Genomic DNA, 50,270 nt, shown 5'->3' on the forward strand with positions numbered 1-50,270 from the left:
TAGTAAAAAGTGGTTTACCTTATGATGCAAATTATAAAAGTACTTTGGTTTAAAAAAGTATAAAATTTACTTGTTTTTTACCTCAGTTCTTTGTTACCTGCAGTTTTTATTTCAATTTTATTTTCCTCTATTAACGCAATTATCATTAAAGCAGCAGATTCCGCTTGGTTAACTCCCCATCTTATTAGGTTTCTATATTTTCCATCAGAGGTTTTACTAAAGGCAACCATTTTTCCTCGACATTTACAAATAGACATAAATGGTGTGTCTTTTATGAAAGTCCTTTCAAAAGAAACAGTAGCATAGTCAAAACTACCTTCTTCGGGTTTCCCTAATTTGCTATAGCTGGTTAAGTCAGCAACATATGTATTTTCATCCACTTCTATATGTTCAGGTATATATTGTGTAATTTCTTCGTAAGTGTATGCATTGCAAATGAAATCTTTTTTTGAGTCGTATGCTTTTACAATAATAGAATCATTAATTTTATAATAAGCAAAAATGCTTTGTTGTGTTATACCTAATTTTTGAATTTTTTTTGCAGACTCAAAGGGCACAACTATTTTGTTAAAATTAGATTGAACTTCTAAAGATGGATTGATTTCTTTAGTTAAATTAAAAATCATTTGTCCATCGTTATGACCTACTCCTTCAATATGAGCAAATATTGGTTGTTGCTTTGCGGAATTTCCAGTTCCTTTAGATACAATTGTGGCAAGTTCTGAGACAGAAAAAGTCTTTGTTGTGTTTTGTTCAAGAAACTCATTTAGAATAATAGAAAAAGGACTACCAATTCCTGGTTGTCCATCAGAAACTTTTTCATTTCTTCCTGATGTTATTATCCAACGAGATTTATTTTGATTTAGTTTCAAATAATGTAACTCGACATTTGACCTTGTTTGAGACAAGAAAGACCCAGAAAAGCAAGAATCTAAAATCAATAAAATATGTTTAGCATCAATGCCTGAAATTGCATCAATAACTGTTGAATTAGGTATAAAATCGCTGATTTGATTTTCAGCATCTTGAGGAATCCAATATCCTTTTTTTGTTTTTGGATGCAAAGAACCGTGACCAGCAAAATGTATTATCAAATTATCATTCTCTGTTGTAAGAGAAGATAAATGATTAAGGCTTTCTATAATATTTTTCCGAGTTGCTTTTTTATTAAACAATGAATCGGAAATAGTTTCAAAGCTATAATTTTTTATTAAAGTTTTTTCTAATCTTTTAGCATCATTTACAGCATTATTCAGTTTAGGAAAAGCTGCGTTCTCATAATCATCTATTGCTATGTTAAGAATAAAGTTTTTTATCACAGATGTTATTTTTCAAATTGCAGGTAACTCGTTATATGCCAAACCTTAGTTGTTTTATCCGGAGAATAGTATGGGATATATAAAGTTTAGCAATTTTTATTCTCTCAAATATAAAAAAATAACATGAAAAGAAAGGGAGCTTTTATTTTTCGTTAACCCAGTTCAAAAAATCTTTAAAAACAGTGTTCCAATGTTTTTCATATTTTCCATTCTCTAGTTCTTTTCCAAATCCATGATCTAAACCTGAATAAGCCTTGAATGTTAAATTGTTTTTCTGTTTCCTAATAAACTCTATTGGAATTAGGTAAGCGGATTCAGGAGCTACAGCTTGATCTTTTGTTCCAATAGCTACAAATAGAGGCTTTGAAATTTTTAATAAATTGTTAATTGGTGGCTCAGAAAAAGAACTCCATCTTTTATAACTATTGTTTTTACCAGCCCAATATTTATCGGTAGCATTAGGGTTTGCCATTATTTTTTTAAAATCTTCTAATATTGAACTAATCTCTCTTTGTGCTACTTTTTCACTAATTAAGCCTTTAGCTAATTTCTTTCTAGTAAATGTAATAAAGTCAATAAACTGAGTGTTACCTCCACCAGACAAATACCCAAAATGAGTTATACTAGTATTCACGGTTCCTAATTTGGCAACAACATCGCTCCCTTCAGAGTGTCCGAGAGCAATAACTTTTTTGAATTTATTTGGGTGCTTTTTAGTTATACTGTTAATTACTTGGTCGGCTTGATGAGTTCGATACGCTAATGTTTGGTTTTCATAATATGATTTAGGAACAGGAAACTCCTCATCCATTTTTGTTAAGAAAGGAAAGCCTTTTTTAGATATTACAACAAATAGATAATTATCAGGCAAAAGGTTAAAATCAAGAGGTAATGTTGTTCCAACATACGTTTTTCCATTTTCTTTCATTGTTTGATATAGTGACATTGCTTTTGAACCTTGAACATATAAGAGAAGAACATTTGTAGATTCAATATCTTTTTTAACGTATGTATGATAGTTAATAGTGTCTTTATTTGTTACTACAGAATGGTGTTTAAAAGTCTTTAAGTCTTTTGTTCTTTGGCTAAAGGCTGTTGAACAAATACATAAGGATAATAATAGTGTAAGTAGTTTCATATAAATCTTTTTAATTTTATATTAAAGACTGAAAAGAAAAAGACATGTTGCAAAACTTATATTTAAAACTGTATTTAGTTGGCATTCAGTTGTATAATTCCGTAACTTAGTGTTGTTTTAATATAAAAACTAAATAGTTATGCATTATCACGACGGACATTTTTGGGGAATGCACTTTGTATGGTGGATTGTTTGGATAGTAATAGGAGTATTCTTTTTCTTGTTTTACAGTTCTTTATTCCAAGTAACAAAAAAAGAATCTCCGTTAGAAGTCCTTAAAAGACGTTTTGCAAAAGGTGAAATCACCAAAGAAGAATATGAAGAGGCTAAAAAAGTATTAGATTCTTAAGTGTAATAAAAAAGAAACCCTTTGTAAAAACTACAAAGGGAACTTTATTGGCACCGCCAAAGGGTATAATATCTCGAGGTTATTTACTCTAATACTCAATTTTATCTTCTTTTTCAGACCATTTTTGAAAAGGTTCTAAGGCAATATCACGTCCTATTTGCTCAAACGGAATACTTCTCTTTTCGTATGGCAACGGAATTTCTTTGTAAATAAATTCATCATCAAAACCAATGTTAGCAGCATCTTGTTGGTTACTACCGTAAAAAACTTTATCAGGACGCGCCCAATAAATAGCTCCTAAACACATAGGGCAAGGTTCGCAAGAAGTATATACAATACAACCATCTAACTGAAAAGAACCTATATTTTTACAAGCATCACGAATGGCTGTTACTTCTGCGTGAGCTGTAGGGTCGTTGGTAGAAGTAACTTTGTTGTTTCCTCTTCCAATGATTTTTCCATCTTTAACAACAATACAACCAAAAGGTCCTCCTTCGTTGTTTTGCATTCCTTTTAAAGCTGCTTTTACAGCTTCACTCATATATTCTTCGTGTGTATTCATTGTTTAATTTTTATAAAAAAAGGAATACAAAGCTAAGTCTTTTCTTTCATTTCATTTATGAAGTAACATACAATTTTAATCGTTGATAAGCTTTTTTAATACATAAGTAAAATGACACTCGATCTTAAAATAGGGAGTGTCGTAACTATAATTAGATAACTCATGGTATCTTTTTTAATATTCAAACAGGGTTTATATAACTTGTTGTTTAAAATCAAAAACTAATCAATCATGAAATTAACATCAAAGTTTATTTTAAATGCATTGCTTATAATGAGTATTGTGTTTTTAAATTCTTGTAAGAAGAAAGAAAAAGAAGCTGAAAAAAAAGTTGAAGAAGTAGCTTATAATAAAACAGCAACACAAAGTTTATGTGAAAATGATTGGTTCCCTCACACACAAACCCCAGCCCCTTCAGAAGGAAAAGGAAGCCCGTTTGATGTATCGAGTACGACCAATGCAATTTTTCATCAATGGTCTTGGCAAAAGTTTTTATGGCTAACCAAACCAGAATATAAAATAGAAAAATTAGTAGTAAAACAAGAAGGAAAAGAAGTTCCTTTATATACAGGAGAAACATTACCGTTGTTTTTAAACCCAAAGAAAATGCACCAAGTTACAGCTCATATGCAAGATGTAAAACTAAAAGAAGGAGCTGCTTTGGTTTTAATAGATACTGCTCAAGCAGGATCGGGCGGAACTTTAAAAACAAACCCTGGGTATAACGAAGATGGGGTTTTAGAAACAGTATTTTACTCAATTCACATAAGTCCTACAATGAGAGAAGCATCAAGAAAGTATAGAGATTCTATAGTTAGCGGAACTTTAAGTGGAAATAATCAAGCATCTTTTCCAGTGGGCTCTTTAGAGTTAAAAGTATCATGGACACCAGTAACTGCTATTGCTGAAGAAGAAATAGGTAACTATTATACAACTGTTGCAGCTTTAAGTAGAGATGGAGAAATATATACAAATACTGAAGTAGCTTTATTAGGAATGCACGTTGTAGGTATTGTAGAGAATCACCCAGAGTTTATTTGGGCTACTTTTGAACATGATGATTTAGCACCAAACTATAATTGGAAAGATAATAATGCATCTTCATCTACCAATAAATTATTATTTGCTGAAGGAACTACTACGGGAATTGACGGTATCGTATGGAGTAATGGTAGTGCTAAGCTACCATATAAAGCGTACGATTTATTTAAGTATGGTGTTCCAAGAGATAGTGTAGGAAACTTTATGAACACAAGCCAATCAGAACCTGTAAACTTTAACAACATAAAGAATCTTAATCTTTGTGTAAAAGAAAGTTTAACTGATGTTTGGAAAAATTACTTTTACAATGGCTCTCTTTGGATTGATACAGATGGATTGACGTCTGAAGAGCAAACAGCTACAATAAATAGTTTAGGAGGAAACATAGGAAACGCAACACCTGATAGTACTTCGGTAGCAAGAGGATCAGTAAATTGTGCTAATGTTACCATGGAAACGTATACACAAACTTTTAAAAGTAGTTTAAAAGATATTGAAGCAGATAATTTAGCAAACTGCTTTAGCTGTCATAACGCTGTAAACTTTTCAACAAATAAGAAATCACCGCTATATATAAGTCATGTTTTTAATGCTTACTTATTAAGAGGGGAAGGAAAAACATTTAATGAAGTAGAAGCTATTAAAGCAAAACAAGAAGTAGAAGACTTTATGAGAAATAGCTTAAAGTAGAGTTTTTAGATTGACTTTACAAAAAAGCCTCCTCAGTGTTAAATTACTGGGGAGGCTTCATTTATTAAATAGTTTTAAATAAATTTCTCTAGTAAATAAGAGGTTATTTTAAACTTCCAATCATGTCTTCTGGTTTTACCCATTCATCATATTGTTCTGGAGTTACATATCCTAAACGTACAGCTTCTTCTTTTAAAGTAGTTCCGTTAGCATGTGCTGTATTTGCAATTTCAGCAGCTTTATAGTATCCAATTTTAGTATTTAACGCGGTAACTAACATTAATGAGTTGTTTAATAACTCAGTAATTCTTGTTTGGTTTGGTTCAATACCAGCAGCACAATTTACGTCGAAAGACACACATGCATCTCCAATTAATTGAGCTGATTGTAATACGTTAGCGGCCATCATAGGTTTGAAAACGTTTAGTTCATAGTGACCTTGTGTACCACCAACAGTTACTGCAACATCGTTACCCATAACTTGTGCACAAACCATAGTCATAGCTTCTGCTTGAGTTGGGTTTACTTTTCCTGGCATAATAGAAGACCCTGGTTCGTTAGCAGGAATAATAATTTCTCCAATTCCAGAACGAGGTCCTGATGCCATTAAACGAATATCATTGGCAATTTTATTTAAAGAAACAGCTAATTGTTTTAAAGCTCCGTGAGTTTCTACTAAAGCATCATGAGCAGCTAAAGCTTCAAATTTATTTTCAGCAGTTACAAATGGTAATCCTGTAAATTCAGCAATATATTTAGCCACTAACACATCATAACCAGCAGGAGTGTTTAATCCAGTTCCTACCGCAGTTCCTCCTAAAGCTAATTGAGCTAAGTGTGCTAATGTGTTCTTTAAAGCGTTTAATCCGAAGTTTAATTGTGCTACATACCCAGAAAATTCTTGCCCTAAGGTTAGGGGAGTAGCATCCATTAAGTGTGTACGTCCAATTTTTACAACATCTTTAAAAGCTTCTGCTTTTGCTTGTAAAGTATCTCGTAATTGCTCAACACCAGGAATAGTTACTTCTACAATTTTTTTGTAAGCTGCAATGTGCATTCCAGTAGGGAAGGTGTCGTTAGATGATTGTGATTTGTTTACATCATCGTTAGGTTGAATTGTTTTTTCGCCTTCACCAATCACTTTTCCAGCAATTTCATGAGCACGGTTTGCAATTACTTCGTTAACGTTCATGTTACTTTGCGTACCAGAACCTGTTTGCCAAATTACTAATGGGAATTGATTATCATGCTTTCCTTCTAAAATTTCATCACATACTTGTGCAATTAAATCACGCTTTTCAGTAGCTAAAACACCTAATTCTGCGTTAGTGTATGCAGCAGCTTTTTTTAAGTATGCAAATCCGTATACTACTTCTAAAGGCATAGAGGCAGCAGGACCAATTTTAAAATTGTTACGAGAACGCTCAGTTTGCGCTCCCCAATATTTATCAGCAGGTACTTCTACCTGTCCCATAGTGTCTTTCTCAATTCTATATTTTGTCATTTGGAATGATTTAAAATGCTAAAAATTAATGATGTCCAAAATTACAAATTCTAATAGTTTTTACGAGCGATTTTTATTAGATTTTATTGGAAGAAAAGAAAAATAGTTATAATTTTGTAGCATAACAATTATTAACAAGAAACAAATGTTAGATTTTTCAGAATTCTCAGGATTAGTATTATTCATGTTTATTTTTACAGCTGGATTTTGGCTGTTAATTTTCTTATTAACATTTGTAGTTCCTTATTGGATTGGCGGAACTATCTGGGAAAACATGAAGTTAAAAAGAGAAGCTAAGAGAGCTGCCGAAGAGGGTAAGTAATCTATAGATACCATAAAAAAAATATTTAAACCACGCTAATAGGCGTGGTTTTTTTGTGTTCTTATTTAACTAAAAATAAGTTTAAGTTATAGATTTAGAAGGTCGCTTTCCTAAAATAAAAAAGAGAGCTGATTATTCAACTCTCTTTTTATTGTATTAGGTTAAGTATTAAAATCCTTCACCTCCACCATCGAAATCTCCGTTTCGTTCTGGACGTTCACGTTTTTTCTTTTGGTTAAAACGGTAGGTAAAACTTAACGTTATTTGACGTTCTCTCCACTGGAATTCTTGGTATGATCTTACATCATCAGTATTAGTGTAGCCTTTTCTTTTACGTTCGTTAAACAAATCACTAACATTAAGCACTACAGAAGCTTTTTCTTTAAAGATGTCTTTACTGAAAGCTAAATTAGTTACAAAAATACCTTCTCTACTTCCTTGTGCATCATCTTGAGGCCCACGATACATGATACGTGTTTGCCAATCAATTTTTGCAGGTAAGGTAATTCTTGAATTAAAACGAGCAAACCAACTACTGCTATTTACTTCTGGTAAAGTTTTTGTTTCTGTTACTGTATTACCAGTATCAGAATTTATGTAAGAATATGTATAATCAAAAGCATCAGTATTAAATTTAAAATAGTTAAAGGTTGCTGATAAACGTGCCCATTTAACAGGGTTGTAGTTGGTTGTTAATTCAAAACCATAACGGTTTTCATCGTTTAAGTTTAAAAATTGACGAACAAACACATTACCATTATCTCTAGTTTCAACTCTTGATACAGGTCTGATTAAATCTGTTGAAAATTGATAATATAAAGATGAGTTTAAAGTAATTTTACTAACACGTGTAGTATATCCTAAATCAAAAGAACTAGTGTAAGCTGGATTTAAATCAGGGTTACCTTTAAAAACATTGGTACTCGAACTTCTAGTTTCAAAAGGGTTTAAAAACCAGTGACGTGGTCTTTGCAATCTACGTGCATATCCTAAAGTTAAATTATCAGTTTCGTTAAATTCATAGCCTAAATTTACAGTTGGAAACCATTCCGTATAGTTTTTGTCTGATAATTCTCCTGTATTTAAAACTCTTAAATCAATGTCTGTATGTTCAGCACGTAACCCTAAAAGGTACGAGAATTTATCTATCTTACTACCATATTGAGCGTAGTAGGCATAAATATATTGTTTGAAATCAATGGCGTTTGAAGGATCAAACTCGAAAGGTTGCCCATTTGCATCACGTACTTGAAAATCAGAAGTTAAGTTTTGTAAATCAGCTTTATGACCTAATTCTAATTGACTTTTTTCACCAAGAGGTAACACATAGTCTATTTGAAATAACCTATTTCTAGATTTAGTAATTTGACTATTTCTTTCAGTTAAGACTGAATTGTTAGTAATGTTGGCATATTCATCTTCTTCGTTTTCGCTATACTGTAAGTCAATAATTAATTTTTGACCTTTGTCATCTATATTATTCGTGTAGTTTAATGAGTATTGAGTATCGATGTTATCTTCTGTTTCAAACTCAATTCTTTCAAAACTTCTGATAAGAGATTTATCTGGAGCAAAAGTACGGGTATTGTTAGTCGCGATATCTTCTCCATCATTATTTCTGTAGAAAACTGTACCTGTAATAGAGCTTTTATCATTTAAATAATACTCTAATCCAAATGAACCGTTGAAGTTTTTATTTTTTCTATCAAAAACTCTTTTTTCTGTACTTAAACTATCAATTATACCATCAGATAAATACGTGAAGTCGCTATAAGAGTTTCCTGGACCTTTTCTGTATGAATAGCCTAAGTTAGAAAAGATGTTAAACTTTTTTGTACGGTAATTTAAGTTACTGCTTACTTGGTATAAATCAGGATTACCTACAGAGAAGTTTACAGAACCATTAAACCCAGTAATTTTCCCTTTTCTAAGAATAATGTTTAAGATACCCGCTGTACCTTCTGCATCATATCGAGCAGAAGGAGAAGTAATTACTTCTACTTTCTCTATGGCGTCAGCAGGAAGGTTTCTTAAAGCATCTGTACCACTTAAACCTACTAAGGCAGAAGGTTTACCATCAATTAAAATACGAACGTTTTCGTTACCACGTAAGCTTACAGCCCCTTCAGCATCTACATTTACAGAAGGCACGTTATCTAACACATCAGAAGCATTACCTCCTTTAACAGTCATATCTTTACCTACGTTGTAAATCTTTTTATCTAATCGTATTTCTACAGTCGATTTTTCTGCGATAATTTCAACTTCATCTAAAGTTTCAGTATCTTCAGAAAGAGAAATTACTCCTAGATTTTTATTCTCGGTAAGTGTGTGGTTTCCTAAACTTTTAGATTTAAAACCAATAAATTCAACTTTTACAGCATAAGTACCTGATGTAGCATCTATAGAAAAGTTTCCGTTGGCGTCAGTTACACCTCCAACAACTTGTTGAGTGCTAGTGTTTGTAAGTACCAAAGTTGCATATTCTAGTGGTTGTTTTGAGTTGGTCTCGATTACTTTTCCTGATAGGGTGATTTTTGAGCCAGATCGTTGGGCAAAAGTTGTAAAACTAATTAGTAAAATAATAAGTAAGGTAAATTTCTTCATTACGTTGATTTATAAAGCTTGTTTGACCGCAAATTTCCCGAAAGGTTTAATGGTGTTTAGTTAAAAGAATGTTAAATAAGAAATGAAGTTGAAAAAGAGGGAATTAAGAGCGATAAATGAAAAGGCTAAAAATAAAAAACCAACTTTTTCATCTGATAGAAAAAGTTGGTTTTTTAAAATCGAATTACCTAAAATTAGGTAATTTATTTTTTCTTAGTACGCTGTTGTGCAGCTTGTTGTTCTTGAGCTTGCTTCATGGCAGCATCTAAACGCTCACGGAATTTACTCTTTTTAACAGGCTTCTTTTTGTTTTCTTCGATCTGAGCGTGGATCTTATCTTCATCAATTACGTAGTTTTTAATAATAAACATAATTGCAATAGTTAACAAGTTAGAAATGAAATAGTATAAACTTAATCCACTTGCGTAGTTATTAAAGAAGAATAACATCATGATAGGAGAGAAGTAAATCATCCACTTCATCATTTTGCTCATATCTGGCATACCTTCTTGCGTAGGAGCTTGCATATTAGCTTGTTGGCTCTGGTTCATTTTCATATAGAAGAAAATTGCCACAGATGCTAAAATTGGGAATAAACTTACATGATCTCCATAAAATGGAATCTTAAAAGGAAGTTGAAAAACCGTATCATAAGAAGATAAATCATTTGCCCATAAAAAACCTTTTTGTCTAAATTCGATATTCGTAGGGAAGAATTTGAATAAAGCAAAGAATACAGGCATTTGCATTAATGCGGGTATACAACCCGACATCATATTAACTCCAGCTTTTCGCTGTACTGCCATAATTTCTTGCTGACGCTTCATAGCGTTTTCTTTACCTGGGTACTTTTTGTTGATTTCTTCCATTTCTGGGCGAATCACTTTCATCTTTGCACTAGATAAGTACGACTTGTATAATACGGGAGACATTAGTATACGTACAACGATTGTCATTAAAATAATGATTAATCCGTAGTTACCAATAAATCCTTTTAACATATTGAATACAGGGTAGAAAATTGTACGGTTTAAGAAACCGAAAATTCCCCAGCCTAAATCAGCAATTTCGTTAAGACTAGTTCCTTCGTACGATTTTAATAAATTATAATCAGTTGGCCCGTAAAACCATTGCATGTTATAATTTAATTCTCCATTTGTTAAAGCTAAAGGAGCTTTTAATCCGTAGGTTTTAGTATAAACGCTATCTACATCTTCGCCTGCAAAATCAATAGATTTTAAGGTAGCGTTATTTAAAGGAGTTTCAGAAGTTAAAACCGAAGAGAAGAAGTGTTGTTTAAACGCAACCCAATCAATATCATTAACTACCTCATTATCGTTCATTTGTAAGTAATCTACTTCATCATCAGCTTTGTAATAGTAGTAAGAATACATGTTTTCGGTTTGTAAACTCTTTTCGTGCCTAAAACCTTTTAAGTTCCAATCTAAATTGATTTCTTGAGAACTATTGATAACATTACTCAATCCTTGTGAACGAACAGCGAAACCTACACGGTAATCACCCTCTTTCATTTCGTAACGGTACTCTAAGAATTTATCTTCAGCTACTTTTAACTTCATAGAAAGTACTTGCGTCTCTCCATTTTTAGTTAGGGAAGGAGTAAATAATAAATCTTTGGTGTTTAAAATTCGATTGTCAGTAGTACCGAAGTTGATATTGAACGATGCGTTTTTATCTTTAACTAAGTATAAAGGTAACGAATCGTAGGTTTTATAGTTTTTAACTAAGGCTTCAATAATTTGCCCTCCTTTATTATCTACAGTTAACTTAACAAGATTGTTTTCAATTGTAGTACTACCTTCTTTCGTTGTAGAAGCACCATAAGCAAAGGCTCCAAACTTATTTTGTAAAGCAATTTGCTGTAACGAATCGTTTAAAACGGTGTTTTCAGTTAAGTTGTTTTGAGCGTTCTCGGCAGCATTAGTAGTTTGTTCTGTTTGAGTAGTGGCTTCAGGAGTTTCGTCTGGTTTTTGGGTATTCATCCACCAAAGCATAATTCCTCCTAATAAAAGCATTCCTATAAAGGAATTTAAATCAAATTTTTTTTGTTCCATTGATATATGTTAAAATGTCAACTTGTCACTTAAAGTTTTTCTAGTTGTCTGAAAAACCCGACAAAGGTAGTAAAACCCCAAAGATTATTAGAGGATTTACAATGAATAATTTTGTTAAGAATAGTAGCTCAAACAGTATTCCAAATTTTATTGAAGGAATAAAAAATCCTGTAACTAAAATTACAGGATTTTTGAGTTTATTTTTTTGATTGCTTTAATGCTGCTTTAATGAAGCTTACAAATAAAGGGTGCGGATTTAACACCGTACTCTTATATTCTGGATGATATTGCACACCAACAAACCATGGATGAGTAGGTATTTCAACAATTTCTACCAATCCTGTTTTAGGGTTAATTCCAGCAGTTTTCATTCCTGCCGTTTCTAATTGCTCTTTATATTCGTTATTGTATTCGTATCTGTGACGGTGACGCTCACTAATTAACTCTTGCTTATAGGCTTCAAAGACTTTAGAATCTTGTGTCAACTGGCAATCCCAAGCACCCAAACGCATAGTTCCTCCTTTATCGGTAACGTCTTTTTGCTCTTCCATTAAGTTAATAACAGGATGTGCAACTTTAGGATTCATTTCGGTAGAGTTAGCATCTTTTAAGTTTAATACGTTACGAGCAAATTCAATAACTGCCATTTGCATACCTAAACAAATTCCTAAAAACGGAATGTTATTTTCACGTACATATTGCACTGCTGCGATTTTACCTTCAATACCTCTATCACCAAACCCAGGAGCCACTAAAACACCATCTACACCTTCTAATTGTTGTATAGCACTTTCTGGAGTTAATTCTTCAGAGTGAATCCAACGAACGTTAACTTTGGTTTTATTGGCAGCACCAGCATGAATAAATGCTTCGGTAATTGATTTATATGAATCGTGTAATTCTACATACTTTCCTACTAAACCAATCTCAATAGTAGAGGTTGGGTTTTTATGACGCTCTAAAAAACGGTTCCAAGCAGTTAACTTAGGTTGTTTACGAGTCGATAAACGTAATTTATCTAACACAACGTAGTCTAATCCTTCTTTAAACATTAAGTTAGGAACATCGTAAATAGTCTCAGCATCTAACGATTGAATTACGTTTTGCTTTTTAACATTACAGAATAATGCTAGTTTACGTTTAATATCATCAGAAATTTCATGTTCTGAACGACAAACTAAAATATCAGGACTTACACCACTTTGCATTAACATTTTTACAGAGTGTTGTGTAGGTTTTGTCTTTAATTCACCTGCAGCAGCCAAATAAGGAACTAAGGTCAAGTGAACAACTACAGCATTGTCTTCACCTAAATCCCATTGTAATTGACGAACAGCTTCAATATAAGGTAATGACTCAATATCACCCACAGTTCCTCCAATTTCAGTAATAACGATGTCAAAATCACCAGTATTCCCTAAAATTTGAACTCTGTTTTTAATTTCATCAGTAATATGAGGAATCACTTGTACAGTTTTTCCTAAAAACTCTCCTTTACGTTCTTTATTAATTACAGATTGATATATTCTACCTGTAGTTACGTTGTTTGCCTGTGAAGTAGGAATATTTAAGTAACGCTCGTAGTGTCCTAAATCTAAATCGGTTTCGGCACCATCATCAGTAACATAACATTCTCCATGTTCGTATGGGTTTAATGTTCCTGGATCAATATTAATATATGGATCTAATTTTTGAATAGTTACAGAGTATCCTCTTTCTTGTAATAATTTAGCTAAAGAAGCGGCTATAATTCCTTTTCCTAGTGATGAAGTTACGCCTCCAGTTACAAAAACGTATTTTGTGTTGTTCATGGTGTTGTTAGGTTTGCGCAAAAGTAAGAAGTCTGGCAATTACAGCAAATAAAAAAAGAGAAAAAAGATTGTTTAAGTTTTAGTATTTTTGCCAAACCTACTTTTTTTGAAAAAAAATAAAAATAGGATTTGTCAGACTGAAAAACTGTTGTATATTTGCCCACGCTTTTAGCAGACGGAATTTCACAAAAGCAAAACATTATTTAAAGAAGATATTTAAGATATACTGTAATGAGTAAAAGAACGTACCAACCATCGAAGAGAAAAAGAAGAAACAAACACGGTTTCCGCGAAAGAATGGCTTCTGCTAATGGACGTAAAGTATTAGCTAGAAGAAGAGCAAAGGGAAGAAAAAAGTTGTCTGTTTCATCTGAATCAAGACCAAAGAAATAATGATTAACTATTGTTAATATTTAAAGGCGTTACTAATAAGTATCGCCTTTTTTTATAACCAAACAATTTTTATTTTTACACCACAACACAACACGAACTAAAATGCCTAAAAGACAAGACCTTAAATCGATTTTAATTATTGGATCAGGACCAATTGTTATTGGTCAAGCATGTGAATTTGACTATTCAGGATCGCAAGCATTAAGATCGTTAAGAGAAGACGGAATTGAAACTATCTTAATTAATTCGAACCCTGCAACGATTATGACAGACCCTTCGATGGCTGATCATGTATACTTGTTGCCACTTACTACAAAGTCTATTGTTCAAATTTTAAAAGAACACCCTCAAATTGATGCTGTTTTACCTACAATGGGTGGACAAACAGCTTTAAATCTTTGTATTGAAGCTGATGAAAAAGGAATTTGGAAAGATTTTGATGTAGAGATTATTGGAGTAGATATTGATGCAATTAATATCACAGAAGATAGAGATAAATTCCGTTTATTAATGGAAGAAATTGGTGTGCCAATGGCACCTCAAGCAACAGCTACTTCATTCTTAAAAGGAAAAGAAATAGCACAAGAATTTGGTTTTCCATTATGTATTAGAGCGTCGTTTACTTTAGGAGGAGCAGGAGCTTCTATCGTTTATAATGAAGAAGAGTTTGAAGAATTATTATCAAGAGGATTAGAGATTTCTCCAATTCACGAAGTAATGATTGATAAGGCAATGATGGGATGGAAAGAATACGAATTAGAGTTGTTACGTGATGATAACGATAATGTTGTAATTATCTGTTCTATTGAAAATATGGATCCAATGGGAATTCACACAGGAGATTCTATTACAGTAGCTCCAGCCATGACGTTATCTGACAAAACGTTCCAAAAAATGCGTGATATGGCAATTAAAATGATGCGTTCTATTGGTGAATTTGCTGGAGGATGTAATGTACAGTTTGCGGTTTCTCCAGATGAGAAAGAAGATATTATCGCCATTGAAATCAATCCGCGTGTATCTCGTTCATCAGCATTAGCATCAAAAGCAACGGGATATCCTATCGCAAAAATTGCCGCTAAATTAGCTACAGGTTATACGTTAGATGAGTTAGATAACCAAATTACAAAGTCTACTTCAGCATTATTTGAACCAACTTTAGACTATGTAATCGTAAAAATACCTCGTTGGAATTTTGATAAGTTTGAAGGTTCTGACAGAACGTTAGGATTACAAATGAAAGCAGTTGGAGAAGTAATGGGAATTGGACGTTCGTTCCAAGAAGCGTTACACAAAGCAACACAATCGTTAGAAATTAAGCGTAACGGAATTGGAGCTGACGGTAAAAGTTATAAAGATTATAACCAAATTAAAGATAAGCTAAAGTATGCTTCTTGGGATCGTGTATTCGCTATTTATGATGCTATCCAGATAGGAATGCCGTTAAGTAAGATTCACGAAATCACCAAGATAGATATGTGGTACTTACGTCAATACGAAGAGTTATATGAGTTAGAAAAAGAAATTTCTAAGTACACAATTGATACCCTTGACAGAGAGTTATTATTAGAAGCTAAACAAAAAGGATATGGTGACCGTCAAATAGCACACATGTTAGGTTGTTTAGAAAGTGAAGTATATAAAAAACGTGAGGATTTAAAAATTAAGCGTGTTTATAAATTAGTAGATACGTGTGCTGCTGAATTCAAGGCACAAACTCCATATTACTATTCAACTTTTGAAAGTGAAATTGAAACTGAAGACGGAGAAGTTTTAGTATCAAACGAAAGTGTGGTTTCTGATAAGAAGAAAATTATTGTTTTAGGTTCAGGACCAAACCGAATTGGACAAGGAATTGAGTTTGATTACTGTTGTGTTCATGGTGTATATGCAGCAAAAGAGTGCGGTTACGAAACCATTATGATTAACTGTAATCCTGAAACTGTTTCTACCGATTTTGACACGGCTGATAAGTTATACTTTGAGCCAGTTTTCTGGGAGCACATCTATGATATCATCAAGCATGAGAAGCCAGAAGGAGTTATTGTTCAATTAGGAGGACAAACAGCTTTAAAATTAGCTGAAAAGCTAGATAGATATGGAATCCCAATTATTGGAACAAGCTATAAAGCATTAGATTTAGCTGAAGATAGAGGAAGCTTCTCAACGTTATTAAAAGATAATAACATTCCTTATCCTGAGTTTGGAGTAGCAGAGAATGCTGATGAAGCTTTAGCTTTAGCAGATGAGTTAGATTTCCCAATCTTAGTACGTCCATCATATGTATTAGGAGGACAAGGAATGAAAATTGTGATTAATAAAGAGGAGTTATTAGAGCATGTAGTAGATTTATTACGTAAGATTCCTAATAACAAGTTATTATTAGATCATTATTTAGAAGGAGCTATTGAAGCTGAAGCAGATGCGATTTGTGATGGAGAAAATGTGTACATTATCGGAATTATGGAGCACATTGAACCATGTGGAATTCACTCTGGAGATTCAAATGCAACTTTACCTGCGTTTAACTTAGGAGAGTTAGTGTTAGAACAAATTAGAGAGTATACAAAAACGATTGCTTTAGCATTGGATACAGTTGGATTAATTAACATTCAGTTTGCTATTAAAGATGATAAGGTATATATAATCGAAGCAAACCCGCGTGCATCTCGTACAGTTCCATTTATAGCAAAAGCTTATAAGGAGCCTTACGTAAACTACGCAACTAAAGTGATGTTAGGAGAGAAAAAAGTAACTGATTTTGATTTTAATCCGCAATTAGAAGGATTTGCAATTAAGCAGCCAGTATTCTCTTTCAACAAATTCCCGAATGTAAATAAGAAATTAGGACCAGAAATGAAGTCGACAGGAGAAAGTATCTTATTTATTGAAAGTTTAAGAGACGATCAGTTCTATGATTTATACGCAAGACGTAAAATGTATTTGAGTAAATAATTCTTTTTAGATAAAGAGAATAAAGAAAATAAATTAAAAATCCGAAGTAAATTTTACTTCGGATTTTTTTTATAACTCAATCTTTACATTGTATTTTTCTAAATCTTCAATATAATCTTCAGCAACAAAATTATCGCTGTTAAATTCTTCTTGTCTTTTCTTTTTCATTTCTAAGCGTTTAATTGCTTCTAAAAAACGACGCATTTCTTTTTCATTATTAATAATGATTCCAGGAACAGTAACTTGTTCTTTTTCATCATTTTTAGCAACCATAGTAAAGTAAGAAGAATTACAGTGTTTAACCTTACCTGTTTGTATATTTTGTGATTCAACACGAATACCCACTACCATAGAGGTTCTTCCTACATAATTAATAGAGGCTTTCATGGTAACTAATTCACCTACATCAATCGGATTTAAAAAATCAACTGTATCTACTGACGCTGTAACACAATAGGTACCAGAGTGTTTTGATGCACAAGCAAAAGCTATTTGATCCATAAGTTTTAAAATGTATCCACCATGAATTTTACCACTAAAATTGGCATGTGATGGAAGCATTAACTCAGATATGCTAATGCGAGTGTCTTCTATATTTCTAAAATTATTGTTCATTATCATTATTTAGTCCTCTAAAATGAGGAGATTGTTCTTCTTCAACATGAGTTATAAAATACTTGGTGTCTCCTAACCAAAAGAAAGTACCAAAACGTTCTTTGTAAGTAACTTTCACATAGCGACCTTGGTATTTTTGAAGTTTATCAATAACTTCTTTTTGATTATCTTCTACAGAAAAAGCAAAAATTTGAGCACCAGAAATTCCTTGGCTAATTTCTCCTTCCCAAGTTTTTATAACCACACCTTTATAACTAATTTTTATCAGTTCTCCTGAGCGAACTCCTTCACTATAAGGAACAAAGTAAATAAAAGAGTAGTATAACGCCGCAATAAGGGCAATACCAAGTAAAATTAAGCCTAAAATTTTTTTCATAGTGTTTAGTTGAAGAATGTATAATAACAAAAGTAAGATTTATATTTTGACTTGTAAAATGAATTGAAAGTGGTAAGTTTGTGTTGCTTCAAAAAAATGATAATTATGAATTATATTTTATTCGATGGTGATGTGCGTACTGCTTTATTACCATTTACATATACAAGACCCGTAGCTGATATAAGAGTTGGTATTTTAACGATTAGAGAAAAGTGGGAAAAATACTTAGGTTTAACAACAACCACAGTAACCGAGGAATATTTAGAGGAGAAATATCCAATGGTTGAAATGGAAGAAAATGTATTGTTAAATGCCTCTTTTTTGCCTACTAAACCTCTGATTGAAATGGTGAAGAATTTACAAGAAAATCAAGCAATATTTAAAGGAGAAGATGTAATTGCTTTTTTTACTTCAGATAATCAAGAAGAAGTAGACTTTTCTTCTTACGAGCATATAGAGTTTGAAGATGATATAATTCAAATTAAAAATACATGGGATATTTTTTCTTTAAATGATAAAGCTATTCGTGCTGATTTTGATTTAATTACTGAAGGAAGAAAATCACAACCAATTCCTGAAACAGTTAATTGTATAAATAGAGAAGATATTTTTGTGGAGAAAGGAGCTAAGTTAACTTTTGCTACTTTAAATGCTTCAACAGGTCCTATTTATATTGGTAAAAATGCTGAAATTATGGAAGGGGTAGTTGTGCGAGGAGCTTTGGCTATGTGTGAATATTCAGTATTAAAATTAGGAGCTAAAATATATGGAGCAACTACATTAGGACCTCATAGTAAAGTAGGAGGAGAGGTAAATAATTCTGTTTTATTTGGGTACTCCAATAAAGGGCATGATGGGTTTTTAGGAAATTCAGTTTTAGGAGAATGGTGTAATATAGGGGCAGACAGTAATAATTCGAATTTGAAAAACAATTATGCAGAAGTTCGTTTATGGAATTACGAAACTGGGGGCTTTGCTAAAACAGGATTACAGTTTTGTGGTTTAATGATGGGAGATCATTCAAAATGTGGAATTAATACCATGTTTAATACGGGTACTGTTGTTGGTGTTTCTGCTAATATTTTTGGAAGTGGATTTCCAAGAAATTTTGTACCATCGTTTAGTTGGGGTGGAGCATCAGGATTTACAGAATATAAAACAAATAAAGTTTTTGAAGTAGCTGAAGTGGTGATGGAAAGACGTGGTATTGTGTTTGATGATCAAGAAAAACAAATTTTAGAACACATTTTTGAAGAAACTAAACAATATAGAAATTATTAATATTAAAGGCTTTACTTTTTAGTTAGAGCCTTTTTTTATTAAAAGCTTACACGAAAAACAATATTAGGTGTTATTCCTAAAGAAACCTTATCAACTTGTTCTAGTTGGTATTCAAGATCATTATCTGAATTTATAGTAGGAATAGCATTATAAGTTCTACTTAAGATATTTTTTTGATTGTAAATGTTTAAAACAGATACGCCTAATTTACCCTTCCAATTTTTTGAAAAATTAAAAGTGTAAGTCATTGAAGCATCTAAACGATGATAATTAGGTAGTCTAAGAGCGTTGATATTGTCAGAGTCTAAGTCAATTATAGGGAAGCCATTTTCTGTGTTATAAAATTCTTTTACAGCAGTATAGGGGTTTCCTGTTCTATAAATCCATCCTAAAGAAAACTCATATGAGTTTAACTTGTAGGCATGAGACCAAGAAAAGTAATTGGTAATATCATGATTTGCGGGGAAAAATTTATTTTCTAAATCTAAAAACTTAAACCTGTTTTTAGTATAAGAGTAGTTTACCCACGTTCTGTAATTATTAAACTTTTTATTAATTAATACATCAATTCCATATATTTTACCTTCACCGTTAGAAAAATCGTCTGTTTGATCATTATAGCCACTAGTTTGAGAGGTCATACCAGTTACTTTTTTATAATAGGGTTCTATATCTATTTTCCAATTATCTTTATTAAAAAGTATTCCTGTAGAAATTTGTAAACTTTTTTGTAGAGGAATATCATCATCGTTTACTTGTGCCCATATTTGATTTTCTAAATCAAAACCTAAACTAGAGGTTTGAAATTCTATTATTTGGCTAAGTGTTTGATGTTTTTGTTCAAATGAAGTTTTAAAGCTAAAATTAGTGTTTAACTTTTTTTCAAGGTATAATCTGGGTTCTAAAACCAATTTATCAATTTTAGAAAAATAATTGAATCGTAATCCAGCATTTATATTCCAATTATAAGAATCGTATAAATATTCTCCAAAAATTGAATGTGTATCGTTTGAGCTTTCTTCGTTTTGTTGAGAGTTGTATTGATTCTGTCCTTGCAAGCTATAAGAGTACTTTAAATCATATTCAGAATCTGTAGAAGTATAGTCGTATCCTAAAAGTATATCTGTTTTGTTGTTAAGAGAGTAATTTACATTATAAGAAATACCCACATCATTTAAAATATTGATTTTACTTGAATGTTCTGTAAGGTAATCTTCAAAATAACTATAATCAGCACTGTAGTCTAAGGTAAAAGTAGAAAAATAACTTTTTATGTTATGGGTAGTTTTTTCATTACTTTGTTTTTCCCAATTAATACTCATACCAGTGTTCTTAATATTTATTTGGTCATTGTACTTATCTTCATAATCAGGAACTGTAAAATCATTATACATTTTATTTTTAGTGTGTAAAAAACTAAAGGATAATGATTCTTTTTCAGAGAGATTAGTTATAAATTTTGCTGTGTAGTCAGAAAAATTAAATTCATTATCTCTACTAAATTTTATATTTTTATCAATAATGTTATTTTCTTGGTTATTATTGAATGTTTGAAATACTCTTGTAGATAATTTATTAAAAGTGAAAGTTTTTAAAAAATTAGAATAAGAACTTCGAGCAGAAAATGATAAAGCTGTTTGTTTAGATAAAGGAATATTAACAAAAGCATCTGCATGGGTCATATTTAATCCAAAACTTCCAGTAATTTTTTCAGGGATTTCTTCAGTCGTTTTTATATCAATTACACCAGAAACTCTGTTTCCATATTTAGCACTTGTACCACTTTTAGATAGTACAACTTCTTTTGTAGTGTAAGGATTAAAGGCAGAAATCATTCCGAAAAAATGACCTAAGTAGTAAGTTTTTATACCGTCCCAAAGTACTAAGTTTTGATTTGGTGTACCTCCTCTAATATAAATTCCAGCAGCAGTTTCATCAGGACTTTGAACCCCTGGAATAATTTTTAAACTTTCTAAAACATCTGGTTCGGTTAACCCAGGTAACACACCTAGCTCTTTTGGTAAAATAGAAATAGCTCCACTTTTCTTCTTGTTAATTCCAGATGTGATATAATTAGTAACAAGAATTTCATTTAAAAGAGTGTAATAGTCTTCGCTAAGAGTTGCTTTGTTTGTTATGTAATAGTAGCGATCATTAATTTTTTTAAAAGTAAAGGAGGTTTGGCGCTCTATTTCGCCTAAAAGATATACTAACTCGCAATTCTTTTTTGAAAAAGAAAAAATTTCTTTTTGAATAATTTCGGTATTAAACGAGAATTTTACTCCAAAATTAGATTCGGTTTGTTTTAAAACATCTAACAAAGGAGTGTTTATAAAAGAAATGTCTATCTTTTCCTGAGAAAAAATAGACATCGCTAAGCATATAAAAAGTATACTTAATTTTATTTTCATTTATATGTCAATACAACAGTACTATTTTTTGCTAATTTATAAGAAATTTTCATAGGAGCAAAAACAGTTTGTAAAGCTATATTAACATCTTCATGTGTAAAAGTACCTGTAAATCGTTTTTCAGTATCTATTTTTGAAGAATCAAATTTTAAATTGAATTGGTTTTCTAATGCTTTAATTACTTCATATAAAGGAGTATTCATAAAAGAACTTTCCCCTTTTAACCAAGAAGGACTGTCTGAGTTAAAAGTCCATTCTTCAGTTTTTTCGTTATAATTTCTGTAAGCTTTACCTAAAGTTAAAATTGTTTCACCTTTATTTTTAGAAGTAACTCCCACTTTTCCTTCGTAGCATAGAACTTCAAAATAATTTTCAGAAGTATTAACTGTAAATTTTGTTCCTAAAACAGTAACGTTACCTTCTGTGGTGTTTACAGTAAAAGATTTACCCTTTTCAACTTCAAAAAATGCTTTTCCTCTTAATGATACCTCTCTGTTAGCATCCCATTTGTATTTTTTATAACTAACGGTAGAATTAGGTGAAAGATGTACAGTCGAATTATCTGGTAAAGTTATGGTTGAATACTCACCGTAACTTGTAGAAAAATCAGTTGTACTATAATTAAAGTAAAAAAAGCTAATTAATAATGCTATAGAAGCAACAGCGCCATAAACCCAATTAGGAATTAATTTTACGACTTTTTTATTTGCCTCTTTAGACTGTAATTTGTTTTGAATTTGAATAAGAGCTTCTTTCTGATTATAATCAGGGGTTTTTAATAACTGAGAAGCATCATCAATGGCTTTAAATTGATGATAAACGTCAGATTGTTGAAATTCTTCCAGCTCCTTAAGGGAAAGCTCATTGGCTATCCACCTAGCTAAAAAAGTCTCATCTTTATAATTTATTTTCATTTCCTATAATTCGTGCTATTTGTAATATAAACAATTAAAAAACTAATTACCCTACTGCAAATAGTATTTTTTATTACACTTTACCTATTTGTTCTTTTAAAGTAAGTAATGCCTTACTCATTCTTTTCTCTACAGCTTTGACAGAAATACCTAAAATTTCGGAAATTTCACTATATTTTTTCTTATCTATTCTGCTTAGTAAAAATACTTCTCGTTGTCTTTCAGGAAGATTAGCAATCGCTTTTTTTAATTTTTTATGAAACTCTTCTTCTTCCAATAAATATTGAGGAGTCTCTATAGTTGTATTATTAGTAACATTTTGTTTTTGATATTCTAATACTACTTTCTTATGAGCGACTTCATTTAAAAAATGATTGTTGGCTACTGTGTATAAGAAGGATTTAGCTTTTTCAAAAATTACTTTAGCACAATTGTTCCATAATTTGATATAAGCTTCCTGTACAATATCTTCAGCTTGCTGAGTATCGCCACATTTATAGTAGATGTAATTTCGTAAGGTTTGTGAATGTTTATTGAAAACTTCTTCAAAGTTTTGTTGTTCACAAACGGATTTTAAGGGCTCTTTATTCATTAGATTAATTTCCTAATCGTTAACAAAAATATAAAAATGTTACAAAGAGGTTTACTAATTGTTAATATAACTTAAATATAGGTAGTTTTTTATGAGCTTTTTCATAATGAGGAGTTTTTGTATAAATCCAATATAGTTGTGATTGTGGATTTTTAGCAAAATTCTCATCGGTAATCAGCAATTCTTCAAAATGTTTTTTTATTGAAGGGTTTTCTTGTAAAAAAGTTTCAGCAATGTCTTCAAAAACATAAGCAGAGTAACCTTCTTTTTGTTGTAAAATGGTATCGAAAAAATTCCAGTTGAAAAATGAATCTACAGCCTCAGCTTCCAAGGTTTCTATAATATATCGAATACCTGCTTGATTGGTTGGAATATAAATATCTCCTTTGCTAAATTTAATTTTCTGATTTTCCGTTTTAGTAACTTCAGTATTATAATGTAAATAATGGCCTTCGTATGCTGTGTTTCGAGTTTCAAAATTTTTGATGCGCTGTGTTTCTACCGCTAAAACAGTATCATTCTTAAAACGAGTAAATTCAATTTTATTATTTTGTAACCGCTCAACAACTTTGTACCAACCTTGTTCTAAAATATAAGCTTCAGGTATCGTAATTTCTTTTGTTGGAATATAATTATTGTAATATGAAATTTCTTTAGTGTAAGGCTTTGTTCTATCATAAAACAAACGCTTGCCATTAGTAACCTTACTATCTATAAAAGTTCCTTCGTATCCTTTAAAATGAAGAGTTGTAGGATTATTCTTATCGACTGTAAATACAACTGGATACGTTTTCCTATTTATTATTTCATTAACAGCTTTTTTTCGTAAATCTTTTATTTTTGTGCTGTTTTCTTCGGAAAAATCTAAAGCAGAAAACAACAGTTCATATGTTTGCTCTACACGTGTTTTATAGGGTTTAAGCATGTGTGTTTCTACCATTAAGCCTAAGGTGTTGAATAGGGAAGTGTATCCAGTAGAATATCTTGGAGAGTCAAAAAACTGAGACCAACCACTTTCTGGTGTTGTTCCCCAAACATTAACATATGGAGTTATGATAATATCTTTCTTAGCTAAAGATTGTTCTATCTCTGGGCGCATTTCCTTTTCAATAAACTCACCTAATTTTCCTCCTAATTGATTGTGTTGCGTAAATAAATGGGTAATAGCATATTGATAATCGGCACCATTGCTTACATGATTGTCTATAAAAACATCTGGATTTACCGTATGGAATATTTCTGCAAATGCTGCTGTATTTTTAGTGTCTTGCTTAATAAAATCTCTATTTAAGTCATAATTACGAGCATTTCCTCTAAAACCGTACTCTTTTGGTCCGTTTTGATTAGCTCTCGTATGTGAGTTCCTATTTAAAGCTCCACCAATATTGTATACAGGAATTACACAAATTAAAGAATTTTTATACGTTTTTTTTAACGAGTCATTCTGAACAATATCTCTCAATAGTAACATTGATGCATCTATTCCGTCAGATTCTCCAGGGTGAATTCCGTTATTGATTAAAATCCTATTTTTTGAGGAGTTTTTTATTTTATTGATATCTGTTTTTCCATTCGTATTAAAAACAGCTAGTTGTAAAGGTTTACCAATGTCTGTTGTACCTATTTCAAACAAAGAAATTTCAGGATATGTATCAGCTAAATCTTTGTAATAAGAAATTACCTCATTGTAAGTAGGTGTTTCAGTTCCATTTGAGGTTTCAAACAGTGTCGTAAAATCTTTCTTTTCTTTTGAAGACTCTTGTTTACAGGCAACAATAATAAATAGTAATAGTACAGCTAGCTTTTTCAATAAAGTATAATTTTAAGGGGTTAAATTCTAACAGCATCAGGAACCAAACCTGTGTAATCTCCTTCGTTACGAATTACATCACGTACAATAGATGATGAGATATAACTTTTACCCGAAGAGGTTAAAAGAAAAACAGTTTCAATTTCAGAAAGTTTTCTGTTAGTATGCGCAATAGCTTTTTCAAACTCAAAATCGGCAGGATTACGTAAGCCTCTTAAAATAAACTGAGCGTCTTGCTCTTTACAAAAGTTTACTGTAAGTCCGCTGTAGGTAAGTACTTTTATTTTAGGTTCATGCTTAAAAGTCTCTTCAATAAAACGTTTACGTTCTTCTAAAGAAAACATATATTTTTTATCGGCATTTATACCAATAGCAATAATTAACTCATCAAAAAGTGTAACACCACGTTCAATAATATCCACATGTCCTAAGGTGATTGGATCAAATGATCCTGGAAAAATTGCTCTTTTCATAATTAGTTTTTTAAAGCCATTTCAATAGCGTTACCAAATAATTCGGTTAATGAAATACCAGCATGATTGGCTTGTTGTGGTAAAATACTAGCTTCTGTTAATCCAGGAACGGTATTCATTTCTAAGAAATGAGGAATGTCATTTACCAGAATATATTCAGAACGCGAAAATCCACTCATATTTAAAATTTCGTAGACACGTTTAGCAATGTCGTTTACGCTCTTTTCTTGAGCCTCTGTTAAACGAGCTGGAGTAATTTCTTGTGATTCTCCTTCATATTTAGCTTTATAATCGAAGAAATCATTATCAGAAACAATTTCAGTAATTGGCAAAACTTTAGTTTCTCCTTTGTATTGAATAACACCAACAGAAACTTCTGTTCCGTCTAAAAAACTTTCAATTAAAATTTCAGAATCTTCTTCGTAAGCTTTTTCAATAGCAGGAATTAATTCTTCTTGCGTGTATACTTTAGAGATTCCAAAACTAGAACCAGCACCATTAGGCTTAACAAAACAAGGTAAGCCTACTTTTTCAATAATAGTATTGGTGTTAATTTTATCTCCTTTGTTTAAATACACAGAAGTCGCAGCAGGAATACCGTATTCTTTTACTACACTTAGTGTATCTCGCTTATTAAAAGTTAAAGCCATTTGATAGAATGGGGCAGAGGTATGTTTTAATCCGATAAGGTTAAAATATGCTAAGATAACTCCGTTTTCACCAGGAGTACCGTGAATAGCGTTGAAAACAGCGTCAAAAGAGATGTTGGTTCCGTTTACTTCAGCAGAAAAATCATGCTTATTTATAGGGTGTTCATTTTCATCATCATCAACTAAAACCCATTTATCTTTTAAAATATGAACTCTATATGGGTTGTATTTTTCCTTATTAAGATGTTTGTAAACTACATTACCACTTTTTAAAGATATACCTACTTCTGAGGAATATCCTCCCATAATAATAGCGATGTTTTTTTTCACTTTATTTTTATTTCAATTACTATTTTGTTGTTGTTTCCCTAATATCCGAACGTCGGATTATACAAACTTACCAAAAAAACTCGTTTAAGACTTGTTGAATTTAAAATAGTAATATTTTTACTGTAAATTTGTGCGATCTTACAAAAAAATGATATGAGTAATTTAACAGAAAAGTCTGGAGGTTTATTTCAATTTATTAAAAGTAAATCTTTTTTAACAAACATAATTATAGCAGTTGTAGCAATATTTATATTCGTATTTGGGTTACAATGGTGGCTTGGAGTAACAACGAATCATAACCAAAAAATACAAGTGCCAAATTTGCACAAAATGTCTTTAGATGAAGTAACACAAAAGCTAGATGAATTGAACTTAGATTTTGTAGTGATTGATAGTGCTAGTTATAACCCTGAATACCCTAAAAAATCGATTATTGAACAAGATCCTGAAGCGGGAGATTTTGTAAAAGAAAAACGAAAAATATACTTAACATTAAATCCGTCTAAATACCGAGATGTTGTAATACCTGATTTGAATGGACGCACAAGACGTCAAGCAACTACACATTTACGTTCTATAGGATTTAAAGTAGGAAGCAATGTTACTTGGGTACACGATATAGGAAAAGATGTAGTTCGTGGATTAAAATATAACGGACAAAAAATAGAACCAGGAACAAAATTGCCAAAACAAACAACCATCGATTTAATTTTAGGAGATGGTAATGGAAACTAATTTTAATATTGATTGATGCAGGAAGATACGACTACAGATTTTGAAAATGATGATTTATACGAACACCATAGGTTTGTAGCAACCGATGGTCAAGTACCTTTACGAGTAGATAAATTTTTAATGAATTTTATTGAAAACGCTACTCGAAATAAAATACAACAAGCAGCCAAAGCAGGAAATGTTTTGGTAAATGATGTTGTGGTAAAACCAAATTACAAAGTAAAACCAAAAGATGTGGTTAGAGTGGTGTTAGCTTATCCACCACATGAGAATTTATTGGTTGCTGAAGATATTCCAATTGACATCGTGTATGAAGATGACGAGGTAATTGTAGTAAACAAACCAGCAGGAATGGTGGTACACCCAGGTCATGGAAATTATTCTGGAACGTTAGTGAATGGGTTAATTCACCATATTGAAAACTTACCTAAAAACTCGAATGAACGTCCAGGTTTGGTGCACCGTATCGATAAAGATACAAGCGGTTTATTAGTTGTTGCAAAAACTGAATATGCCATGGCACATTTATCGAAACAGTTTTTCGATAGAACTACAGAACGTTTATATTACGCTTTAGTTTGGGGAAATATAGAGGAAGATCAAGGTACTATTGAAGGTAATATAGGGCGTAGTTTTAAAAATCGTTTACAGATGGATGTTTTTCCAGATGGAGAACACGGGAAACATGCAGTAACACATTATAAAGTTATAGAACGATTAACATATGTAACTTTGGTACAATGTAAGTTAGAAACGGGTAGAACCCATCAAATTAGAGCGCACTTTAAACATATAGGACACACCTTATTTAACGACGAGCGTTATGGAGGTAATACTATTTTAAAAGGAACAACATTTACGAAGTACAAACAATTTGTAGAGAACTGCTTTAAGGTTTTACCAAGACAAGCATTACATGCAAAAACTTTAGGATTTACACACCCAACAACAGGAGAATTCTTACAGTTTAATTCTGAAGTTCCAGAAGATATAGAAGCGTGTTTAGCAAAGTGGCGCACGTATTCTGAAAATTCTAAATTAGAAGAATAAATAGATTATTTAGAGGCTTTAATAGAAAGAGTTTATTTTTTCTATTAAAGCTTCTGGAGATTTTATATAAGCAAAGAAATTTGCAATTTCTTCCCCATTTTTAATGATGATAAAACGAGGAACAGATTTGGTGTTAAATCGTTTTTTAGCGTCATTAAAGTATTGTAGTTCTTTTGTTTTAGTTTCATCTAAATTATTATAGACTTTAACCATAATGAACTTCTTAGCATATTCTTGAAATACCTTTGTACTATAAGCGTATTTTTCTACCGCTCTACAAGGAACACACTTTTTCTCTCCTAAATAAATAAAAACATCTTGATTTTTTTCTTTGCCTAAAGCAATGGCTATGTCTATATCATTATGCCAATTAATTTTATTTTTAGATTCTTGAGAAAATATAGATACAGTACTTAGTATAAATAATAAAAAGGTTAAGTTTTTCATAGCTAGAATATTATGTTAGGATTTAAAATTACTAATTATTTTTTTGAATTAACATTTATATTCTTATCAAATAGGTTTACACCTCCTTTAACACCAAAATCAAGGGTAGTAACAGGGTAGGCAATAGAAATGTTTTCTTGCTCAAAACGTTTTTTAATTCGCATAATAACATCGTTCATTCCTTTACAGAAATCATCATTAGACTCAAATTTAACCCAATATCGAAGCATGAAATCGTAAGTAGAACCACCAATATCAGTAAAATAAAAATCGATACCTTCTTCAGGGAGATATTCTTCTATTTTTTGAACTTCATCTAAAGCAACTGCTCTAACATGTTCTAAATCGTCACCATACGAAACTCCACTCTTTAAAATAATACGACGTTTTCCCCAAGAGGAATAATTTGTAAAAGTTCCATTATAAATAATTTGATTAGGAACAAATACTTCCTGTCCTGGTACAGTTTTAATTTTTGTAGTAAGCCAGCTAATATCTAGCACAACACCATATTTTCCATCAATTTCAACCCAATCGCCAACTTTATAAGGACGTTGTAAATCAACTAAAAGTCCAGAAAACATATTAGAAGCAATGTCTTTTAAAGCAAAACCAGCGATGATGCCCACAACACCAGCACCTGCTAGTAGTTTTTCAAACGGTTTGTCTAAACCTAAAATATGGAGAGCTAATAAAATACCAGTAGCAAAAAATAGTGCGTAAAATAAAGAAGCTATAATTCTTTCAATATTTAGGTAGTTTTCTTTAAAAGCTTTTCGATAAATATTAATACATATTTTTTTTACTCCACTAGCAACAAGAGCAAAAAGAATAACTATAATTAGAGCTAATACAACTTTTGGGATATGCTCTAAAATATTTTGTTGAAATTCTTGCCAAATTCGGGTGATGTTGTCAATCATTTTATCCATAGTTTTTTAGTTTTTGGCTTCACTTTTCTTATAAAACCATTCAATAATAAAACAAAGGAGAATAATTCCAATAGCTACAAATACTCCAGTTAGATTCGATTGAAGTTGTTGTTTTATTAGAATAACAAGAGCAATTACACATAAAAAACACCCTAATAAAGGAATTGTTTTATTAGCACCTGTTTCTTTTGAAAGTTTAAAACCTACATAATTTACAATTCCAAAAATTAAAATAAAACCAACACTCCCAGCAGTAGAAATACTTTCAAGATTTAAAGTGTTTACCAGAACAAGTGTGGCAATAGCGGTTATTAATAAGCCGATGGGTTGGTTCCAGAATTTTGATAAAAAATGGTGAGGTAATTCATCGTCCTCAGCAATTTCATAGTTTACCTTACTTCCTCCATATAATGAAGCGTTAATGGCAGAAAAGGTAGAAATTAAAGCAGCAATGGTTATGATAGTAAAACCGAGTTGCCCTAACATAGGTTTCGCAGCTTCTGCTAGTACATAATCTTGTGCCTTTGCAATTTGATTAAAAGGTAAAGACCCTACAGTAACCAAAGCTATTATGATATACAGAAAAATGACAAATATTACCGAGTAATAATAGGCTTTAGAAATATTTTTCTCAGGATTTAGAATATCAGGAGCAGCATTGGCAATCAATTCAAAACCTTCATAAGCAACAAAAATAACCATTCCACCAGCAAATAATTTGACAGGATTTTCCCAGTTTGTAATAGCTAACTGAGAAATAGAAGGATTGCCTATAAGTCCATAGGCACCAATAGCGATAAATCCGATAAGAATAATGAGTTTTATTACAACAGCATAGGATTCTATTTTTCCTACAACAACAATACTGTAATAATTAATAGCAGTAGCTATAATAATAATAGCACTTGCGTATATATGAAAGTTGATTGTTTTATTTTGTGTAATTTCCCATAGGTTAGGAGCGTAAGAGCCAAATGCAGAAGCATATAATGAAAGCATTACAATATAACTGATCCATAAAAGGTTATTGATAGCTCCGCTAAAAATTGTTTTACCAAAGCCTTGATTAATAAATTTTACGGTTCCACCTCTATCTGGGTACTTCTTGGAAAGATGGACATAACTATAAGAAGTTATAAGGGCAAGAATACCCGCAAGTAAAAAAGCGATTGGAGTTCCTCCTTTGGCAAGTAAAACGGCAAGCCCTAAAACGGCAAAAATACCACCGCCAACCATGCCGCCAATACCTATAGATATGGCTTCATTTAAACCTATTTTTTTAGACATAGTATTGTATTAGTTGATGTAACAGTTACTAAAATAAAAAAAATCCTTGTTTAAGAGCAAGGATTTTAGTTAGTTAAGGAATATCTGGTGAGTTTTTTCTAATTAGTTAGATTGTCAGGATTATGTTTTTTAATTTTAATTTTGACATGCTTAGAAGCTGGCATGTTACTTCCTGCTACAACATTGTGAATAGATACCAATACATTAGTTTCAGGGAAATATGTAACTGTATTTTTTTCAGGAATAGGATATTCGACTATAATAAATAATGGAGCAACACGCTCAATATTATTGTCATAATTGAATAAATCTACTTTATCACCTATTTTAAAACCTGCTTTTTCAATATCTTTTTTATTCATGAAAATTACACGACGCTCGTTATAAACTCCGCGATAACGATCATCTAATCCATAAATTGTGGTGTTGAACTGATCGTGTGTTCTTACAGTAGCCATTAAATATTCATCGTCGGCTAGTATGTTTTGAGGTAATTTAGTTATAGAAAACGGAATACGGTCACCGAATTCTTTTGTTTTAAAGTTTCCTTCACGAGCACCGTTTGGTAAGTAGAATCCGCCTTTTTGTTTTACACGAACATTATAGTTTTCAAAACCGGGAATGCATTTTTCAATATCATCTCTTACGGCATCATAACTGTTCATGTAACGATCCCAATCAATAACACTTTTACTTCCTAAAGTAGCTTTTGCCATATGGCACACAATGTGTGTTTCGTTGATAAGCTTGTCAGAAATTGGTTTTAATACTCCTTTAGACCACTCTACAATTCCCATGGCATTTTCAGCACTTGTATACTGATGCTCACCATTAACGATATCAATTTCACTTTTCGAAATAGTAGGTAAAATTAAAGCCTCTTTTCCATGAATCAAATGGGTTCGGTTTAACTTAGTTGAAACAGAAACAGACAAATCAAGCTGTCTCATTCCATTTGCAGTATATGTGGTGTCAGGAGTTGCTGATAAGAAATTTCCACCCATGCTAAAATGGACTTTAATTTTTCCTTCATTCATAGCCTTTATGGTATTCACAACATCATAACCATTATTTCTTGGTGGATTAAAGCCGAAAACCTCTTGTAATTTATCAAGTTGCTCTACAGAAGGACTGTGGTTAATAAGCATCGTTCTATTTCCTTGTACATTACTATGTCCACGTACAGGGCAAGAACCTGCTCCGGGCTTACCAATACTTCCTTTTAAGAATAACAGGTTAAGAACTTCTTTTAAAATATCAACACCGTTAGGTTGTTGCGTAAGTCCCATTCCCCAGCAAATAATAATTCGGTTTTTATGAGCTAGCATTTCTGCAGCTTTTTGAATATCTTCTTTTAAAACACCAGATGCATTTGCTAATTCATCTAAATCATAGCTTTCAATTTGCTTAATTAAATCTTCATAACCAACTGTTTTATTTTTGATAAATTCTTGATCGAAAACTTTACCAGGAGTTTCTTTTTCAAAATGTAATAGTAATTGTTCAATTGCTTTTAAGAGAGCTAAATCTCCATTAATTTTAACAGGAAGATGTAAATCGGCAAGTTGGATCCCTTTTCCTAAAATACCATTTACTTTTTGAGGATCTCTAAACCCCATTAAGCCAGCTTCGGGAAGTGGGTTAACAGCAATGATTTTAGCCCCGTTTTTTTTTCCTTTTTCAAGAGCGCTTAACATTCGTGGGGAGTTTGTTCCTGGGTTTTGCCCAATAATCATTACGATATCAGTATCGTAAAAATCGTTTAAGGTTGCAGTTCCTTTTCCAATGCCTGTTGTTTCTGCTAAGGTGAAACCTGAGGTTTCGTGACACATATTAGAACAATCAGGAAAATTGTTGGTTCCGAATTCACGGACAAAAAGTTGATACACAAACGAAGCTTCATTACTAGTTCTTCCTGAGGTATAAAAAGCTGCATTATCAGGAGATTCTAATTTATTTAGGTGTTCGGCAATTTTATTAAAAGCATTGTCCCAGCTAATAGGCTCATAATGTGTACCATTTTTAGGTAGGTACATAGGCTCAGAAAGTCTACCTAAATGTCCAATTTCATAATCAGTTAATTGAGAAAGCTCATAAATAGAATTTTGTTTAAAAAAATCTGCAGTAATTCTTTTACTAGTAGCTTCTTCAGCTATAGCTTTTGCACCATTTTCGCAATATTCAGCAATAGGTGATCGCTCATCATCTGGATCAGGCCAACCACAACTAGGACAATCAAAACCATCAAACTGATTCATTTTAAACAAAGCTTTTCCTCCTCTAACCAAAGCTTTATCGTTTATTAAACTCTTTATAGCGTTTGTAACTCCAGGAATTCCCGCAGCCCAATCTTTTGGTTTACCAGTTCTTAAGCTTAATAATTTGTAAGGAGGTTCAGCAGAAGGTTGTTTGTCGCCTTGTTTATTAGATTTGTTGGCCATTGTTTTTTTCTATAATCTTTGAAGCATAAAGTTAAGAAAAAATAAAGGAGGTTTAAGCGGGGGAAGTGATTTTGTATTTGGTTTTAGTAGTTAAGCCTAAAAGTGAATTAGTTTTTAAGCACAACTTTTTTAAGTAGCTTCTTTTTCTTTTTTGAAGCTATTGAAAGTCGGATAAGATTGTTTATTCCAATAACAACTAAGATAGAAATGCAAGCAGCTGTTCCTAATGTGCCTCCATAACCACTAAAAAAATCAGGACTAACCGTATATATAAACCCGAAAATAACTCCGCCAAAAATAATTGAAATATAATTACGAGTAAGTTTACTAGAGGTCATGCCAACAAAAGAAGCTCCAAAAAACACCCAAGGAATTTGATTAGTTATTTCTTCTGAAAATAACTCAGGAAAAAGAAAGCATATGCCAGCAACAATAAGAGTTAATAGGGCAGAGGCTCTTACAGGGCCTTGTTTGTATTTTGTACTTACTAAAAAAGTTAAAAAAGCTCCTAGTATACTTGTTATGTATATTGATATAGTAGTAAGCATTATGAGAGAATTAAAAGTAATAATGATGAGATAACGACACTACCAAAAGCAAGGGTGCCCAGTTTACCACCAACGCCATGAAAAAGATTTTTTGAAAACATATAAAAGACACCAGCTATCATACCTGCAATAATTATAAAGCTATAATCAATAACAATATGTTTTTGAGACATTCCTACAAAACAACCACAATACATAGCGTTAGGAATATTCTGTAAAACCTTTGACTTTTTATTCAAGTCAGGTAAAAAAGAAGCTACAGTTCCGATAAGTGCTGCTGCCAAAACAGAATTCAAAGGAGTAAAAAGGTGTAAATAACTTGTAAGTAGTGCACCAATTATAACAAAAATCATTACATAAAAAGGTTCAAAATCTACTTCTTTAACTTTAAAAAACTTTATATAAGTGTAAATTATGAGTACTGTAATAAGTGTTGTTAACGATATTACTATAAAAACATTTTTATGTTCTAATAATAGCGCAGTAATAAATGCGAATTGAGTAAGAACTAAAAAAATGATTGAAAAAAAGTGAAAATATTTTTGTCTCAAACCTGAGTAATGATGCTTTACAATAGAGTTGCAAATTTATGATATATACAGAGACTATTCAATCAATTACCTTTAATTCTTTCCCATAAATCTGTTAATAATTGTTTAGCTTTTTCACGATTCCTAGGAACTTCATTTATGACTACTTTATTATGTTTTTCAGCTATTTCGAAGCTAAAAGCAAATTGTTGAAAATTAGGAGCTACACTTAGCAATCCAAAACGTAAATCGTTTAAATATATAACATTTTCTTTTTCTGAAACTGTATACCAACCTTTGGTAATTTTAATGAGTCGTTTTACTGAAATATCATCTATATAATTATCTAATAAATGATGATTTTTAGGGTATGAGTAAAATTTGATGGGCTTGGTGTCAAAAAAAGAATAATAACCTATTAGATAAGCATCGTCAGTTTCTACATTCGCAGACCATAAAATAGTATTGAAAGGTGTAGGTTTAGTTTCTATTTCTTTATAAGCTATTCCTTGTTCTTTTAAAGCATGTGAAAATTTAGTGTAAGTAATTCCTTTTATAATTATAGTAATTGCCATATATGAACTACTAATAATAAGTCCTAAATTGTTGTACTTTCTTCTTTTTGTTGTTTCTTTAGGTTGAAACATTGCCATTAGTAGAAATACCAAGAAAGGTAACGTGTATAAAGGATCAATTACAAAAATGTTTTTAAAAGCTAATCGTATGTCGAGAGGCCAAAAGAGCTGAGTTCCCCAAGTGGTATGTGCATCCAGAATAGGATGTGTTATAAATCCCCAAAACATGAGTAAAGCCCATTCTTTTGTGGAGGCTTTTTTCTCATACAAGGAAATGAGCCAACCGAAAATCCACCCAAAAATAATTGCAAAAAAAACAGAGTGTGTAAAACCTCTGTGTATTTCTAGAGCAGTAACAGTATCGAAAAGTTTTCCAACATATACATCTAAATCGGGAATTGTACCAGCGATAGCACCATAAAGCATTGCTTTATTACCAACTTTTTTTCCTAATACAGCTTCTCCAACTGCTGCTCCAAGAACAATTTGTGTAAGTGAATCCATAAAGCAAAAATACTTATAAAACTACTAGTAAATAGAGTTATAATATTTATCAATCCATTCTTTAGGATACTTTTTGTATAAGTCTTTAAGAAGTAGTTTGTTAGCTTCTGAATTTGAGAAATCTTTATAAAAACTACCGAGAGTCCACGCTGTTTCTCTTGGTAAATCTGTGCTATGATACTCAAAAAGAACTTTTTTAGAAGTTTCAGATGAGTCAACTAATAATAAAACTAACACACCCGCTATTTCAAAATTGAATTCATTAAAGAAAGGAGTCATTTTCTGAGCTCTTTTTAAAAGGGTTGTGTTTTCAAAAAAGTGAGTTACTTTTAGCTTCTTTCGTAAACTAGGATAACTAGTATACGAGTTAACCTTGGTAACAAATTTTAAGTTTTCTAAAAATTCGTTGTACTTTGTATTGTATAGGTTTTCTATGTCATTTAGTGAGTTTACTCCAAAGAGTAAATATACTGTACTAGGTCTTAAAACATTAATATTATATCCCTCACCAAGAGATGATAGTGTTTTTTCAATTCCTTTTAGGAAAAGAGGGTAATTGTTTTCTTTTACTTTTGTAATAATACCTAATCTAGAGGCGTGAAAATAAGCATCAACAATTTTTTGCTTGTCTATTCCTTTTAAAGCTTTTGTTAGCGTTGCATTAATATCATAATGACGATACGGGTAAAATTGACCTTGAAACTTATGGAGTAAAGCTTCGTTTTCACTTTCTATAAAAAGATCAATAATTTTACTTGTAGTAAGTTTTCCTACAGATTGATATTTTTTTTCTTGTAATAATATTTTTCTTTCTTTTTCCATAAACATAATTTGTGCCTAGACTAAGTAATAAATAGTAAAATTATAAATCTTGGCGAAAGGAGAATAATCTGTTTTATAAGCGTAGTAAAACGTTATAAATTTGAAGTTTTTAGGCTAAATTGAAAATGTAATTAAAACAAGGAGTCTAATTTAAAACTCCTTGTTATAAACTTTAAACTTAAAGTTGCTCGAAAGGAGTTACTTTTAAAATTTCAATTCTTTTTTCTCCTTTTTTAAAAGGCCAATCGATAATATCTCCTACCTTATATCCTACTGTAGCTAAAGCCATATCTGAAAGGATTGAGAATTTTCTTTTTTGAAGTTTAGTTTTATTTGTAGAAACAAAAATATATTCTTTTTCTTGTTGGTCTGAATGGTCTAAAATTAAAACTCTTCTGTTTACGGTAACAACATCATCAGGAAGTTCTCTTCGTCTTACTTGTTTAGCACCTTTTAATTCAGCTAGTAAGCGGTTTTCCTCTTCAAGAGTTACTTTTTTTCTTCTAACGTGGTCTTTTATAAGATCATATATACCTGTAGTTACTATTATATTTTTTGTCATTATTTTATAATTATTGATGAATAGAAATAAACCATCGCTAAGTATTGAAAAACACTTAGGACTTAGTTTAAATTAATTAAAACTAAAGTTGTCCCTACCTTTAAAGTGGGTAGGGCTTAAATAATAAACTCTTTAGAATTTTTTAAAAATATATCATCAAGCAGGTAACGCAACGAAGCAATAAGCTTTTGCGCAAAGTTTTTTTGAAATGTAAATATTGCAGTCATGTATCATTTACACTTGGTAAGTGCAAATTTACCGCTTATTTATTGAATTAAAAAGGAGTATTGAAAGAAGTAGGACTAAAGTTCTCTAATTAAAGTTGTTTTACTAAGAATTACTTTATAGAACCTTAAAACAATTATCAGTTAAAATCTATTAAATTAATTTTACTAGATTTAACTTCGCTATTTTGCTATAAACCAGCTATAAAAATTTTATGAAATTCATCAAGTATATTCTTACACTATTTGTTTTCTTCATTTTTATTATAAATATTAAGGCTCAAAACAAAAAAATAGATAGCCTTAAAATTGAATTAGAAAATTATAAATTTAATGACACTACTCGTGTTAATTTATTATATGATTTGTCGCGTGCTAATTTTAGAAAGGATATTGGTGCAACCGATCGTTACCTAAATGAAGCTGATAGCCTAAGCACTATTTTAAATTATGAAAAGGGGAAGGCTCGTGTTTATTATTTAAAAGGGATGCTTGAGAATGTAAAAGCTAATTACACAGAAAGCTTACATTTTTTTAATAGATCGCTTAAGTATTACGAAATTATTCAAGACAAAAAAAGAGTTGCTGATGTGTATGTAGCTTTCGGAATTACCAATTACGATTTATCCAGGTATGATGAAGCTATAAAAAATTATCAAAATGCAACCAAAATTTATAGGGAGCTAAACAATAAAAGAGAAATTGTCACAACTCTTATAAATACTGGAAATGTATATTCGGAAATTGGAAATTACAATGATGCTATTTCCAACTATAAGGATGCACTTATTATTAGTGAAGTTATTAATGATGAAGATGGTATTTCTTATGTTCATAGCAATTTAGGAGTCGTTTATAAAGTGCAAGGTAATTACCCATTAGCTATCGATAATTTTAATAAAAGTCTTGATTACGATAAAAGGACAGGAAATATATTAGGTATGGCTAGAATGCATAATAATTTGGGTGAAACGTATATTTCTATAAAAAAATATGATAAAGCATTACAACATCTTTATGAGTCTTTGAGCTTATCTCATAAAACTGAAAATAAGAAGCTTATATCGGTTAATAAGAGTAATATCGGCAATGTTTATTTTTACAAGAAGGAGTATTTAAAAGCTATTGAATATTTTAGTGAATCTTTGCAAGTAAGTCAAGAAATTAATGATTTAAAGCATACTTCAATAACCTACATCAATATTGGAAATGTCTATTTAAAACTTGGTAAACCAATAGCTGCTCGTAAAAATTACATAAATGCAAAAAACATAAGTAAAACAACAGAAAACAAACGTATTTTATCTGCTAGCTTTTTAGGTATTGCAGAAACTTACTTACATGAAAAGTTTTATTTGCAAGCGCTTAATTTTGCTTTGCAAGGTCAACAGATAGCCAAAGAATTAGACTTGTTAGAACCTCAAAAAACAGCATCAGACATACTTTCTGAAGTTTATCAAAATACAGGGCAATACCAAAAAGCTTTCGAAAGTCATCAAGAATTTAAAAAGTTAAATGATAGTATTTTCAATAAAGAAAATATTGAAAAAATTACCCAATTAGAATACGAGTATAAATATAAACAAGCTTTGGATTCTGCTAGTCTTCGAGAGTTAAAATTAACTAAAACAGTACTTGATACTTCTCAAAATTTAAAAAAGTCACAACGAAATCTGTTTTTGGGGGTTGTTGCTTTTTTAATTATAACCTTGGCTTTAGGTATCATCATTCTACTCTTAAAACTGAGGAATCAAAAATCAAAAACACAAAATGTAGTTATAGAGCAAAAGCTATTGCGTTCGCAAATGACTCCTCATTTTATTTTTAATTCACTTTCAGTTTTACAAGGCATGATTTTGAATAAAGAGCAGAAAAAATCGGTTTCTTATTTATCTAAATTTTCAAAATTACTCCGAACCATTTTAGAAAACTCTAGAGATAGAACCGTGTTACTTTCTCAAGAATTAATTGCTGTAGAAAACTATTTAGCGCTTCAAAATTTAGAAAACGAATCATATGCTTATACTATTTCTGTAGAAGACAGTATTAATACATCTATCTTTAAAATTCCTCCAATGCTTATTCAGCCATTTGTAGAAAATGCTATAGAGCATGCTTTTGTGAACCAGACAGGAAATAAAACTATTAATATAAAACTTACTTATTCAAATGAAGAATTAATTTGTGTTATTAAAGATAACGGAGTAGGTGTAGATTATTTGAAAGAGGGAAAAAATCAAGATAAGAAATCATTATCAACAGCTATTACATCAGAACGATTACAAATACTATCAAAAGACTTTAAAAAGAAAGGTTCTGTTACTGTAGAAGACAGGAAAAAATATAACGAACAAGGAACTATTGTTACTTTGACAATCCCTTATATAATCATTGAAAGTAGTGAAAACATTAATAATAGAGGATAAAGAATATATTAGGAAAGGTTTACAAAACCTATTACAGTTACTGGATACAGAAATAACAGTATTGGGTGAATGCGAATCTGTAAAAGAAGCGGTTGTGGTAGCCAATGCCTGTAAACCTGAGTTGGTTTTTTTAGATATTAACCTTACTGATGGTACGGGATTTGATTTTTTAGAGCAAACAGAAAACCTCGATTTTAAAGTAATCTTTATCACTGCTTATGAAGAGCATGCTCTACGTGCTTTAAAGATTGGAGCTGTAGATTATTTATTAAAACCCGTTGATATAGATGAATTAGAAATAGCGCTTAAAAAAATTACTCAACTTCCAATAATTCAACAAAAACAACAAGTACAAATTGCTAAACAAGCTTGGAATAATGAAGAATCAAAACTGATTTTGTCTTTACAAGATAGTTTTCAGGTAATTGACTTAAACGAACTATTGTTTTGTGAATCAGACAAAGGATATACTACATTTTATTGTAATGATAATAAAAAATACTTGGCTTCAAAAACCTTAAAAGAGTTTGAAGAACGTCTTTGTAATGCTAATTTTACACGTCCACATCAATCGTATATGGTCAATTTAAAATTCATAGATAAGTACGACAAGTCGGGGGTTATTCATCTAAAAAATGGTAAAAAAATACCAGTGTCTTCTCGAAAAAAAGAACAGTTTTTAAACACTTTCTTAAACTGGACAAATAATTAAGTTATTGCTTTTTCGAATATTCTGTAAAGTATCACGTTTATTTATTCAAAAACTCCAGAAATAGATCTTCTATTTCCTATTTCACTTTTGCTATATACTTTTAGTGTGTAATAATAAAAAAACACGAAAATGAAAGTATTAAAACTTATAGCAATCATTGCAATATTTACTTCGTTAGTTTCTTGCGGAAAATCGACAAGTAAGCAAGCAGCCAATAAAGAAGGATTTGCTGCTATAGAAAAAGAACTCAAAAACGAATTTGGTAATAAGGCATATTATACAGATTTAACAATTACTCATAATAAGTCAATAGGAAATATTATTGGAGTAACCGTTACCACAGCACCTGAATCTCTAAAAATGGGACAATGGAATCAAGCACAAGGTAACTGGAAACAAAACTCAGAAATTTCATTAGAAGTGCCTCAAGGAAGTAAAGCCGCAGACTTTATGTTTCAGCTAAACAACAATATCAACTTGTCTAAATTAGGTGAGTTGGTTGAAAAATCGAGCACTCAATTAACTGCTGAAAAAGGTATAGATAATCCTGTTTTAAACATGGCGTATATCAAGTTTCCAAAAAATGGAAACACCACTAAAACTGAATATGTTGTGATGTTGAATCCTGAAAACGGAGGCACAACATTTACCTTCCGATATAAATTAAACGGAGATTTTATCGAGATGGATTATTAAAACACTGTAAACTCAAAAATTAAAATAATATGAAAAGCGCAATCAAATTTACCAAAACATTATTTCTTACATTATTAATAATAACTTATAGTTGTAGTAAAGATGATGATCCAATCGTTATTAATCTTCAAAATTTAGAGGTTACAATAGATGAAAACCCTACGGTTGGACAGGTTGTAGGAACGATTGAAAGTGATAATAACGTATCTTTAACGTTTAATATTACTTCACAAACACCAAGCGGAGCTCTTGAGATAAATGAAAATACAGGAGAATTAACCGTAGCAGATGCTAGCTTATTTGACTTTGAAACAAATCCTATAATTACAGCAATTATTGCTGCAGATAAAGCTCAAAATACCGCTACAGTAACCATAAATTTAGAAGACAAACACGAAGTTGGTGAGTATAAATTTGGAGGTGTTATATTTTGGGTAAATACATCTGGAGATGAAGGGTTGGTTTGTGCTGTAAGCGACCAAAGTCTAGGAATTAGATGGTATAATGGTACAAATGTTAGTACAGGTGCTACAGCATTAGAAATTGGGACAGGACAAGTAAATACTACAGCTATTGTAAATGTTCAAGGAGTTGGTTCTTATGCGGCACAAATTTGTAATGATTTAAGTTTAAATAATTATGATGATTGGTTTTTACCAAGTATTGGTGAATTGCAAGAAATTTATAATAATAAAGAAATTATTAATACAACTTGTCTTCAAAATTCGGGAACTGCGCTTGAAGAAACGGCTTACTGGTCCTCCGCTTATTGGAGTAGTACTGAATCTAGTAATGATTCAGCTAGGATTCTTAGATTTTCAGATGGATATAATAGTCCACAAGGATTCGGTAAAGGAATTAATAATTTAAATGTGAGGGCTGTTAGAGCTTGGACTGATTTTTAATGTAACACTCTAATTATAAAAAAATCGTATAAATAAAATATTTTCACCAAATTTAATTTATACGATTTTTCATTTCCTTTTAAATTTTTAACTCTTGACAATTATGATAAACTTTTTTAATGAATACCCACTGGTAAAATGGATCTTAGTAGGATTTGGAATCTTATACTTTTTAGATAAATATGGCATCTTTAGTCCTATAGATAATTTAATAAATAGAATAGGTAAGTATAAATTTAAAAATCAAGCACATTTAAATAATCCCAAACTAAAAGAAATAATAACTTTCTTTAATAAAAAACAGTTTAGTAACATAGAACAAACTTTAAAGAGCATGAATTCAAGCGAACGTTCATTTGCTTTTGAAAGTTTAGGTCAATATGGAGATATTAAGACAAGTGATGAATGGATTAATAAAGAACCATATAATGATTTACCCAAAATTATAAAAGGATATCAATTAATTCATAAAGCTTGGGGAATAAGAGGGAGAGGAACTATTGACAGTGTATCTAATGAAAAGCTAGTGTCTTTTAAAAAGCACTTAAAAAAGGCCGAAGCTATTTTAATAGAAGTTAATAATAAAAATAGCATTTTTAAAGCCAATGCTGTTGCCTGTTTGCTAACCATTTATAAAGCTATTGATGCAAATAGACAATATGTGCATCAGCTTTTTGAAGATGTTATAAGTGAGTTTCCGGAAGATGTAGAGCTTCATAAAAATTATTTAGAGTTTGTATCGCCTAAATGGGGAGCAACTGTTGAGGAATATGAAAATTATTTAAACCATATAAATGAATGGTCTCCTTTTATTCAACAATTAATATTAGCTAAATATTATTTTGATTTAAATTATTTTCATGATTATCAAGATTCTGATGGTAAAATAGAACAATTAATGACTGAGGTTAAGGCAGCTCCTATTGAAAACAATAACCTGTACAGATATGAATTGTATAAAATATTATACTGGACAGCTAGTAATTTAGGTATGACTGAATATGAAGCATATTATAAAAAAATGGCATTACCTTATTTAGAAGATTAAATTAAAAATAAAATGAAATACCTAAAACAATTACTTACTTATCTAATTTGGACAAGCCTTTCTTTATTGTTAGGTATAGGGTATATGCGAATTGTTTTAGGTCCGAATAATGTATCTAAGGAAGGATTAGGATATTTATTCCATCTTTTTTACAATTGGGGTTTGTTTCATGTCGGATTGGTAGTTGGATTCGTAATTGCTTTCTTGTTTATTCTTGTAGATTTTTTTTACCTAAAAAAGAGATTTAAAAAGAAAGATAAATTAATTATTGTACGATTTGGATCTCTTCTTACAATTACCATTGTAGTTGCAGCCATACATTATATATTAGAAAAAGTAATTGATGTAATTTAAACAAAATTACAAATGGAAATAGTATTTATCTTCTTTCTCATTTTACTTTTTGGTATAGTCCTATTCCTGAGTTACAAAATTGTAAAATGGGTTATTGCAAGAAAAGGAAGAGTTGTAGGTGTGGTATCAATACTGTTTGTCACAATTGTTAGCGTTACTATTTACCAGTTGTTTTTTGTAAAAATGGAATTCATTCAATCCAACGTATATCCTAATTTATATTTGGTAAAAAATGAGATTAAAAACCGAGATTCTTTAAACAATATCATTAAAAAAATAGTTGTCGAAAAAATAGACCTCAATTTTATAGACAATGGAAAAAAATACATAGAAAATACACACAAAGCACCTTACGCAGCGTTAGCTTTTTATAACTATTCCAAAAGTTCCAGACTATCTATATTTCAAGATTACGGTACTACCTATTTTATAGACCATGAAGAAGATTTAGGTGGTTTTTCGGTAGAAGATTTGAGCATGTATCAGAATGAAAAACTAGCCATTTTCAATATCCGTCTTTATAAAAATGACAGTACACAACATTATGGTCTATTGGAGTATTATGAAAAAGGTGATGTTGTAAAAATAGATACCATTATATTACAAAAAAAAATAAACTTAAAATGAGATATAGCTATCTACTGATAACATTTCTACTTCTCGCTTGCGTAAAAAGCAATAAAGAAAAAACATCTGCAAAAGGAGCAATAGAAAAACAAGAAATAGAAAATGCTGTAGAAACAGTAGCTGACGAAATTGAAGCTGTAGCCCAACCATCAGAACATGTTACTACAACCTTTAAAGAAGAACTATTGAAGCTGAAATTAAAAACGGTTCCTTTGGTTGATAGCACTTCGTTTGATAACCTTATAGATAAGGGTGATTATCAAAACATAAATACCGAAGCATTGCAGCTTGCTAAGGTTTATAAAAATTGGGAAAAACTCAAATCTAATTACCGTATTATTGATGCATATCGATTAAAATTATCTAAAGGTTTTTATACCGTTATGATAACAGCATTACAAAGCGATGAGGAAATAGAATCGAAACTTATCAACTATGATTTAGAAGGCAATGTCATTGCTTCAGAAATGGTTGCCTATGACTCAAAAACGGAAGATTGGATGAGAACAAAATCAACAATAGAAACAGATCGCATTACCATCAACTATCAATATAAAGTAAGCAAAGAAACGGGTTATGTTAAAATTGAACCCAACGGAAAATTTAGAATGTTAGGCCTCAGTGATATATTCTATGAGTTGGTAATAGATGAATTAAACATAGACAAATCAAAACTAATACCAAGCTTGCAGGCTTTTAAAACTCTGCCCAACCGTCCGAACGAAGCGATTGTAGTTATTCCTGAAATTGTTGAAGGAAGTGAAGAAGAACATTATTTTACACTCAACACACATATTGCCTACGTTAATATAGAAAACAGGCAGGTTTTATTTCACTATTTTGAAAGTGCTGAAACAAACGGCTGGACCTCAGATGCTATAATGCTAACAGAAATAGTTATAGATACTGCACCTTATACCATTACGGAAAATGAACGTGCTTTTGGAGTTAAGACTCATTTTGTTGGTAGTTCACGTGTAAATCCTTATGAAAATGAAAGTCTTTCCTTGTTTATAATAGCTAATAACAATTTGCAGAAAGTCCTACATAATTTTGAAATAATAGACAATGGAGGTGAATGGGATGGTAATTGTCATGGTGAATTTATAACCGAAAAAAGAACACTCATTATTTCAGAAGAAAAAAACAATGGTTATTTTGATATTTTAGTAAAACATAAAATCACCAATAATATAGCTTTTGAAGATGAAAATGGAGATTGTAAAAGTAAAGATACCATCACTACCAAAACATCGGTGCTAAAATTTGATGGTAAAACCTATAAATAAACACATGAAACTAAGCGAATCATTTAGCGGAGCACTTAGAACCTTTGCATATTTTATGGCAAGTGGTACACACTACCTGTTAAAAGGTGTTGATTATCTAAAACTTTATGGCGAAGAGCCCAGTGCAATTGAACAAGCCTTTGCCATTTTTGCCAATGTCATAGAGCTGGATGAAAATGGAGAAGTACTCAATGCAAAGCATGCCGAAAAAAGAGCGGTAGATTATATCCGTTCGTATTGTGACCCTAATTTTAAAGTAATGCCTCCATACGAAGACTGGGAATTAGAGTTACATTAATTTTAAAAAAAAATATGAAAAATAAAATTACACCACTTTTTTTACTGGCTATTTTACTGAGTCTTTATTTAGCCTCTTGTAAAAATACATCTGAAAAACCTGTAAAAACAGAAATCAATACAGTGTTTAAAGTAGAAGCAGATAATAAAGATATTATAAAGTCTTCAGAAGAAGAAAGTAAGACTCTTGGTAGTTTTAAAAGCCGTTTAAGGCCAGATGAACAATTAGAACTCAAAACAATTTATAACGATACTGTAACTTTTTTAAGTTACGATGATAATTATGATTATTGGTATTTTTTAGCTAAAAAAAACAAGGATACTGTACAAATAATGTATTATGATATTCCGATAAATGAATTAGTGAAAGGAGATACAATTTCCATAAAATGGGAATTGAAAATTTTGCAAGAAGCGGGCGATGAAGATATAACATACTTAAAACCGTATTTAGTTTCATTTAACAAAATAAGTTCAAGTATATCTGATAATAATAGCATAAAAATTTTATGGCGGGATACGGTGTATGACGAAGAATTAAAAACAGATATTAACACCATTGTTCTGAATAAAGAGTATCAAAAAAATATTACTCAACCCGAAAGAGCGGCTTTAGGGTATGTCGTTACCTTTGTGGGGAATGAATGCGAATGGGATGGAAGAAATCCTAATGAAAGCAGAAGCAACTTAGAGTGTAAACTGCTCACTTATTTAGATTTAGGTTACCAATGTTCCGACAGACATTTAGACTTTTTAAACCAATGGTTTTCAAAAGATTCTGTGTCGATAGAAAAATTGAAACGCTGTACCACAATACCAAATGGCGCTACGATGCAATCAACATTTGATGAAATTTTATTGGAAACAAATACTCAAAATCAAATAATAACAATCACTTATAAAGTTAAGGTTATAAATGTCCGAGAGAGTAGTGTAATTCGTTACATCACAACAGATATCTTTAAATATAATTCAGAAGGAATAATTTTAGTAGATTCAGAAAGAAGAGCAAATAATTCTTTTGTTATTTCCTGTGGTTCTGGTTGCGCAATGATCTATACAGAAAACAAAATTGTAACTAACAACAATTTTAGTGAAGTAACCTTTAAAGTAGAAATGTTTGTTAACGAAGTTCTGTCAAAAGAATACGAGGAAACCTATAGCTATATATGCAAGCCTTCAAATAATGAGACTGAAATAAAATTAAAGGGAGATGATGATTATAATATAGAAAATCAACATTCAGAAATTCAGAAGCAACTTAAATCATATATACCTAAAATATGTACAAACTAAAACAGAAGGAAGACCATACAAGAAGCAAAAAAAACTAATTCATAAAGAACATGATAGAAGAATACTATGCGGGAAAACCTGTCATTGAGAAAAAATTAGCTTAATGTATTGATATTGTTGGGTTTTGTTTCTTTTGGTTTCCTTTGTTTTCGTTTCTTACTTCCCTATACAGAAATTTCCAAAAATATGACCTAAAATATCTTTATCAACATCATACTCACCAGTAATATTTCCTAAATGACGTAAACATTCTCGAATATCAATAGCAAATAAGTCAGAAGAGATATCTAACTCAATACCATTTTTAACAGAGTTAATACTTTCTAAAGCATGGTTTAGGGCTTCAAAGTGACGTGAATTTGTAACAATAGTTTCGTTATTACTTAAAGCTCCTGTGTTCACTAATGAGATAAGCTCTTTTTTAAGCTCGTCAATCCCAATATTTTGTTTAGCAGAGAGTAAAATTAAGTTTTCAATATCTGATTGTAAAATAGAGGAATCATGGCAAGATAACGTGTCTATTTTATTGGCTATAACTAATAAACGTTTGTTGGGAAAACGTTGGTGTATTGTATCAATTTCTTCTAGAAATAATTCTTTAGAATGTATGTATTTATTTGAATCAATTAAGAAGATAATTAGTTGCGCATTTTCTGCTTTTTCATAGGCTTTTTTAATACCTATATTTTCAACAACATCTTCAGTTTCTCTAATACCAGCAGTATCTATAAAACGGAAAACAACACCATCAATAATTAGTTCATCTTCAATAGCATCACGAGTAGTACCAGCAATATCGGATACAATAGCTTTTTCTTCGTTTAGTAAGGCATTTAACAACGTAGATTTACCAACGTTAGGTTCTCCAATAATAGCAACAGGAATTCCATTTTTCATAGCATTTCCAAAAGCAAAAGAATCAATTAAACGCTTTAAAACAGCTGATATCTTAGCAACCAATTCTTTAAATTTGGTTCTATCAGCAAACTCAACATCTTCACCAGAAAAATCTAGTTCAAGCTCAATTAATGCAGCGAAATCTAATAGTTGAGCTCTTAATTCTTTTAATTCATTGGTGATACCTCCACGCATCTGCTGAATTGCCATTTGATGAGAAGCAGCAGAATTAGAAGCAATTACATCAGCAACAGCTTCCGCTTGTGATAAGTCCATCTTGCCATTTAAAAAAGCGCGCATGGTAAATTCGCCATTATCAGCCATTCTACAACCATTTTGCAGGAAAAGTTGAATGATTTCTTGTTGAATAAAACTAGAACCATGACACGAAATCTCAACTACATCTTCACCAGTATAAGAGTGTGGATTTTTAAAAATAGATACTAAAACTTGATCAATAACAACTCCATTATTTACAATATGACCTAAATGTAAGGTGTGAGATTTTTGATTTAATAATGATTTATTTTTTTTTATAGAAGAGAAAAATGAATCTACAATTTTTATCGATTTTTCTCCAGAAAGTCTAATAACAGCAATGGCACCAACACCCGCAGGTGTAGCTAAAGCAATAATTGTATCGTTTTGTATCATGTTGCAAAATTACCTAATTATAAAAGAATTTTGTTAAAATATTTTAATTCTGTTTTTTTCCTTTGCCTCTAAAGGAAAATCCCCCTTTTTTTAATTTGATTTTTTTGAATCTAAAAATTAGCAGTACTTTTACTTTAAAGTTTTTAGAACTTGAAAAACGTTAATCCCTCAAAATAATACAATTCCCAATCAGTATTATTTTATTTTCCTCAGTTAAAATTTATTGGACATCCTTGTGTATTGAAGTATTGTTAAAAGCAATACTAGGACGTGCGTAACCCTTAATTACCCCATCCCCATTTACCCCATCCCCGTATGGTTTTAGGTAAAACTAAAACTTTTATAAGTATATGTTTTCTAGAAAAGTCTAGAGAAATATTAAAAAAAGTTAATTAAAAAGTAAAGGTATGGGAATGAAAACTACTCATTTTAAAAAATTAATTCTTGCCTTATTGTTGTTTAGTGTGAATTATATTTTTTCACAAACAACAGTATCTATGCAAAGTCCCTGTAGTATTTCTGGCTGCGGAGCCCAGGATGTAGAGATAGGGAGTGTTTATATAGGAGATATAAACGGAGATCCAATTAGTACTTGTACAGTAGGACAGCCTCTTTCTAATGTTTATTTGTATTTAGATATTTCTAAAGCAGCAAGTAAAATAGATTTGTATATGCAATTCTATTTAATGAATGGTACAGATAAAATAGATAAAGATGGAAATGTTTATGTAGGAACCGATAAAATAAGTATTGGTATACCAGGATCAATTAGTCCAGGAATATATCAAATGTTTGAGTTAATGAATTACACATGTGGTGAGGAGTTAACCTTAACAGATGTATATATTTCTTGGCAAACACCAGGTAGTGCTGGTGGTCCTGGATGTGCAGTTCAAACGTCAAAATGTTCAGGAGAAAATTTACCACCAATAGATGTGCAAACACCTATTGCACCCGATTTTACATTCGAGTATAATTGTGGAGCTAATGGTAGTGGATTTCAAGGAGTAACATTTACAAATACTTCTACAGGAGGAGATGGAGTATTGACTTATGAATGGAGTTTTGGAACAGATTCTTCTCCAAGTATAGCAACGACAGAAGGTCCTCATCTTGTTGGTTATAGTAGTGCGGGTTCAAAAATGGTCATGTTAACAGTAACAGATGAAGATGGTGATACAAACTCAATAACAAAAAATATTATGATTGATAGCACTCCTACAGCTGCTATTGTTGGAACGAATATTACTTGTAATGGAGTTAATGATGGTATAGCTGATTTAACAGTAACAGGGGGAAAAGCTCCTTATACCTATTTATGGAGTACGGGAGCCACTACAGAAGACGTAAGTGGCTTAGGAGTAGGAACACATAATGTTATCGTAACTGATGCCAATGGTTGTATAGCACTAGCGGATGTTACTATAACAGAACCACCAATATTATCTCTTTCTCTTTTAGGAAGTGATTTAAGTTGTGGAGGAAGTGATGGAGCTATTGATTTGACAGTGTCAGGAGGAACAGCAGATTATACTTACTTATGGAATACAGGAGCAACTACAGAAGACCTTAGTGGGTTAACAGAGGGGACTTATACAGTTACCGTTACTGATGCCAATGGTTGTCAAGAAGTAGATTCTATTACCTTAGTATCAAATGATGATGAAGATCCTGTAATAAGTGTTCCAGAAGCGTTAGGCATTGAGGGGTGTGATGAAAATGATATTACAAGTCTTAATGCTAGGTATCCTTTTAGTTTATCTGAATCTTCGGATATAAAAGGTAGTTTTTATACAACAGGTTATATAGCTTCAGATGATGGAACAATAGCAAGTATAACTTATATAGATGCGATTAGTTCTGATGATGGATGTATAACTACAGTTACAAGAACGTTTACTGTAACAGATACTTGTGGTAAAACAGGAACAGATTCAATGGTAATTACAATAGTAGATACTACAGATCCAGTATGGGTAAATGAGCCAATGGATATGACAAGTGTAGAGTGTGATCCATCGACAAATGCACAAGCATTTAGTGATTGGTTAGCAAGCTTTAGTGGAAGTGATAGTTGTGGAACAGCTATAGTAACTCATAACAGTACCGGTTTAAGTGATTTATGTGGAGGAACAGGCTCAGAAACTGTAACCTTTACGTTAACGGACGAGTGTGGAAATGATATTACGAAAGA

Annotated in this window: 43 protein-coding genes and 1 pseudogene; 19 read left to right on the top strand and 25 right to left on the bottom strand. The window is 31.2% G+C overall.

All coding sequences use genetic code 11. From position 1 onward, the window contains the following. Positions 1-77: 77 nt before the first annotated feature. Complete coding sequence (locus C8N26_RS13200) at positions 78-1,319, bottom strand: caspase family protein (protein ID WP_170141661.1); 1,242 nt, start codon at positions 1,317-1,319, stop codon at positions 78-80. A 142-nt stretch (positions 1,320-1,461) separates the two neighbouring features. Then, positions 1,462-2,457, bottom strand: coding sequence for a dienelactone hydrolase family protein (locus C8N26_RS13205; protein ID WP_120187668.1), 996 nt, complete (start codon positions 2,455-2,457; stop codon positions 1,462-1,464). A gap of 139 nt (positions 2,458-2,596) precedes the next feature. On the opposite strand from C8N26_RS13205, the gene C8N26_RS13210 reads away from it, so the two are divergent. Further along, positions 2,597-2,806: an SHOCT domain-containing protein gene (locus C8N26_RS13210; RefSeq protein WP_120187669.1), complete on the top strand. Its 210-nt coding sequence runs from the start codon at positions 2,597-2,599 to the stop codon at positions 2,804-2,806. An 88-nt stretch (positions 2,807-2,894) separates the two neighbouring features. Here the strand turns inward: C8N26_RS13210 and C8N26_RS13215 are convergent, their stop codons facing one another. After that, positions 2,895-3,368, bottom strand: a complete 474-nt coding sequence (locus C8N26_RS13215) for a nucleoside deaminase (protein WP_120187670.1) — start codon at positions 3,366-3,368, stop codon at positions 2,895-2,897. Between the two features lie 231 nt (positions 3,369-3,599). Between C8N26_RS13215 and C8N26_RS13220 the strand changes: the two genes are divergently transcribed. Then, positions 3,600-5,099 (top strand): hypothetical protein, encoded by a 1,500-nt coding sequence (locus C8N26_RS13220; protein WP_120187671.1) that lies wholly within the window; start codon positions 3,600-3,602, stop codon positions 5,097-5,099. Between the two features lie 103 nt (positions 5,100-5,202). Here C8N26_RS13220 and fumC read toward each other — a convergent pair whose 3' ends face one another. Then, positions 5,203-6,603, bottom strand: coding sequence for a class II fumarate hydratase (gene fumC, locus C8N26_RS13225; RefSeq protein WP_028891108.1), 1,401 nt, complete (start codon positions 6,601-6,603; stop codon positions 5,203-5,205). Positions 6,604-6,748: 145 nt separating this feature from the next. Between fumC and C8N26_RS13545 the strand changes: the two genes are divergently transcribed. After that, complete coding sequence (locus C8N26_RS13545) at positions 6,749-6,925, top strand: hypothetical protein (RefSeq protein ID WP_028891109.1); 177 nt, start codon at positions 6,749-6,751, stop codon at positions 6,923-6,925. Between the two features lie 168 nt (positions 6,926-7,093). Here C8N26_RS13545 and C8N26_RS13230 read toward each other — a convergent pair whose 3' ends face one another. The 3 genes from C8N26_RS13230 to C8N26_RS13240 all read right to left on the bottom strand — a co-directional run bounded on the left by C8N26_RS13230 (position 7,094) and on the right by C8N26_RS13240 (position 13,418). Next, positions 7,094-9,532, bottom strand: a complete 2,439-nt coding sequence (locus tag C8N26_RS13230; protein WP_028891110.1) for a TonB-dependent receptor domain-containing protein — start codon at positions 9,530-9,532, stop codon at positions 7,094-7,096. A 203-nt stretch (positions 9,533-9,735) separates the two neighbouring features. Beyond that, the gene (yidC, locus tag C8N26_RS13235) at positions 9,736-11,607 is read right to left on the bottom strand and encodes a membrane protein insertase YidC (RefSeq protein WP_120187672.1); all 1,872 of its coding nucleotides are present in this window, start codon (positions 11,605-11,607) and stop codon (positions 9,736-9,738) included. 197 nt (positions 11,608-11,804) lie between these two features. Next, entirely contained in the window at positions 11,805-13,418 is a 1,614-nt protein-coding gene (locus tag C8N26_RS13240) for a CTP synthase (protein ID WP_120187673.1), read from the bottom strand. Positions 13,419-13,649: 231 nt separating this feature from the next. Between C8N26_RS13240 and rpmH the strand changes: the two genes are divergently transcribed. Both rpmH and carB read left to right on the top strand, forming a co-directional pair. Then, positions 13,650-13,811 (top strand): 50S ribosomal protein L34, encoded by a 162-nt coding sequence (gene rpmH, locus C8N26_RS13245; protein WP_028891113.1) that lies wholly within the window; start codon positions 13,650-13,652, stop codon positions 13,809-13,811. Positions 13,812-13,913: 102 nt separating this feature from the next. Beyond that, positions 13,914-16,766, top strand: a complete 2,853-nt coding sequence (gene carB / locus C8N26_RS13250) for a carbamoyl-phosphate synthase large subunit (RefSeq protein WP_028891114.1) — start codon at positions 13,914-13,916, stop codon at positions 16,764-16,766. A gap of 69 nt (positions 16,767-16,835) precedes the next feature. On the opposite strand, the gene C8N26_RS13255 is transcribed toward carB, so the two are convergent. Together C8N26_RS13255 and C8N26_RS13260 are read right to left on the bottom strand one after the other, a co-directional pair. Then, positions 16,836-17,381 (bottom strand): acyl-CoA thioesterase, encoded by a 546-nt coding sequence (locus C8N26_RS13255; protein WP_120187674.1) that lies wholly within the window; start codon positions 17,379-17,381, stop codon positions 16,836-16,838. Further along, a complete protein-coding gene (locus tag C8N26_RS13260) occupies positions 17,371-17,757 on the bottom strand; it encodes a 6-phosphogluconate dehydrogenase (protein ID WP_120187675.1) in 387 nt (128 codons plus the stop codon). The genes C8N26_RS13255 and C8N26_RS13260 overlap by 11 nt, the downstream gene beginning before the upstream one ends. Positions 17,758-17,862: 105 nt before the next feature. Between C8N26_RS13260 and C8N26_RS13265 the strand changes: the two genes are divergently transcribed. Next, positions 17,863-19,038 carry a GlmU family protein gene (locus tag C8N26_RS13265; protein WP_120187676.1) on the top strand — a complete coding sequence of 392 codons (1,176 nt, stop codon included), beginning with the start codon at positions 17,863-17,865 and terminating at the stop codon, positions 19,036-19,038. Between the two features lie 38 nt (positions 19,039-19,076). Here the strand turns inward: C8N26_RS13265 and C8N26_RS13270 are convergent, their stop codons facing one another. The 6 genes from C8N26_RS13270 to C8N26_RS13295 all read right to left on the bottom strand — a co-directional run bounded on the left by C8N26_RS13270 (position 19,077) and on the right by C8N26_RS13295 (position 26,218). Continuing rightward, positions 19,077-21,410 (bottom strand): TonB-dependent receptor plug domain-containing protein, encoded by a 2,334-nt coding sequence (locus tag C8N26_RS13270; protein ID WP_170141662.1) that lies wholly within the window; start codon positions 21,408-21,410, stop codon positions 19,077-19,079. 35 nt (positions 21,411-21,445) lie between these two features. After that, on the bottom strand, positions 21,446-22,363 hold the full coding sequence (locus C8N26_RS13275) for a FecR family protein (protein WP_120187678.1): 918 nt from the start codon (positions 22,361-22,363) through the stop codon (positions 21,446-21,448). 73 nt (positions 22,364-22,436) lie between these two features. Continuing rightward, on the bottom strand, positions 22,437-22,955 hold the full coding sequence (locus C8N26_RS13280; protein WP_120187679.1) for an RNA polymerase sigma factor: 519 nt from the start codon (positions 22,953-22,955) through the stop codon (positions 22,437-22,439). A gap of 61 nt (positions 22,956-23,016) precedes the next feature. Further along, positions 23,017-24,765: a M14 family metallopeptidase gene (locus tag C8N26_RS13285; RefSeq protein WP_120187680.1), complete on the bottom strand. Its 1,749-nt coding sequence runs from the start codon at positions 24,763-24,765 to the stop codon at positions 23,017-23,019. 20 nt (positions 24,766-24,785) lie between these two features. Continuing rightward, positions 24,786-25,238, bottom strand: coding sequence for a pantetheine-phosphate adenylyltransferase (coaD, locus tag C8N26_RS13290; protein WP_028891124.1), 453 nt, complete (start codon positions 25,236-25,238; stop codon positions 24,786-24,788). Positions 25,239-25,240: 2 nt separating this feature from the next. Then, entirely contained in the window at positions 25,241-26,218 is a 978-nt protein-coding gene (locus tag C8N26_RS13295) for a D-alanine--D-alanine ligase (RefSeq protein WP_120187681.1), read from the bottom strand. Between the two features lie 153 nt (positions 26,219-26,371). On the opposite strand from C8N26_RS13295, the gene C8N26_RS13300 reads away from it, so the two are divergent. Further along, complete coding sequence (locus tag C8N26_RS13300; RefSeq protein WP_038005287.1) at positions 26,372-26,953, top strand: PASTA domain-containing protein; 582 nt, start codon at positions 26,372-26,374, stop codon at positions 26,951-26,953. A gap of 15 nt (positions 26,954-26,968) precedes the next feature. Beyond that, on the top strand, positions 26,969-28,003 hold the full coding sequence (locus C8N26_RS13305) for an RluA family pseudouridine synthase (RefSeq protein WP_120187682.1): 1,035 nt from the start codon (positions 26,969-26,971) through the stop codon (positions 28,001-28,003). A gap of 18 nt (positions 28,004-28,021) precedes the next feature. On the opposite strand, the gene C8N26_RS13310 is transcribed toward C8N26_RS13305, so the two are convergent. The 9 genes from C8N26_RS13310 to C8N26_RS13350 all read right to left on the bottom strand — a co-directional run bounded on the left by C8N26_RS13310 (position 28,022) and on the right by C8N26_RS13350 (position 36,651). After that, entirely contained in the window at positions 28,022-28,450 is a 429-nt protein-coding gene (locus C8N26_RS13310) for a thioredoxin family protein (RefSeq protein ID WP_120187683.1), read from the bottom strand. 35 nt (positions 28,451-28,485) lie between these two features. Beyond that, positions 28,486-29,382: a mechanosensitive ion channel family protein gene (locus C8N26_RS13315; RefSeq protein ID WP_120187684.1), complete on the bottom strand. Its 897-nt coding sequence runs from the start codon at positions 29,380-29,382 to the stop codon at positions 28,486-28,488. Between the two features lie 6 nt (positions 29,383-29,388). Beyond that, positions 29,389-30,669 (bottom strand): APC family permease, encoded by a 1,281-nt coding sequence (locus C8N26_RS13320; RefSeq protein ID WP_120187685.1) that lies wholly within the window; start codon positions 30,667-30,669, stop codon positions 29,389-29,391. 98 nt (positions 30,670-30,767) lie between these two features. Beyond that, positions 30,768-33,110 (bottom strand): FdhF/YdeP family oxidoreductase, encoded by a 2,343-nt coding sequence (locus C8N26_RS13325; RefSeq protein ID WP_120187686.1) that lies wholly within the window; start codon positions 33,108-33,110, stop codon positions 30,768-30,770. A 107-nt stretch (positions 33,111-33,217) separates the two neighbouring features. Continuing rightward, positions 33,218-33,658 carry a hypothetical protein gene (locus tag C8N26_RS13330; protein WP_120187687.1) on the bottom strand — a complete coding sequence of 147 codons (441 nt, stop codon included), beginning with the start codon at positions 33,656-33,658 and terminating at the stop codon, positions 33,218-33,220. Then, positions 33,658-34,011, bottom strand: coding sequence for a hypothetical protein (locus C8N26_RS13420; RefSeq protein WP_147418513.1), 354 nt, complete (start codon positions 34,009-34,011; stop codon positions 33,658-33,660). Before C8N26_RS13420 ends, C8N26_RS13330 begins: the two co-directional genes overlap by 1 nt. Positions 34,012-34,271: 260 nt before the next feature. Beyond that, on the bottom strand, positions 34,272-35,267 hold the full coding sequence (locus C8N26_RS13340; protein ID WP_120187689.1) for a metal-dependent hydrolase: 996 nt from the start codon (positions 35,265-35,267) through the stop codon (positions 34,272-34,274). A 24-nt stretch (positions 35,268-35,291) separates the two neighbouring features. Beyond that, on the bottom strand, positions 35,292-36,089 hold the full coding sequence (locus C8N26_RS13345; RefSeq protein ID WP_120187690.1) for a hypothetical protein: 798 nt from the start codon (positions 36,087-36,089) through the stop codon (positions 35,292-35,294). A 178-nt stretch (positions 36,090-36,267) separates the two neighbouring features. Continuing rightward, positions 36,268-36,651, bottom strand: coding sequence for a GreA/GreB family elongation factor (locus C8N26_RS13350; protein WP_028891134.1), 384 nt, complete (start codon positions 36,649-36,651; stop codon positions 36,268-36,270). Between the two features lie 439 nt (positions 36,652-37,090). Here C8N26_RS13350 and C8N26_RS13355 point away from each other — a divergent pair, with 439 nt between their 5' ends. The 10 genes from C8N26_RS13355 to C8N26_RS13400 all read left to right on the top strand — a co-directional run bounded on the left by C8N26_RS13355 (position 37,091) and on the right by C8N26_RS13400 (position 46,525). Continuing rightward, complete coding sequence (locus C8N26_RS13355) at positions 37,091-39,301, top strand: tetratricopeptide repeat-containing sensor histidine kinase (protein ID WP_120187691.1); 2,211 nt, start codon at positions 37,091-37,093, stop codon at positions 39,299-39,301. After that, a complete protein-coding gene (locus C8N26_RS13360) occupies positions 39,276-40,013 on the top strand; it encodes a LytR/AlgR family response regulator transcription factor (RefSeq protein ID WP_028891136.1) in 738 nt (245 codons plus the stop codon). Before C8N26_RS13355 ends, C8N26_RS13360 begins: the two co-directional genes overlap by 26 nt. A 129-nt stretch (positions 40,014-40,142) precedes the next feature. Continuing rightward, on the top strand, positions 40,143-40,709 hold the full coding sequence (locus tag C8N26_RS13365; protein ID WP_120187692.1) for a hypothetical protein: 567 nt from the start codon (positions 40,143-40,145) through the stop codon (positions 40,707-40,709). Positions 40,710-40,738: 29 nt separating this feature from the next. Continuing rightward, positions 40,739-41,614, top strand: coding sequence for an Lcl domain-containing protein (locus tag C8N26_RS13370; RefSeq protein WP_120187693.1), 876 nt, complete (start codon positions 40,739-40,741; stop codon positions 41,612-41,614). A 103-nt stretch (positions 41,615-41,717) separates the two neighbouring features. Then, entirely contained in the window at positions 41,718-42,662 is a 945-nt protein-coding gene (locus C8N26_RS13375) for a hypothetical protein (protein ID WP_028891140.1), read from the top strand. Between the two features lie 12 nt (positions 42,663-42,674). Then, positions 42,675-43,016, top strand: coding sequence for a hypothetical protein (locus C8N26_RS13380; RefSeq protein WP_028891141.1), 342 nt, complete (start codon positions 42,675-42,677; stop codon positions 43,014-43,016). A gap of 12 nt (positions 43,017-43,028) precedes the next feature. After that, on the top strand, positions 43,029-43,643 hold the full coding sequence (locus tag C8N26_RS13385; RefSeq protein WP_147418514.1) for a hypothetical protein: 615 nt from the start codon (positions 43,029-43,031) through the stop codon (positions 43,641-43,643). After that, positions 43,640-44,932 (top strand): PA3715 family protein, encoded by a 1,293-nt coding sequence (locus C8N26_RS13390; protein ID WP_120187695.1) that lies wholly within the window; start codon positions 43,640-43,642, stop codon positions 44,930-44,932. Before C8N26_RS13385 ends, C8N26_RS13390 begins: the two co-directional genes overlap by 4 nt. A gap of 4 nt (positions 44,933-44,936) precedes the next feature. Next, positions 44,937-45,230: a DUF7677 family protein gene (locus C8N26_RS13395; RefSeq protein ID WP_120187696.1), complete on the top strand. Its 294-nt coding sequence runs from the start codon at positions 44,937-44,939 to the stop codon at positions 45,228-45,230. Positions 45,231-45,244: 14 nt separating this feature from the next. After that, entirely contained in the window at positions 45,245-46,525 is a 1,281-nt protein-coding gene (locus tag C8N26_RS13400) for a hypothetical protein (protein ID WP_120187697.1), read from the top strand. A 156-nt stretch (positions 46,526-46,681) separates the two neighbouring features. Here C8N26_RS13400 and mnmE read toward each other — a convergent pair whose 3' ends face one another. Then, entirely contained in the window at positions 46,682-48,076 is a 1,395-nt protein-coding gene (gene mnmE / locus C8N26_RS13405) for a tRNA uridine-5-carboxymethylaminomethyl(34) synthesis GTPase MnmE (protein ID WP_120187698.1), read from the bottom strand. 407 nt (positions 48,077-48,483) lie between these two features. Here mnmE and C8N26_RS13410 point away from each other — a divergent pair. After that, positions 48,484-50,270 (top strand): annotated as a pseudogene (locus tag C8N26_RS13410) (hypothetical protein); the annotation flags it as partial.

It is taken from the genome of Tenacibaculum lutimaris (assembly GCF_003610735.1).
Classification (GTDB): Bacteria; Bacteroidota; Bacteroidia; order Flavobacteriales; family Flavobacteriaceae; genus Polaribacter; species Polaribacter lutimaris.

What these genes read in the sequence shown, in the direction of transcription:
- C8N26_RS13205 (WP_120187668.1), bottom strand. Translation starts at nt 2,457, where the DNA reads ATGAAACTACTTACACTATTATTATCCTTATGTATTTGTTCAACAGCC.
- C8N26_RS13210 (WP_120187669.1), top strand. Translation starts at nt 2,597, where the DNA reads ATGCATTATCACGACGGACATTTTTGGGGAATGCACTTTGTATGGTGG.
- C8N26_RS13215 (WP_120187670.1), bottom strand. Translation starts at nt 3,368, where the DNA reads ATGAATACACACGAAGAATATATGAGTGAAGCTGTAAAAGCAGCTTTA.
- C8N26_RS13220 (WP_120187671.1), top strand. Translation starts at nt 3,600, where the DNA reads ATGAAATTAACATCAAAGTTTATTTTAAATGCATTGCTTATAATGAGT.
- fumC (WP_028891108.1), bottom strand. Translation starts at nt 6,603, where the DNA reads ATGACAAAATATAGAATTGAGAAAGACACTATGGGACAGGTAGAAGTA.
- C8N26_RS13545 (WP_028891109.1), top strand. Translation starts at nt 6,749, where the DNA reads ATGTTAGATTTTTCAGAATTCTCAGGATTAGTATTATTCATGTTTATT.
- C8N26_RS13230 (WP_028891110.1), bottom strand. Translation starts at nt 9,532, where the DNA reads ATGAAGAAATTTACCTTACTTATTATTTTACTAATTAGTTTTACAACT.
- yidC (WP_120187672.1), bottom strand. Translation starts at nt 11,607, where the DNA reads ATGGAACAAAAAAAATTTGATTTAAATTCCTTTATAGGAATGCTTTTA.
- C8N26_RS13240 (WP_120187673.1), bottom strand. Translation starts at nt 13,418, where the DNA reads ATGAACAACACAAAATACGTTTTTGTAACTGGAGGCGTAACTTCATCA.
- rpmH (WP_028891113.1), top strand. Translation starts at nt 13,650, where the DNA reads ATGAGTAAAAGAACGTACCAACCATCGAAGAGAAAAAGAAGAAACAAA.
- carB (WP_028891114.1), top strand. Translation starts at nt 13,914, where the DNA reads ATGCCTAAAAGACAAGACCTTAAATCGATTTTAATTATTGGATCAGGA.
- C8N26_RS13255 (WP_120187674.1), bottom strand. Translation starts at nt 17,381, where the DNA reads ATGAACAATAATTTTAGAAATATAGAAGACACTCGCATTAGCATATCT.
- C8N26_RS13260 (WP_120187675.1), bottom strand. Translation starts at nt 17,757, where the DNA reads ATGAAAAAAATTTTAGGCTTAATTTTACTTGGTATTGCCCTTATTGCG.
- C8N26_RS13265 (WP_120187676.1), top strand. Translation starts at nt 17,863, where the DNA reads ATGAATTATATTTTATTCGATGGTGATGTGCGTACTGCTTTATTACCA.
- C8N26_RS13270 (WP_170141662.1), bottom strand. Translation starts at nt 21,410, where the DNA reads ATGTCTATTTTTTCTCAGGAAAAGATAGACATTTCTTTTATAAACACT.
- C8N26_RS13275 (WP_120187678.1), bottom strand. Translation starts at nt 22,363, where the DNA reads ATGAAAATAAATTATAAAGATGAGACTTTTTTAGCTAGGTGGATAGCC.
- C8N26_RS13280 (WP_120187679.1), bottom strand. Translation starts at nt 22,955, where the DNA reads ATGAATAAAGAGCCCTTAAAATCCGTTTGTGAACAACAAAACTTTGAA.
- coaD (WP_028891124.1), bottom strand. Translation starts at nt 25,238, where the DNA reads ATGAAAAGAGCAATTTTTCCAGGATCATTTGATCCAATCACCTTAGGA.
- C8N26_RS13300 (WP_038005287.1), top strand. Translation starts at nt 26,372, where the DNA reads ATGAGTAATTTAACAGAAAAGTCTGGAGGTTTATTTCAATTTATTAAA.
- C8N26_RS13305 (WP_120187682.1), top strand. Translation starts at nt 26,969, where the DNA reads ATGCAGGAAGATACGACTACAGATTTTGAAAATGATGATTTATACGAA.
- C8N26_RS13310 (WP_120187683.1), bottom strand. Translation starts at nt 28,450, where the DNA reads ATGAAAAACTTAACCTTTTTATTATTTATACTAAGTACTGTATCTATA.
- C8N26_RS13315 (WP_120187684.1), bottom strand. Translation starts at nt 29,382, where the DNA reads ATGGATAAAATGATTGACAACATCACCCGAATTTGGCAAGAATTTCAA.
- C8N26_RS13320 (WP_120187685.1), bottom strand. Translation starts at nt 30,669, where the DNA reads ATGTCTAAAAAAATAGGTTTAAATGAAGCCATATCTATAGGTATTGGC.
- C8N26_RS13325 (WP_120187686.1), bottom strand. Translation starts at nt 33,110, where the DNA reads ATGGCCAACAAATCTAATAAACAAGGCGACAAACAACCTTCTGCTGAA.
- C8N26_RS13330 (WP_120187687.1), bottom strand. Translation starts at nt 33,658, where the DNA reads ATGCTTACTACTATATCAATATACATAACAAGTATACTAGGAGCTTTT.
- C8N26_RS13420 (WP_147418513.1), bottom strand. Translation starts at nt 34,011, where the DNA reads ATGATTTTTGTTATAATTGGTGCACTACTTACAAGTTATTTACACCTT.
- C8N26_RS13340 (WP_120187689.1), bottom strand. Translation starts at nt 35,267, where the DNA reads ATGGATTCACTTACACAAATTGTTCTTGGAGCAGCAGTTGGAGAAGCT.
- C8N26_RS13345 (WP_120187690.1), bottom strand. Translation starts at nt 36,089, where the DNA reads ATGGAAAAAGAAAGAAAAATATTATTACAAGAAAAAAAATATCAATCT.
- C8N26_RS13350 (WP_028891134.1), bottom strand. Translation starts at nt 36,651, where the DNA reads ATGACAAAAAATATAATAGTAACTACAGGTATATATGATCTTATAAAA.
- C8N26_RS13355 (WP_120187691.1), top strand. Translation starts at nt 37,091, where the DNA reads ATGAAATTCATCAAGTATATTCTTACACTATTTGTTTTCTTCATTTTT.
- C8N26_RS13365 (WP_120187692.1), top strand. Translation starts at nt 40,143, where the DNA reads ATGAAAGTATTAAAACTTATAGCAATCATTGCAATATTTACTTCGTTA.
- C8N26_RS13370 (WP_120187693.1), top strand. Translation starts at nt 40,739, where the DNA reads ATGAAAAGCGCAATCAAATTTACCAAAACATTATTTCTTACATTATTA.
- C8N26_RS13375 (WP_028891140.1), top strand. Translation starts at nt 41,718, where the DNA reads ATGATAAACTTTTTTAATGAATACCCACTGGTAAAATGGATCTTAGTA.
- C8N26_RS13380 (WP_028891141.1), top strand. Translation starts at nt 42,675, where the DNA reads ATGAAATACCTAAAACAATTACTTACTTATCTAATTTGGACAAGCCTT.
- C8N26_RS13385 (WP_147418514.1), top strand. Translation starts at nt 43,029, where the DNA reads ATGGAAATAGTATTTATCTTCTTTCTCATTTTACTTTTTGGTATAGTC.
- C8N26_RS13390 (WP_120187695.1), top strand. Translation starts at nt 43,640, where the DNA reads ATGAGATATAGCTATCTACTGATAACATTTCTACTTCTCGCTTGCGTA.
- C8N26_RS13395 (WP_120187696.1), top strand. Translation starts at nt 44,937, where the DNA reads ATGAAACTAAGCGAATCATTTAGCGGAGCACTTAGAACCTTTGCATAT.
- C8N26_RS13400 (WP_120187697.1), top strand. Translation starts at nt 45,245, where the DNA reads ATGAAAAATAAAATTACACCACTTTTTTTACTGGCTATTTTACTGAGT.
- mnmE (WP_120187698.1), bottom strand. Translation starts at nt 48,076, where the DNA reads ATGATACAAAACGATACAATTATTGCTTTAGCTACACCTGCGGGTGTT.